54 protein-coding genes, 1 tRNA gene, 5 pseudogenes and 1 riboswitch (2 of these 61 running past the window's edge) are annotated in these 57,671 nt (G+C 44.5%); of the genes and pseudogenes, 13 read left to right on the plus strand and 47 right to left on the minus strand.

Annotated elements, in window-relative coordinates:
• The 5 genes from L0M13_RS16775 to L0M13_RS16795 all read right to left on the minus strand — a co-directional run.
• Positions 1-707: the 5' portion of a sensor histidine kinase gene (locus L0M13_RS16775; RefSeq protein WP_235197570.1), read on the minus strand. 532 nt of this gene lie to the left of the window's left edge; the window shows 707 of its 1,239 coding nt (coding positions 1-707); the start codon lies at positions 705-707; its stop codon lies beyond the left edge, outside the window.
• A complete protein-coding gene (locus L0M13_RS16780) occupies positions 704-1,393 on the minus strand; it encodes a response regulator transcription factor (protein ID WP_235197571.1) in 690 nt (229 codons plus the stop codon). Before L0M13_RS16780 ends, L0M13_RS16775 begins: the two co-directional genes overlap by 4 nt.
• 229 nt (positions 1,394-1,622) lie before the next feature.
• Positions 1,623-4,211: a polynucleotide kinase-phosphatase gene (locus L0M13_RS16785; RefSeq protein WP_235197572.1), complete on the minus strand. Its 2,589-nt coding sequence runs from the start codon at positions 4,209-4,211 to the stop codon at positions 1,623-1,625.
• On the minus strand, positions 4,208-5,560 hold the full coding sequence (locus L0M13_RS16790) for a 3' terminal RNA ribose 2'-O-methyltransferase Hen1 (RefSeq protein WP_235197573.1): 1,353 nt from the start codon (positions 5,558-5,560) through the stop codon (positions 4,208-4,210). The genes L0M13_RS16785 and L0M13_RS16790 overlap by 4 nt, the downstream gene beginning before the upstream one ends.
• A gap of 206 nt (positions 5,561-5,766) precedes the next feature.
• Positions 5,767-7,701, minus strand: coding sequence for a fructose-1,6-bisphosphatase (locus L0M13_RS16795; RefSeq protein ID WP_235197574.1), 1,935 nt, complete (start codon positions 7,699-7,701; stop codon positions 5,767-5,769).
• Positions 7,702-8,083: 382 nt separating this feature from the next.
• Between L0M13_RS16795 and L0M13_RS16800 the strand changes: the two genes are divergently transcribed.
• From L0M13_RS16800 to L0M13_RS16810, 3 genes are all read left to right on the plus strand, one after another.
• Entirely contained in the window at positions 8,084-10,504 is a 2,421-nt protein-coding gene (locus tag L0M13_RS16800) for a PAS domain S-box protein (RefSeq protein ID WP_235197575.1), read from the plus strand.
• A 250-nt stretch (positions 10,505-10,754) separates the two neighbouring features.
• A complete protein-coding gene (locus L0M13_RS16805; protein WP_235197576.1) occupies positions 10,755-10,988 on the plus strand; it encodes a hypothetical protein in 234 nt (77 codons plus the stop codon).
• 187 nt (positions 10,989-11,175) lie between these two features.
• On the plus strand, positions 11,176-11,487 hold the full coding sequence (locus L0M13_RS16810) for a hypothetical protein (RefSeq protein WP_235197577.1): 312 nt from the start codon (positions 11,176-11,178) through the stop codon (positions 11,485-11,487).
• Between the two features lie 63 nt (positions 11,488-11,550).
• On the opposite strand, the pseudogene L0M13_RS16815 reads toward L0M13_RS16810, so the two are convergent.
• The 4 genes and pseudogenes from L0M13_RS16815 to L0M13_RS16830 form a co-directional block, all read right to left on the minus strand.
• Positions 11,551-13,970, minus strand: a pseudogene (locus L0M13_RS16815) (heavy metal translocating P-type ATPase).
• Positions 13,971-14,041: 71 nt separating this feature from the next.
• On the minus strand, positions 14,042-14,245 hold the full coding sequence (gene copZ / locus L0M13_RS16820) for a copper chaperone CopZ (protein ID WP_052649851.1): 204 nt from the start codon (positions 14,243-14,245) through the stop codon (positions 14,042-14,044).
• Positions 14,246-14,319: 74 nt separating this feature from the next.
• Positions 14,320-14,607: a metal-sensitive transcriptional regulator gene (locus L0M13_RS16825; RefSeq protein WP_052649850.1), complete on the minus strand. Its 288-nt coding sequence runs from the start codon at positions 14,605-14,607 to the stop codon at positions 14,320-14,322.
• Positions 14,608-14,691: 84 nt separating this feature from the next.
• Positions 14,692-15,243, minus strand: a complete 552-nt coding sequence (locus L0M13_RS16830; RefSeq protein ID WP_235197578.1) for a YdhK family protein — start codon at positions 15,241-15,243, stop codon at positions 14,692-14,694.
• A 221-nt stretch (positions 15,244-15,464) separates the two neighbouring features.
• Between L0M13_RS16830 and L0M13_RS16835 the strand changes: the two genes are divergently transcribed.
• The gene (locus L0M13_RS16835) at positions 15,465-16,157 is read left to right on the plus strand and encodes a CPBP family intramembrane glutamic endopeptidase (protein ID WP_235197579.1); all 693 of its coding nucleotides are present in this window, start codon (positions 15,465-15,467) and stop codon (positions 16,155-16,157) included.
• 44 nt (positions 16,158-16,201) lie between these two features.
• Here L0M13_RS16835 and L0M13_RS16840 read toward each other — a convergent pair whose 3' ends face one another.
• From L0M13_RS16840 to L0M13_RS16850, 3 genes are read right to left on the minus strand one after another with little or no spacing between them, the layout of a single operon-like run.
• The gene (locus L0M13_RS16840; protein ID WP_235197580.1) at positions 16,202-16,939 is read right to left on the minus strand and encodes a MerR family transcriptional regulator; all 738 of its coding nucleotides are present in this window, start codon (positions 16,937-16,939) and stop codon (positions 16,202-16,204) included.
• Between the two features lie 37 nt (positions 16,940-16,976).
• Positions 16,977-18,203, minus strand: coding sequence for an MFS transporter (locus L0M13_RS16845; protein ID WP_235197581.1), 1,227 nt, complete (start codon positions 18,201-18,203; stop codon positions 16,977-16,979).
• 26 nt (positions 18,204-18,229) lie between these two features.
• Positions 18,230-19,225, minus strand: coding sequence for an ROK family transcriptional regulator (locus L0M13_RS16850; protein ID WP_235197582.1), 996 nt, complete (start codon positions 19,223-19,225; stop codon positions 18,230-18,232).
• 232 nt (positions 19,226-19,457) lie between these two features.
• Here L0M13_RS16850 and cyoE point away from each other — a divergent pair, with 232 nt between their 5' ends.
• On the plus strand, positions 19,458-20,357 hold the full coding sequence (gene cyoE / locus L0M13_RS16855; RefSeq protein ID WP_235197583.1) for a heme o synthase: 900 nt from the start codon (positions 19,458-19,460) through the stop codon (positions 20,355-20,357).
• Positions 20,358-20,473: 116 nt separating this feature from the next.
• Here the strand turns inward: cyoE and L0M13_RS16860 are convergent, their stop codons facing one another.
• The 7 genes and pseudogenes from L0M13_RS16860 to selB all read right to left on the minus strand — a co-directional run bounded on the left by L0M13_RS16860 (position 20,474) and on the right by selB (position 26,084).
• A complete protein-coding gene (locus tag L0M13_RS16860; RefSeq protein WP_235197584.1) occupies positions 20,474-20,827 on the minus strand; it encodes a hypothetical protein in 354 nt (117 codons plus the stop codon).
• 141 nt (positions 20,828-20,968) lie between these two features.
• Positions 20,969-21,088 carry an SDR family oxidoreductase gene (locus tag L0M13_RS18800; RefSeq protein WP_397443550.1) on the minus strand — a complete coding sequence of 40 codons (120 nt, stop codon included), beginning with the start codon at positions 21,086-21,088 and terminating at the stop codon, positions 20,969-20,971.
• A gap of 80 nt (positions 21,089-21,168) precedes the next feature.
• A pseudogene (locus L0M13_RS16865) lies at positions 21,169-21,753 on the minus strand (SDR family NAD(P)-dependent oxidoreductase); the annotation flags it as partial.
• Positions 21,754-21,862: 109 nt separating this feature from the next.
• A complete protein-coding gene (locus L0M13_RS16870; protein ID WP_235197585.1) occupies positions 21,863-22,465 on the minus strand; it encodes a TetR/AcrR family transcriptional regulator in 603 nt (200 codons plus the stop codon).
• A 150-nt stretch (positions 22,466-22,615) separates the two neighbouring features.
• Complete coding sequence (selA, locus tag L0M13_RS16875; RefSeq protein ID WP_235197586.1) at positions 22,616-24,019, minus strand: L-seryl-tRNA(Sec) selenium transferase; 1,404 nt, start codon at positions 24,017-24,019, stop codon at positions 22,616-22,618.
• A 30-nt stretch (positions 24,020-24,049) separates the two neighbouring features.
• Positions 24,050-24,469, minus strand: coding sequence for a SelB domain-containing protein (locus L0M13_RS18640; RefSeq protein ID WP_311195586.1), 420 nt, complete (start codon positions 24,467-24,469; stop codon positions 24,050-24,052).
• A pseudogene (gene selB, locus L0M13_RS16880) lies at positions 24,466-26,084 on the minus strand (selenocysteine-specific translation elongation factor). Before selB ends, L0M13_RS18640 begins: the two are co-directional and overlap by 4 nt.
• 4 nt (positions 26,085-26,088) lie before the next feature.
• On the opposite strand from selB, the gene L0M13_RS16885 reads away from it, so the two are divergent.
• From L0M13_RS16885 to L0M13_RS16915, 7 genes are all read left to right on the plus strand, one after another.
• Positions 26,089-26,185: transfer RNA gene (locus L0M13_RS16885), tRNA-Sec, on the plus strand.
• 203 nt (positions 26,186-26,388) lie between these two features.
• Complete coding sequence (locus L0M13_RS16890) at positions 26,389-27,384, plus strand: glycosyltransferase family 4 protein (protein ID WP_235197587.1); 996 nt, start codon at positions 26,389-26,391, stop codon at positions 27,382-27,384.
• A 22-nt stretch (positions 27,385-27,406) separates the two neighbouring features.
• Positions 27,407-28,456, plus strand: a complete 1,050-nt coding sequence (gene selD / locus L0M13_RS16895) for a selenide, water dikinase SelD (RefSeq protein WP_235197588.1) — start codon at positions 27,407-27,409, stop codon at positions 28,454-28,456.
• 102 nt (positions 28,457-28,558) lie between these two features.
• On the plus strand, positions 28,559-29,467 hold the full coding sequence (gene phnD, locus L0M13_RS16900; RefSeq protein ID WP_235197589.1) for a phosphate/phosphite/phosphonate ABC transporter substrate-binding protein: 909 nt from the start codon (positions 28,559-28,561) through the stop codon (positions 29,465-29,467).
• Between the two features lie 11 nt (positions 29,468-29,478).
• Positions 29,479-30,234, plus strand: a complete 756-nt coding sequence (gene phnE, locus L0M13_RS16905) for a phosphonate ABC transporter, permease protein PhnE (RefSeq protein ID WP_235197590.1) — start codon at positions 29,479-29,481, stop codon at positions 30,232-30,234.
• A gap of 13 nt (positions 30,235-30,247) precedes the next feature.
• Positions 30,248-31,018 (plus strand): phosphonate ABC transporter ATP-binding protein, encoded by a 771-nt coding sequence (phnC, locus tag L0M13_RS16910; protein WP_235197591.1) that lies wholly within the window; start codon positions 30,248-30,250, stop codon positions 31,016-31,018.
• Between the two features lie 41 nt (positions 31,019-31,059).
• Positions 31,060-31,677: a polysaccharide deacetylase family protein gene (locus L0M13_RS16915; protein WP_235197592.1), complete on the plus strand. Its 618-nt coding sequence runs from the start codon at positions 31,060-31,062 to the stop codon at positions 31,675-31,677.
• Positions 31,678-31,735: 58 nt separating this feature from the next.
• Here the strand turns inward: L0M13_RS16915 and L0M13_RS16920 are convergent, their stop codons facing one another.
• The 28 genes and pseudogenes from L0M13_RS16920 to L0M13_RS17045 form a co-directional block, all read right to left on the minus strand.
• Positions 31,736-32,440 (minus strand): aspartate/glutamate racemase family protein, encoded by a 705-nt coding sequence (locus L0M13_RS16920; protein ID WP_235197593.1) that lies wholly within the window; start codon positions 32,438-32,440, stop codon positions 31,736-31,738.
• A gap of 102 nt (positions 32,441-32,542) precedes the next feature.
• Positions 32,543-32,872: a hypothetical protein gene (locus tag L0M13_RS16925; RefSeq protein ID WP_235197594.1), complete on the minus strand. Its 330-nt coding sequence runs from the start codon at positions 32,870-32,872 to the stop codon at positions 32,543-32,545.
• A gap of 28 nt (positions 32,873-32,900) precedes the next feature.
• Positions 32,901-33,614 (minus strand): protease-associated domain-containing protein, encoded by a 714-nt coding sequence (locus L0M13_RS16930; protein WP_235197595.1) that lies wholly within the window; start codon positions 33,612-33,614, stop codon positions 32,901-32,903.
• Between the two features lie 219 nt (positions 33,615-33,833).
• Positions 33,834-34,238, minus strand: a complete 405-nt coding sequence (locus L0M13_RS16935; protein WP_235197596.1) for a GNAT family N-acetyltransferase — start codon at positions 34,236-34,238, stop codon at positions 33,834-33,836.
• A gap of 34 nt (positions 34,239-34,272) precedes the next feature.
• Entirely contained in the window at positions 34,273-34,689 is a 417-nt protein-coding gene (locus L0M13_RS16940) for a hypothetical protein (RefSeq protein ID WP_235197597.1), read from the minus strand.
• Positions 34,690-35,222: 533 nt separating this feature from the next.
• Positions 35,223-35,930: an ABC transporter permease gene (locus tag L0M13_RS16945; RefSeq protein ID WP_235197598.1), complete on the minus strand. Its 708-nt coding sequence runs from the start codon at positions 35,928-35,930 to the stop codon at positions 35,223-35,225.
• Positions 35,927-36,682, minus strand: coding sequence for an ABC transporter ATP-binding protein (locus L0M13_RS16950; RefSeq protein WP_397443551.1), 756 nt, complete (start codon positions 36,680-36,682; stop codon positions 35,927-35,929). The genes L0M13_RS16945 and L0M13_RS16950 overlap by 4 nt, the downstream gene beginning before the upstream one ends.
• Complete coding sequence (locus L0M13_RS18805) at positions 36,601-36,774, minus strand: hypothetical protein (RefSeq protein WP_397443502.1); 174 nt, start codon at positions 36,772-36,774, stop codon at positions 36,601-36,603. The genes L0M13_RS16950 and L0M13_RS18805 overlap by 82 nt, the downstream gene beginning before the upstream one ends.
• Positions 36,775-36,893: 119 nt before the next feature.
• Positions 36,894-37,919, minus strand: coding sequence for a LytTR family transcriptional regulator DNA-binding domain-containing protein (locus tag L0M13_RS16955; protein WP_235197599.1), 1,026 nt, complete (start codon positions 37,917-37,919; stop codon positions 36,894-36,896).
• Between the two features lie 138 nt (positions 37,920-38,057).
• Positions 38,058-39,794, minus strand: coding sequence for an aminodeoxychorismate synthase component I (gene pabB, locus L0M13_RS16960; protein WP_235197600.1), 1,737 nt, complete (start codon positions 39,792-39,794; stop codon positions 38,058-38,060).
• Positions 39,772-40,395, minus strand: a complete 624-nt coding sequence (locus tag L0M13_RS16965) for an anthranilate synthase component II (protein ID WP_235197601.1) — start codon at positions 40,393-40,395, stop codon at positions 39,772-39,774. Before L0M13_RS16965 ends, pabB begins: the two co-directional genes overlap by 23 nt.
• Before the next feature lie 81 nt (positions 40,396-40,476).
• Entirely contained in the window at positions 40,477-41,661 is a 1,185-nt protein-coding gene (locus tag L0M13_RS16970; RefSeq protein WP_235197602.1) for a DUF2812 domain-containing protein, read from the minus strand.
• Positions 41,658-41,987: a PadR family transcriptional regulator gene (locus L0M13_RS16975; protein WP_235197603.1), complete on the minus strand. Its 330-nt coding sequence runs from the start codon at positions 41,985-41,987 to the stop codon at positions 41,658-41,660. The genes L0M13_RS16970 and L0M13_RS16975 overlap by 4 nt, the downstream gene beginning before the upstream one ends.
• A gap of 140 nt (positions 41,988-42,127) precedes the next feature.
• Positions 42,128-42,682 (minus strand): MFS transporter, encoded by a 555-nt coding sequence (locus L0M13_RS16980; RefSeq protein WP_235197604.1) that lies wholly within the window; start codon positions 42,680-42,682, stop codon positions 42,128-42,130.
• On the minus strand, positions 42,679-44,106 hold the full coding sequence (locus L0M13_RS16985) for an FAD-binding oxidoreductase (protein ID WP_235197605.1): 1,428 nt from the start codon (positions 44,104-44,106) through the stop codon (positions 42,679-42,681). Before L0M13_RS16985 ends, L0M13_RS16980 begins: the two co-directional genes overlap by 4 nt.
• Positions 44,107-44,244: 138 nt before the next feature.
• Positions 44,245-45,316: pseudogene (gene uxuA, locus L0M13_RS16990) on the minus strand (mannonate dehydratase).
• 18 nt (positions 45,317-45,334) lie between these two features.
• A complete protein-coding gene (gene uxaC, locus L0M13_RS16995; protein WP_235197606.1) occupies positions 45,335-46,738 on the minus strand; it encodes a glucuronate isomerase in 1,404 nt (467 codons plus the stop codon).
• A gap of 27 nt (positions 46,739-46,765) precedes the next feature.
• Positions 46,766-47,524, minus strand: a complete 759-nt coding sequence (locus L0M13_RS17000; protein ID WP_235197607.1) for an SDR family NAD(P)-dependent oxidoreductase — start codon at positions 47,522-47,524, stop codon at positions 46,766-46,768.
• Between the two features lie 34 nt (positions 47,525-47,558).
• Entirely contained in the window at positions 47,559-48,839 is a 1,281-nt protein-coding gene (locus L0M13_RS17005; protein ID WP_235197608.1) for a TRAP transporter large permease, read from the minus strand.
• A gap of 153 nt (positions 48,840-48,992) precedes the next feature.
• Entirely contained in the window at positions 48,993-49,478 is a 486-nt protein-coding gene (locus tag L0M13_RS17010; RefSeq protein WP_235199339.1) for a TRAP transporter small permease, read from the minus strand.
• 7 nt (positions 49,479-49,485) lie between these two features.
• Positions 49,486-50,487, minus strand: a complete 1,002-nt coding sequence (gene dctP / locus L0M13_RS17015) for a C4-dicarboxylate TRAP transporter substrate-binding protein (protein WP_052649796.1) — start codon at positions 50,485-50,487, stop codon at positions 49,486-49,488.
• An 81-nt stretch (positions 50,488-50,568) separates the two neighbouring features.
• Positions 50,569-50,955 (minus strand): GntR family transcriptional regulator, encoded by a 387-nt coding sequence (locus L0M13_RS18650; protein WP_311195588.1) that lies wholly within the window; start codon positions 50,953-50,955, stop codon positions 50,569-50,571.
• A gap of 65 nt (positions 50,956-51,020) precedes the next feature.
• Positions 51,021-51,257 carry a GntR family transcriptional regulator gene (locus L0M13_RS18655; RefSeq protein WP_311195589.1) on the minus strand — a complete coding sequence of 79 codons (237 nt, stop codon included), beginning with the start codon at positions 51,255-51,257 and terminating at the stop codon, positions 51,021-51,023.
• Between the two features lie 169 nt (positions 51,258-51,426).
• Positions 51,427-51,903, minus strand: a complete 477-nt coding sequence (locus L0M13_RS17025) for a flavodoxin domain-containing protein (RefSeq protein ID WP_235197609.1) — start codon at positions 51,901-51,903, stop codon at positions 51,427-51,429.
• Positions 51,884-52,930: a ribonucleotide-diphosphate reductase subunit beta gene (locus L0M13_RS17030; protein ID WP_235197610.1), complete on the minus strand. Its 1,047-nt coding sequence runs from the start codon at positions 52,928-52,930 to the stop codon at positions 51,884-51,886. Before L0M13_RS17030 ends, L0M13_RS17025 begins: the two co-directional genes overlap by 20 nt.
• 12 nt (positions 52,931-52,942) lie before the next feature.
• Positions 52,943-55,253, minus strand: a pseudogene (locus L0M13_RS17035) (ribonucleoside-diphosphate reductase subunit alpha).
• The gene (locus L0M13_RS17040) at positions 55,228-55,713 is read right to left on the minus strand and encodes an acyl-CoA thioesterase (RefSeq protein WP_235197611.1); all 486 of its coding nucleotides are present in this window, start codon (positions 55,711-55,713) and stop codon (positions 55,228-55,230) included. Before L0M13_RS17040 ends, L0M13_RS17035 begins: the two are co-directional and overlap by 26 nt.
• Before the next feature lie 156 nt (positions 55,714-55,869).
• A riboswitch (cobalamin riboswitch) is annotated at positions 55,870-56,047 on the minus strand.
• Positions 56,048-56,129: 82 nt separating this feature from the next.
• On the minus strand, positions 56,130-56,954 hold the full coding sequence (locus L0M13_RS17045; protein WP_235197612.1) for an undecaprenyl-diphosphate phosphatase: 825 nt from the start codon (positions 56,952-56,954) through the stop codon (positions 56,130-56,132).
• Between the two features lie 429 nt (positions 56,955-57,383).
• Here L0M13_RS17045 and L0M13_RS17050 point away from each other — a divergent pair, with 429 nt between their 5' ends.
• On the plus strand, positions 57,384-57,671 hold the beginning of the coding sequence (locus L0M13_RS17050) for an MFS transporter (RefSeq protein ID WP_235197613.1). Its footprint extends 1,020 nt past the window's final position; 288 of the gene's 1,308 nt are visible here — the first part of the coding sequence; its start codon is at positions 57,384-57,386; its stop codon lies off the right edge, out of view.

Consider the following 57,671-nt stretch of genomic DNA (forward strand, 5'->3'; position numbering starts at 1 on the left):
TCCCTCAAAATGATGCTGTAGTACTGATCCACTTTCTGCGGGTCCGTTACGACATGATCCGATAAGGTTTCCGTCAGGGCTTTTATAGAAGCAAGCGGTGTTTTCAACTCGTGGCTGATGTTCGCCACGTAGTCTTTGCGCATTTGCTCCAATTCGTTTTTCTGCCGGATAAATGTCCAAAGAAAAACGAGAATAATGATAGTCCCCACTGCCAATGTCACGAAAAAAACCAAATAGAAACCGTTCAATGCCGCTTGATAAGCGCGAGCTTCTTTCAACAGGTAGATCCCCCCGGTTACTTTTCCCCCTTCGGTAAGCGGCTGTCCAATGATGATGGCTTGAGAAGAGAAGCCCGGCACTTCCCGAATCTCCGCTTCTGTTTTTCCGCTGATGACTTTAGGCAGATGCGAAACGAGTTTTTCGTTCACTTGCTCGTCTTCAGCAACCGGCGGAACCCGTTCATCTTTGTAGACATCGATTTCCTTGCCATAAACGTCATAGGCTTTGATGAGAAAATCATCGGTCCTGCTGATTTTTTCGCCTTCTACCACTTCTTCCCCGACCAGGGAAAGCGACGGCTGAAGTTCTTCGAATTTGGATTCGATGAAATAATGCTTAATCGCTAAAGCACCGAGCAATTGGCCGGAGATGAAAATGGCTAAGATGACAAAGGCGATCCATAGATTACTGGAAAATAGCCGCTTCATAAGTTTGCCTCGAATTTATAGCCAACGCCGTAAATCGATTTAATGGAAAATTCCGGGGAAGCGGCCGCAACTTTTTGGCGAATGCGCTTGATCATCGTATCCACGGTACGGGTATCACCCAAATAATCATAGCCCCATACTTTATACAGCAGCTCTTCCCGGTTTATGACCGTTCCCGAATTTCGGACCAGAAACACTAATAGCTCCGTTTCTTTAGCAGTCAATTCCACAAGTTCACCATTAATGCGCACCTCGTATCCTTCTACATCTATTGAAAGATTGCCGCCCGTTAAACGTTGAGGGTTTTCTTTTTTCGGCTGCACCCGCTTCAAGATGGTTTTGATGCGGACCACCACTTCACGGGGCGAGAAAGGTTTGGTGATATAATCATCTGCCCCAATTTCGAGGCCAATAATCCGGTCGATTTCCTCACTTCGCGCACTCAGCATCAGAATGGGAATGTCGCTCGTTTTACGGATTTCTTTGCACACTTCCGTGCCGAACATTCCAGGCATCATAATGTCCAGCACCACTAAATCGAACTGGTTCTCTGCCAGGATTTGAAGTGCCTGTTCCCCGTCATATGCGGAAACACTTCCCATCCCTTCAGCCTGCAAGTAGGCATTGAGGCTCTCATGGACAGCAATATTATCATCACAAACCAACACCATTATGCGTGGATCCATCACCATACATCCTCCATTCGTCAAAATTGCTTTCACTGAATTTTATCCAAAGCCTTTATCTTCTATGTTTCCATATAATCAACTATAAATCAATCTTGTCACTTTTTTGCGCTTTTTTTGCGTATACAGCAAAGAAAAAAGGAACTTCGAGGTGAAGTTCCTTTCGACTTATAGATAATAAATTGATTTGATGAACTTGAAACGTTTTCTACTTCTTTAAGCCATTTTGTTATAATCTCGGATCTACAGGATCAGATTCTAAAGCAAGTGCCCCTAATACACATTCGTGGACCCGTTCAATCGTTTCCCCGTTTACATAGCGACTGATTCCCTCTATCCCCAAAGTAAATTCTTTTAAGGCTAATTTCTGCTTTTTGCCGGTGTTTCGGTTTTTCAATCTTATTAAATTAGCCGGTTCTAAATAATCCATGCCGTAAATGATTTTCAAATAGCGGCTGCCCCTTACCTTAATAGCCGGCTGCAACAGCTTCCCTCTCTGCCTGGCTATATAGAACTCCGGTTTGATAATGATGCCTTCATGGCCGTCTTCCGTTATTTCTTTCCACCAGTCAATCACTTCCGCTTCGCTGGCTTCATCGGAAATCATTTTGTATTCCGTCTCCACAAACAAATCAGAATGGCTGGCCAGATGCCGGTTCATTTCCATATGCCAAGTATGCGGCTTGTCGAAGAATGTCCGGTTACTGTGGGCAAGGATATGGAAAGGCGCAATTTGAATGGCCTCTACTGAATCGACATCCCAGCAATATTTTTGAAAAACGTCATTGAAATCTTGCGCATTTCCAAGTTTTTGTTCGTACTCCTCCAGCCAATGCTGCAATTCTGTGTTGCTTTTCGCAGCTGCAGCCAGCTTGTCTCTCAAAAACGTCCGGTCTAATAAGGCGTTCTCTGCTACATGCGCGTACTGGCTGCTGATTAATTCTTTGGCTTTTAAATTCCACGGCATGATTTCGGCATCCAATAGAACAAACTCAGTTTCTTTCTCCTCAAAATAGTTCATCCGCTTTAAATCCTCGTTGATCTGTCTCAACAATTGCGCTTCCGTTTCGCGGTCGAAAAAGCGCTTTCCGGTTCTCGTATGGATTGTCCCTAAAGAACGGATACCGGTATGCTTTTCGGAAGCTTCCTCGTCTTTGAATAAAAACAGAATAGCGCGGCTGCCCATATGTTTCTTTTCTGCAATCATGGTATGGATTCCATTTGCTCTGAAATACTCGATTGCTTCTTTTGGATGCTCCAAATAGTTTTCCATCGCAGAAGGATTTGGTGTTGGACTCATTGTTGGCGGAATGTAAACCAATTGCTCGATCGGAACCGTAAAATGCGACACTGTATCAATTGCCGGTTTCACCAGTTCTGGCGGAATCCGCACTTCCCCCAACTCTTCCGTCAAAACTGAATAACCTTTCAGGAATTTGGCAATATCGGGAGGATTCAATCGATTCTTTTCCCATTCTATAAGCGGATTATCAGGATGTCCGGAGTAATCCTGCTTTGCCTCGACTGCTGAAAATTCCCTTTCCGGGTATCGGTATGCCGTTAATTGACCACCGAAAACAACTCCTTGGTCGATATTGATCGTCTGATTGACCAAAAGCGGCTTCGGTTTCGGGTCATGCCCCCAGACAACCAATACACTTTTGTGATGGCCGATTGTCCAGTCTTTTCGGACTGGCCGCCCATTTTCGCGGGATTCGTCGGAATCTCCATAACGGCAGAAGTCACTGATGGTTTGGGATTGTTTGCCGATAAATTCATCTTTTATGCCTGCATGCGTGACGATCACCACCGGTACGCCGTTTTTCTGAAAGACGTAGTGGGAGGGAGCATTTAAAAGAAAGTCTTTTAATTGCTGTTTTATTTCCTGAAGCTTTTCAATTCCCACTTTTTGTTCGTATACACGGAATTCTTCTTCCACTTTTTCATCCCCATGGCTTAATACGACCTGACGACCATCCAGCCACCGGGCAATCTTCCAGCCATGATTGCTGTCAACCATCAGCGCAAGTCCTTTTTGGACATGCTGATAAAAGAACATCATTGTCTTAAGCGACTCAGGCCCTCGGCTCATTACATCACCGACGGAAACGAACCGGCGTCCTTCGGGGTGTATGTAAAACCCTTCTGAATTTTCTTCATACCCAAGTTTGGTTAACAGCTCTATTAGCTCCTCATAGCATCCGTGAATATCGCCAATCACATCGATGCCTTTATCGATATCCAGTTCAATCGGGTTTGTTCTCCGGAAGAATTCAACTTCTTCTTCTTTCAGTGTATGAACGGCTGTAAAGCCTTCTTTTTTAATAAAGCGCTTTTCATTTCTGAAGATCTGGTACTGCTGCTTAATCCGACGCTTTCCTCTCGGGTTGTCGCGTACTTCATCGCGGGCAGTTAGAATGCGTTCATTTACATCAAAGACGATTGCTTGAATGGGCACATGATTTTCTTTCGCCAGTTCAATGTATCTTTTACGGTCCTCAGAACGAAGGTGCGTTGCATCGACAAAAACCAGTTTATTTAAGCGGCATCTCGCTTTAATCACGTTGTCCATCAAGGTAAATGCCTCTTTTGACAGCTCCTGATATTCATCCATCAAACCATTCGCTTCATCTTGCGGCCGGTTTTTCCAGTCAATGAATTCCAGATCGCCAACCCTCATACGGAAGTCATCAGAACTGACCACTTCAGATGGCAGAACAGCCTTTTCCTCAATTTGTCTTTTTAGGAACGTAGATTTTCCGCTGTTGGACGGACCAATCAGCAAAACGATTCCTGCGTGCGGCAAGCCAATTCTCATCCTGCATTCACCTTCCTTCTAAATAGGCACATTTGCGTCGGCGCTCCCTGCTCCGGGTGTTCTTCGCCAATTCCTGTAAATTCAAGTTCATAGATTCCTTTCGTATTGCGTTCAGCACACCAGCTGCGAAATTCCGCCCGTGTCCATTCAAACCGATGGTCATCATGGCGGAAATGCTCGGCCATATCATAGATTTCATTGTATTCACGGTTAGGAGTCGTGACAATCAGGGATTTCGGGCTGTATAAATGAAGAAGTGTATCAAATACTTTCGGAAGCCGCATTTCATCAATATGCTCAATCACTTCGCATAGAATCATCAAATCTTTATCTTTTAAACGTTCATCGTAATAGAACAAAGAACCCCATAAGGTTTCCGGCTCAACGAAAGCTTCTTGGCCTTTCGCTTTTTCAAAACGTTTTTTCGCTTTGATAATTTCAACTTCAGAGGGCTCAACTGCAAGAACTTCTCTGACCCCGCTGACAAACCCTAATTTGACAGCCAGTTTCCCTTCGCCTGAACCAAAGTCCACGACCGTTTTGGGATGCAGCGTTTCTGCAGTTTCCGCAATTTTTTCATACCGCAATTCATTTAACCGTGATTTTTTCACAGGTTCCGCTTTCGGAGCTTCTGCAGTGGTATTTTCAACGAGACTGTATACTTCCTTAAAGCGCAGGGCTCGGCGGTATATCACTTCTCTCAGGGGGTGCTTTTCCAGCCATCCTTCGCCGTACCTCTCCAGCTTTTCAATCTCCTTCTCGTCAATGAAATAATGTTTGTAGTCGTCGATTACTGGAATCAGGACAAATAAATGACGCAAGGAATTTTGTAAAGTTTGGATTCCCGCCAAAGAAATCATGCGTACTTGGCTGCTTTCTTTTAAACGAAAGGAATAGTGAAGCTCCGGTTGGGTAATTTCCACTCCATAGCCCAGCGGTTCGAACAATTCTCTTAGTTGGCGGTCTGAAAGCGTTGAATTTACTGGCCCGAGTTCGAGCGTAAAGGCGAAGGGATGCTCCACCCATTCCATCTGTTCTTCTTTAGGCTGGCCATTTAAAGCAGTCCCCAACGCAGAACGGATTAAGGATAAAAAGATGCTGCTCGCTGCAAATTCCCGGTCGTTTATATAATGGGTGATGTCATACGAATTTGTTTTATTTTGAATCAGTCCAATCGGGTCCGGCGTGACAAAAATTGTTGCCTCCAGTTCATCTTCTGTGAACTTGCTATAGAAAAAGCGCACTAAGTGGCCTTTTTGATTTCTTTCATATAGATTGTTTGGATTTTTAGACAACAGATGAGAAATCGACTTCACATTTTCACCCGTTGCACGAATCGTCAATTGCATAATAAATCCCCCATCTCTCACTTCATATAAGATAAAACCAATATATCATATTAGCTGGAAATGATTTTATCGATGTCCATTTAACTCCACTCATTCTTTCACTTTTTAAACATGCTCTCATCATTTCATTTATATAAAACGAAAAAAGCCAGGAAAAAACCAATTTGAGGTTTCCTCCTGACTTCATTCGTTGGCTGAATTGTAAATCAGTCCATATACCGATGTTCTCTTAAACTGTTCAAGCTTTCAATTTGCTGGAGCAATCCTTTACCGATATTCGTTTCGCGGACCACTTTCCGTTCGAGTTCTTCATCGACCAGCCGCTTGACTGACAAGACGTCTGTTTCATTGGATAACACTTCTTCTTTCGAGTTGAACAATTGATGGGCAACGAGCTGCATGCCGTAAGAATTATACAGCAGCGTGTAGCCGGCAATCCCTGTAGTGGACTGATAGGCTTTCGAGAATCCCCCGTCGATGACAAGCATCTTGCCGTTCGCTTTGACCGGATCTTCTCCATCACGCTCTTTTACCGGGGTATGTCCGTTGATGATGCGACCCTGGTCTGGATTCAAATCAAATTCCTCAAGCATGCGGCGGCATACTTCCTCGTCTTCGCGCAAGTAATAGTACGGGTTTTTCCGTTCTTTATGCGTTTCTTTTTCCTTGATGAAATACCGTTCGAATGTTGTCATTTCGCGCTTTCCAAAAAGTGAAGAATTTTCGCCTGTCCACAGATACCAAATCATGTCAGTCGCAAAATCCTCGGTTTCTTCCGGATGGGCAAATGCGTGGCGCATATAGCGTTCGAATACATCCAAGAGCTCACGTCCGGCATAGGTCTTGCCTTCGATTTCCATCGCTTTCATGCTGCCGTCTTCATCCAATGGAATACATCCGTGAATCAGCAAATTGCCGTTGTATTTCAAATACAGGCTGCCTTTTTTCATGAGGAATTTCATATGGCGCGCCAATTTCTCCGACTGCTGGATTGAAAACAGCAATTTGTCGATCACTTGCTGCTCTTCTTCCAATAATTCATCCGGTTTTTCCGGATTGATGGTGGCAAAGCATGTATTTTCAAGCGAATAGGTTTTTCCATGGATGGTCGCTTCGCTTTTCTCGTAATCCACTTTTTCCAATAGCAAGCGGTCTTCCATGTGGAAGCACGGGCGGCGCTTGATGATCGGCGCTTCCAATTTAAACTGGATGATTGAAATCGCTTGATGGATTTTCGTAATCTGAAGCTGTTCCTGTTCGGTCAAGTTCTCACCGGAAATGCGCTTCGGACGGAATACCGGATTGTCCTCGTAGTATTTCTCCGCCAGATTCAAAAGCGGCCGCAAATTGATGCCGTAGACGTCTTCGATGATATCGAGGTTGTTGTAGCGTGCACAGATGCGGATGATGTTCGCCAAGCAGACTTTCGATCCGGCAAAGGCACCGATCCATAAGGCATCGTGGTTCCCCCACTGGATATCGACGGAATGATAATCGATGAGCGTATCCATAATTTTATGCGGATCCGGTCCCCGGTCGTAGATGTCACCTACGACATGAAGATGATCCACAACCAGCCGCTGCGTCGTATAAGCAAGGCCGATAATCAACTTATCAGCTTGTCCTAGTGAAATGATGCGTTCTAGAATCTTGTCGTAATAATCTTTTTTATTCTTAAATTCGTCGGTTTTATATAATAATTCTTCAATAATATAAACAAATTGCTTCGGCAAGGCTTTACGGATTTTGGAACGGGTATACTTCGAGGAGGCATAGGAAATAAGTTTCAGCATCCGTTCGATGACTTCAATATACCAATTCCGCAATTCCTGTTTGCTGCTGAAACCGCTCTTGATCATTTGCAGCTTTTCTTCCGGGTAATAGACCAAAGTCGCAAACTCGTTCAACTCTTTTTCCTGCATTTCGTTTTTGAAAAGGTCGCGGATCTTCACTTTCACGTTGCCGGAACCGTTCCGCAATACATGCTGGAATGCCTGATATTCGCCATGTAAATCACTGACAAAATGTTCCGTTCCTTTTGGCAAATCAAGTATGGCTTCAAGATTAATGATTTCGGTGACGACTTTTTCTTCCGTATCGTATTTTTGCGCCAGCAAATCCAAATACTTTAAATTTAACATCAGGAATCCCCCTTCAATTTTTCGTTCTGATGAATCTGAATCTGAGCTGTTCAGCAGAAATTCATTCTGTACGTCTATTTTAGCAGATATGGGACTGTCTTTAGTATATGTGTTTGCTTAATTGGAGAATATTGTTTCTATTCTATGTACAATTAAAATAATTCAAAATTCCAGATTCGGTACTATCTTCTTTGGAAGCAATCCAGTAGAATAGTCACAATGGTAATTATATCCTTTTTATTTCAAATAATTAGAAAAGAATCGGTGCAGTTTTGGAAACACTCAGGTAGAATAAAGAAAGTTTAGAGATTACGGATTTTTTAAAGAATTTATTTTAAAACAATGGAATTAGAAGTTTTTAATGAAGGGAGGGTTAATTTATATGAAGGATTTATCGTTGAAATTGGGGCAAGACATTTTGGCTTCTACCGCTCTTTTTGATGTTGTTAAAGACCCGGTCTTCCTTATGGAAGAAGATAACGGTTCTTTTCGCTACCTCTATGTAAATCCCTCCGCTTTAGCACTTATGCCGACGCAGGATCTCATCGGAAAACGAATAGAAGATGTATTAGATGCAGAACAAAGCCAGAATATTAACGGTTATCACCATGAAGTGATTGCTACCGGGGAATCCGTGGAATTTCTTGAAAAAGTGGATACAAAAAATGGCGTATTTATCGGTGAAACCGTGCTTAATCCGATATTTTCCGCAGATGGGCAGTGCCGCCATATCTTATCCATCATTCGGGATGTGACAGAACGGGAGTACAAGAAAAAAGACCTTCAAGTGACCCAAAAACAGATTGAAATTGAGCGGAAACGGCTCGATTCCATCGTTGAAAACAATGCAAATGCTGTCTTTGAGTTTGATGAGCAGAAAAAGTTTCTCCGCATCAATCAAAAAGTCACCGAAGTAACAGGGTTGACGGAAGAAGAGCTGATTGGCCAATCCGTCGTTTCAATGGTTGTTGAATCCTGCCTGGAAAATACGCTTTACCATTTTGACCAGGCGCTTCAAGGGCACGCCATTGACTTTGAGACAGCTATCTACAATAAAGATCAATCCATCGTTAATTTTTATGTAAATACCATTCCAATTGTAGTCGATGAAAAAGTGATTGGGGTCTACATAATTGCAAAGGACATTACCGAACAGAAAAAAATGATGGGTCTTCTGCAAGAAAGTGAGCAGCGCTATAAATCTTTATATGCTAATCATCCGCATGGCATCTTCACTTTTGACCGCCACGGTTTTTTAGAAAGTATAAATGCGGGAGCAGAAAATATTACGGGATATACGATCCAAGAGTTGAAAGATGGGGACTTTAGAACCGCTCTCATGCCTTTAGAAATGGATAAAGTGAAGCGGCTTTTCTATAAAACCGTCAAGACGAAGCAGCCGCAGCGCTATGAACTGAGTTTCCTCCATAAAAACGGGCAGCTTATTGATTTGCAGGCCATGAATATTCCGATTATCGTCAACGAAAAATTGGTGGGAATCCACGGAATTGCAACAGATATCACCGAAGTCAAACATGCCTATAATGCGTTGAATGAGACGAAAGAAAATCTTGAAGTCTTCTGGAATAATTCGGCTGATCCCATTTTCTTTATTGATACCAACGGAGATATCGTAAGAGTAAATCCCGCATTTGAAGAAACTTTCGGCTTTACGGAAGAAGAAATGGTGAACGGAAAAGGCACCATCATTCCCCCGCATATGCTGGAAGATCAACTTGCCATTGTGGAAAGAATTTCAAAAGGGGAAACGGTGAATTCCCACGATACCATTCGCATGACCAAGTCTGGGAAATCATTAAATATCATTTCTTCCTATTCCCCTGTCCGGAATGCAGACAAAGAAATTGTTGGAGCTACGATCATTTACAAGAATGTGACGGAATTGAAAAAAGCCGAAATTGAACTTCAAAAAAGCCAGGAAAAATACAAACTGATCACAGAAAGCACGTTTGATATCATCACCCTGGTCGATCTTTCAGGGCGGATCGAATATGTATCCCCTGCTTACGAACGTGTTTCAGGGTTCGATATCGAATCCTTTATCGGCAAACCCTTTACGACAAATGTGCATCCTGAGGACCAGGCGATTCTACGCAACAGCGTCTCTTCCGTCATTGAAGGCGGGAAACCGGCAACGATTGAAGTCCGTTTCCTGAACCAGGAAGGCCAATACATCTGGATGGAAGTTTCACCGACCCCTGTTATCGAAGATGGAAAAGTGAAGAAATTCTTCACGATTGCCCGCGATATTACAGAGCGCCGGAAACTCCAGGATAAAATTGCGAGAATGGCTTTTTATGACCATTTAACCGCCATCCCGAACCGGAGAACTTTTGACGAACGGCTTGAAAAAGCGGTGCTGGAAGCGAATCAAACCGGCAAGAAGGCAGCCATTCTAATGCTCGATGGACGCAAATTCAAAGAAATCAACGACCGTTTCGGACATGATGCAGGAGACGCCGTCATCAAAGAAATGGCTATGCGCCTGCAAGGTTCCATGGGGCCAGGTCAGACAGCTGCAAGGCTCGGCGGAGATGAAATGGGTGTCATTCTTCCTGCGATCGATTCTATGCTGCCCGCTGAAGAGATGGCGAAACGGATCATCCAGTCCTTTGAAGCCCCGCTTAACTATAATGGCGTCGATATTCAAATTGGTGCCGGCATTGGCATAGCCATCTATCCGGACCACGCGACAACTGAAAAACAATTGATTAAACGCGCTGACATGGCCTTGTATGAAGCGAAGAAATCGAATCGCAATGAGTACCGGTTCTATCGCTAAAAGGGGCCTTTTCTACAAATGAAGAATCCGGTGAAAAGTAGCATTTTCCGCCGGATTTTTTTATCTCCTCTTTTGTTTCATCTTCTCTTTCAGAATTAAAATTAATGATAACTACAATTATTTCATTGCTGTATCATTTTTGTATTTCGCCGATTGAAAGAAAATAAGGTGTTATAATTAGAACAAAAGCATAGCTTTGGATTCTCCAGACTTTTTTTAGTCACTTTCCGATGCGAGAGGAGAATACCTTATGAAAAAAGAAAGCATTCGCGCTCTTTTAGAAACGATTTGCGAATATAATAATGTCCGAATCACTCAAACGTTTACAAAAGAGGACGTAGATCAGATTCTTGTAAAATGCGTTCCAGATACCCAAATACTCGAACTGACTTACTTGCACACCGGAACCGTTGAACAATATCAATCGGTGACAGAAGCAGCAGAAGTCATCCACCAAGCGCTTTATTCTCCCGTCGTTGTTTAATTATTCTTTTGGAAGCTACTCATAAAACAGGAAAATCCGTGCCGAAAATCAGCACGGATTTTTCATTTGACGAAATATAGGTGAATTGGCCTTCAAGAAATAGTTTGCACTAGTGATTAATGTCCAATCTAAAAGGGAAACTATAAATAAACGAAAAGGCAGATACAAAGAGAGGATCTGGACAACTATGCCGACACGAGATGAAAATCATGATACGAAGGTGAGCCGTGCAATTGATGCCCTTGCCCTCAACCAGGAACAAGATGTAAGAACTAAAATTATTGATACCAGTTTGTATTCGGTTTTTCTCATATCTTCAAGCGACTCTCGTAACGAGTCTTGCCAAGTTCTATTGGTTGAGCATACCCCGGCAAAAGAACCGGTAGCTTTTGTTTTGACTCTAGAAATCAAGACATCCGCCACAAAAACGGAAATCCTGAAAAAAGTCGCTGCCGCTGTAGAAACACATTTCATAGAACCGAATCATGCGGTTTACTAACTTTTTATTTAAGCAAAAGCCGAAAGCATTTTTACATGCTTTCGGCTTTTTTTTTGTAAAGATTTAGTTTTTGCCTAATTTCACCCGCTGCAAGCGCAATGAATTTAAAACAACAGATACGGAACTGAAAGCCATTGCGGTGCCCGCTACCCAAGGGGCCAGCAAGCCAATTGCAGCAATCGGAATCCCGACCGTATTGTAGGCAAATGCCCAAAATAGGTTCTGTTTGATATTGCGCATCGTTTTCCGGCTCATGAGAATCGCTTCGGCAATGCTATTCAAGTCGCCGCGGATCAATGTGATATCGGCCGCTTCCATCGCAACATCCGTTCCGGTGCCGATTGCCATCCCGATATTGGCTGTGGCCAATGCCGGTGCGTCATTGATGCCGTCGCCGACCATCGCCACTTTTTTGCCTTCTAGCTGCAATTTTTTCACTTCGTCCGCTTTTCCTTCCGGCAGCACCTCTGCAATCACCGCGTCGACACCGACTTGTTTGCCGATTGCTTGTGCGGTCCGTTCGTTGTCGCCAGTCATCATGATGACGCGGATGCCCATTTTCTGAAGGCGTTTGATGGCCTCTTCCGATGTTTCTTTAATCGTATCGGCTACAGCAACGAGCCCTGCATATTCTCCGTTAATGGCTACTAGCATCGCTGTCTTGCCGACGCTTTCCAAACTTTCCATTTGCGGCATCACGGCTGACACGTCAATTCCATATTGCTCCATCAATTTCCGGGTACCGACGAGAACGCCTTGCCCTGAAACCGTCGATTGAATTCCATATCCCGGCACCGCTTCAAAATACTGAACTTGTCCAAGTTCAATCTCTTTTTCCTGAATTCCTTGGACAATGGCTTGTGCTAACGGATGCTCGGATTGTTTTTCGGCTGCTCCAATGAGTGCCAGAAACTTTTCTTGTTCCTGTCCATCTGCAAGGAGAACATCTGTCAGTACCGGTTTCCCGTGCGTGACAGTGCCTGTTTTATCGACCACGACGGTATCGATGCTTTGCGTCTGTTCCAAATGTTCGCCGCCTTTGAAAAGGATGCCCATTTCGGCTGACCGGCCAGAACCTGCCATGATCGATGTTGGGGTCGCAAGGCCGAGCGCACATGGACAAGCGATTACAAGCACGGCAATCAACACTTCAAGTGCCAGCGTAAAATTGCCCGGCTCCACCCAGATAAACCACACGAGGAAAGTCAGAATCGCAATGCCGACGACGATTGGCACGAAAATGCCCGAAATCTTATCTGCCATGCGCTGAATCGGCGCTTTGGTTCCTTGCGCATCTTCTACCACTTTAATGATTTGCGCGAGTGCGGTATCCCGTCCTACTTTAGTGGCTTTCATTTTAATGGATCCATTGCTGTTGATCGTTGAACCGTATAAAGCGTCGCCTTCGGTTTTATCGACCGGCAGGCTTTCTCCAGTCAGCATCGATTCATCCACCGCTGTCGACCCTTCCAGCACTTCTCCGTCAACCGGAATTTTTTCTCCCGGCTTCACGAAAATCGTATCGCCGATGACAACTTCTTCTAACAAAACTTCCCGTTCTTCGCCGCCGCGCAAAACCATTGCCGTTTTCGCCTGGAGTCCCATCAGTTTTTTGATGGCTTCTGAAGAGCGGCCTTTCGCTTTTGCTTCAAAGAGCTTTCCAAGGATAATCAATGTAATTAAAACCGCACTTGTTTCAAAATACAATTGCGCCCCGTGATGCGTCCCTGCCATCACGATTGCCTGATAGACCGAATAGAAATAGGCTGCGGATGTCCCTAGTACCACCAGCACGTCCATATTGGCACTGCCGTTGCGCAAGGCTTTATAAGCTCCCACGTAGAATTGTTTTCCGATGATAAACTGAACCGGAGTTGCCAGCAGCATTTGCACCCATGGATTCATCAGAAATTCCGGAACATAGAGAAACGACGTAAATGAAAAATGGCCGACCATTGTCCAGAGTAAGGGCAAAGATAAAATAGCTGAGATGATAAATTTCCGCTTCTGGTCCTGGATCGCCTTTTCGCGGTAATCAATTTGTTCGTGGTCTTCCTGTTTTTGATGGGCACCGTACCCTAATTTTTCTACCTTTTTGATGATATCGCCAATCGCCAGTTCAGATGGATTGAATTCAATTGTCGCTCTTTCAAGCGCTAAGTTGACGTTGGCTGATGCTACTCCGTCAAGTCGGCTAATGCCTTTTTCGATGCGGTCGCACAAGCTGCGCACGTCATGCCCGTAATATCAAATTCCGCTTTCTGTTTCACGACGCCATAGCCGAGCGCATCAATTTTCTTTTCAAAATCCGCTTCGCTAAGCTTTGATGGATCGTATTGGATAGACGATTTTTCAAGCGCTAAATTGACATTGGCTTTTTCGACGCCATCCATTCGGCTAATGCCTTTTTCAATGCGGGTGGCACAAGCTGCGCATGTCATGCCCGTAATCTGGAAATTTGCTTGCTTTGATTCAACTGCCATCGTTAGTCCTCCTCCCTTATACTGCTAGGGGGTATATTTTCGTTAAAAACAAAGAGTGCTGAAAAGCACTCTTATACGACGTCATATCCCTGATCTTCGATTGTTTCCTGGATTTTATCCAATGAAGTTTGGCTGTTATCGAACGCAACTGCCACTTCTCCTTTTTCAAGGTCCACTTTTACAGATGAGACGCCTTGCAGCTCTCCAACACTTGATTCCACTGCATTTACACAATGCGCGCAAGACATGCCTTCAACTTTCAATGTTTCATTCATTTGATATTCCTCCTAATGATTGATTTCCTTCAACTTACCATACCCCTAAAGGGTATACAATAGTTTTGCTTTGATTATTTCGTCATTGTCTTCATAACATCCATCAGCTCATTGATCGCTTCTTCGCCTTTGTTTTCTTTGATGGCTTTTGATACGCAATGATGTGTATGGTCTTCCAGCAACGCAAGTGACACTTTGTTCATCGCAGACTGAATGGCGCTTACTTGATGAAGAATATCTACGCAGTAACGGTCGTTTTCCACCATTTGATGGACTCCCCGTACTTGCCCTTCAATCCGCTTCAGCCGGTTCAAAAGCTGCTGTTTGTTTGGCTGCACTGTCGATTTGATTGTCTCTTCCATATAATGAACCTCCCGAATCATAATACCCTATACCCGTATTATAGAGTGAATCCGTAAAAATGTCAAAAAAGCGGATTGTTGCTTTTATTCGGCTGAAAGCTCGTTTTCGACGAGCCATTTATGATTTTTTATTTCTTCATTGCCTGAAGCGGGAGTGAAATCCACCATATAGACCGTGGTTTTTTCGACAGATTCAATTATGGCTTCGGCACCTTGCATTCCTTCCATATGGCTCGCATCGACTGTCACCTTATCACCTGCCTGAAAAGCCTCTTCCCCGGCGTTTTCAATTTCTTCATGGATGATCCATTTATGGTTTTCGACTCGTTCTCCTCCATTTTCAGGTGTGTAGGAAATGGCGTAGGCGATTGTATCAAAAGCACCGGCCACAGTTGCTTCGGCGCCTTGCATTCCTTCCATATGATCGGCATCCATAAGAACGCTGCTGCCTTCTTCATACTTAGGGTTTAGGGCCTTTTCCAAGCCATCCGGCAGCTCCCCTGTACTTGAATGTTCCATATGCCCGTTCTCATGGTCCATCGTTTCCTGGTTGCCGCTTTCGTTGCCGGAACAGGCAGCTAATGCCATGGCAATAGCCAACATGAGACCATACATGAGAAGATTTCTAAATTTCACGGTGATCGTCTCCTTTGCTGTTTGATAACGAGATGAAAAGTTTGGCTGCCCGCGCTATTGAAGAACCTTCCGTTGCTTCACCAATAATATACAATACCCCCCTATAGTATGTAAAGCGTTTTGGCCAATTAATAGCTATTTTTAAAAAAACGCTTGCAGGTGACCTTACGTCATCCGCTACGCTGAGAGTAAGAAGATAAATTTTGGAGGGAAAATAACCAATGAAAATGAATGTAACAATGAATCTCTGGAGTTGGAAAGAACTGCTGTACGTTTTGATTCTAACTTTAATGGCTGTACCTATTGTTATTGAATACGGACTTTTCCATTACTTACTTGGCCTTTTTGAAAATGAATTATACGCAGGCACTGCCACCGGGTTTGCCATGTCCCTCATCTTTTTGGGCGGACTGTATTTAATCGTTCTGAAGCCAAATCATCAATCTTGGAAAGCGTTCGGCGTGCAATCTTTTGCGATTAAGCATTGGAAGTTTATCCTTTGGTGGACGGTTATTTTAATTGTTGCCAGTATATTAATCGTCGTTGGCATGTCCTTCCTTGGCATCGGAACAGCTAACAGCAAAACGGAAAGCCTGCAGTCGCAGATGACGCTGCTGAATTTCGTGATTGCCTTTGTTTCTGCTGCAATCATCTCGCCTGTTTATGAAGAAATTTTCTATCGCGGGTTTCTTTACCGCTTTTTCAGCAGCCGCTTCGGCATCATTGCAGGACTCTTGATCAGTTCAACCATTTTCACGATTGTCCACATTCCAACCTATAATACCTTGCCTGTGAATTTTGTTTCCGGACTTATTTTTGCTTGGGCTTTCCAAAAAACCGGCTCGGTCATCCCTGGCATCATCATACACGGTGCTTTCAATGGACTGGCTGTCATCTTGACTTCATTCGCCTAAAAGTAAAACCCTTCAAAGCAAGAATGATCCTTGCCTCGAAGGGTTTATTTTCCCGCTGCCTTTTCCAAAAACTCAATGACGGCTGGATCAATGGGGTATAGACCTAATTGTTCAGACGCTTTGGCTGATTTTCGAACTTCCCAGAAGTCATCCGCCAACTGCAGATCATTTCCGAACGTTTCCGCTGAAAGAAAATTCATGTCTTCCACAATTAGCTGTGCCTCCACGGACTCAGGAGAAACACCATTTGCCAGGCAAAGCTCAATCCGTTTGATGAGGTTGATCCATTTTTTTGTCGAAACATCCGCGCTTTCAAGTTTTGGCAACGCCTGTTTCAACTGGCCTTGCTGCGCTTCAGAAAAATACCGGTTCCAATCCTTATCCTTTTTAGACTTCGCTACCAGTTCAATCAGGTCTTCCCAGTGAAGCGCCCCTTCCAAATCCAGTACATTCAGCAGCGATTGCGTATGGTCCATTGAAAGCTGAAGCCGTCCCATCTCTTCTGCCAGCAACGCTTTATGGGCAGTTAAAACTGCAGACAGTGATTGTTCCGAAAGAACTTTCCGACTGTCTTCAAGCGATAAGTCCAGCGATTTGAGCAGCAGGATTTTTTCCAGATCCAAAATTTCCGCATCCGAATAATACCGCTTGCCGCCCGCTTCTTTTTTTGCCGGCTGCACAAGCCCAATCTGATCGTAATAGCGGATGGTGCGGACAGAAACTGCTAATCGTTTTGCCAGTTCGCCTGTTGAAATGTAAACTGTGTCTTTTTCGGTTTCCAATCCTTTTCCCCCTACATTTTCATCGTCATTAATACTATCACGTTACAGAAGAGTTTATTTTTCCCTGCAATTCTTTTTTGTTTTTCATCAATGTATTCAGCCTTTCCGCTCCTAAGAACATTGCTGCAATCAAGACTGTCACGAAAATCGGAAAAATGCCGAGTGTCGTATAAGCTGCCAACGATCCGAGAAGTGGCGGGATAAACGTGCTGCCTGTATAAGCGAAAGCCATTTGATACCCCATAATCGACTGGGCATGCTCTCTGCCAAAACGCGCCGTCGTTTCATGCAGCATGCACGGAAAAATCGGTGCGAGGCCTAAACCGACTAGGATAAATCCTGCCAGTGAAATTCCGATCGGCAAAGGCAGTACGAGCAGTAAAGCACCTGTCAGTGCGATTAATTGGCCCATTCGGATTAAGGTTCGGTTGTTGACCCGGAACGTCACAAATCCGGTGATGAATCGGCCTACCGTGATTCCGCCAAAGTAAAACGAAACCCAACGTGCTGCCGTGTCGACTTCAAGCCCCTTCATCTCTACGAGGAAACTGCCGCCCCATAAGCCCATTGTGGCTTCAGCCCCGCAATAAAACAAAAAGGTGGCCAAAGCGAATTTCACGCCTTTGATCCGGAGCGGTTTTGTTTCTTTAAGCTTTTTGTTCTCTACAGGCAATGCGCCCTCTTTTGTCTGTTCTTCCGGAACCGATTTGGACTTTTCGTTTTTCTTCCATAAAGGAAGGGCAAAAAACAGAATCACCACTAAAGCGAATTGAATGCAGGCAATGATCAAATAGCCGTTCCGCCATGACCGTTCACCCGCTAATGAAAAGGCAAGAATGATGGGGCCAAGCGTAGCGCCGACTCCCCAGAAACTATGAAGCCAGCTCATATGATGCGCTTTGTAGTTTTCCGCTACGTAATGATTTAAGCCGGCATCAATCGATCCGGCCCCTAAACCAAGCGGGATGGCAAAAAGGAATAGCCAGAAAAGCGACGGCGAAAAAGAAAAGCCGAGCAAAGCAGCGGCCGTCATCAAACAACTGGCGAATGCGATTTTTCCCGTGCCGAAACGTTTCAGCAGCGTACCGCTCACTAAGCTTGAAAGAATGGTGCCTCCTGCAATGACCATGAACAAAAATCCGGCTGTTTCGAGCGGCGCGCCGTATGCAGGCTGCATAGCAGGCCAGGCAGCTCCAAGAAGTGAATCCGGCAAGCCAAGGCTGATAAATGCTAAATAGATGATGATCAGAAATAATACAGCCACGGGCAGTCCCTCCATTTATCAACAGTTCAATTCGGGTTGAGCATCAAACGAAGCCCAAGACTTTTCAGTCCATGCAAATAATCTTGTTTCCAGTCACTGCTTATAAGCTCCGGCAAATGTTCGGAAGGAATAAACTGCGAACTGGCTTCGGTAATTTCTTTTAATTCACTTTGAGAAATGTCTTCATAGCTGAAAATTATTTGATGGGGATTAAGGATGGCTGAAATCGAAGCTACCATGCGCCCTAATGCATCATTTCGGTTTTTTTGCTCCAGAGCCTGCCAGAAGTTCGCTTGGTCATATTGCGGAATCAACGAAATTTCGCCTGAAAAAAATGTACTTCCTCGCACTACATCGCCATTCACCATAATTCCAGCACCCGGACCATTCTGCCCTAAATAGATATAGACTAGCGATTGCTCAGCGCTCATTCCTTGATGGCGATGGTAGCCAAGAACAGCTGCATTCATGTCATTTTCAACTGCTGTCGGCATTGAAAAGCGCTTCTCAAGATGCGTTTTCAAATCGAAGTCTTGCAGCTGGCCGTAATCCGGTATGTAAATGACCCGTCCATTGTTGATTGCCCCAGGAACCCCTATCGAAAGCGAGCTGATTTTGGGATGTTTTTCCAAACAGCCAGTGATAAGAGCTTCCAATAATTCAATGCTGTTCCCTGTAAGAACGCTTGCTTCTGTTCCCTGCTCTTTTACTTTCCCGGCACAATTAAATAGGGCATAATGCGTTGCAGACTTTTCTAAGAAAACGGCCAGTCCCAAGCTATATTCAGGATTGTAAGCATAGCGCTTCGCTCTTCTACCGCCGCTTGAATCGTCTTGGCCAAGTTCTAACACTTCGCCTTCTTTCCCCATTTGCCCAAGGAATTTGCTGATAGTCGGAAAACTGATATCCAACGCTTCGCTCAGCTCTGCTTTCGTAGCGCTTCCAAGTTCCAAAAGGGTTGAGCGAATGCTTGTCGAAATTGCCTGCTTCATGGATTTAGGTGTTGTCATCAAGTCACCCATTCGATTTTCCGCTCCATTCCCCCAACTTATTAAACTTCTTTAATAAGTTTTTTTATTACTTTATCACCCGACTGGCCGGAAAACAATGGCTTTTTTTATCGTTTGTGACTTTTATAACAAGAACTTCTCTTTGAATAATGAAAGTTATAAGACAAAAAGCAAAAAGGATGGAAATTCAGCATCGGCTAGGTTAAAGTAATCTTCGTAGCTATAAGAGGAGATATTGTAAATAATGAAAAAGCAATCACAGAAAACATTATGGGCTCAAGTCGTGAAAACCGGAATCATCAAATCGAATCTGATTCCAATGGTGGCCGGATTGATGCTCGCTTTATACACATACGAGTACAGCTTTATCGACCATATTGACGACCTTATTCTGGCCTTTATCGGAACCGCCCTCATCATCGGGGCATCTGGTTCATTCAATAATATATACGACCGCGACATCGATGCGGTGATGGCCCGTACAAAAGGCCGTCCCACTGTAACGGGATCGATTTCCATCAAGAAAGTTGCTGTCGTGGCGGTCTTGCTGCTGGCTGTCGGTTTGACGCTATTGTATTTCACTTCCCCATTAGCCGCTTTTCTCGGCTTTTTAGGCGTTTTTTTCTACGTGGTCCCTTATACGATGTGGACCAAGCGCCATACTATTTGGAATACGGAAGTGGGAAGCATCTCAGGAGCAATGCCTCCTTTGATCGGCTGGGCTGCTGTGGCCCCTGATATTTGGCATCCGGCATGCTGGGCATTGTTTTTGATCATGGTCATTTGGCAAATGCCGCATTTTTACGCGATTGCCATCCGGAAACATGATGACTACGCTGCTGCGAAAATTCCTATGCTCCCTGTCGCCAAAGGGGCAAAACGCACTTTCCTGCAAAGCAATATCTATTTGGTTTTGCTGGTGCTGTCGAGTTTCCTGTTCCTGCCGCTTAGTCTCGGACTGACTTTGGTGTCGTTGCTGTTGGGCCTGATGTGGCTTGGACTCAGTCTTTTTGGTTCACGCAAGATGAAAGTGAAGGATTGGGCAAATAAAATGTTCCTATTCTCCCTCATCCATATGATGGTCATTTTCTTCACCGTCATCATCTACGCTTCGATCGGACTGGTTATGGCTTCAGTTTCCTAATGAAATAAATAAAAAAATCGACACATTGAAAAAGCAGGGATTCAGCATAGAGCTGGGTTCCTGCTTTTTTGCCGATTATAATGGCATCTGCACCTCTTAAGATTCCGCTGAATCACTTAGTACAATCCCGTCCCGCCGAGCTTCAGCCAAGTCTCCACAATGTAGTGATGGGCAAGTCTATCGTCTTCGAAGTTCTTTTTACTATAGATTTGTCCCCGCTCTCTGAAGAATGTGATCCACTTTCCGTTCTCCTTATAAGCATAGAACCCTTCGACCCGGTCCTCCTTGCCTTTCATCTTACTAAGCGGAAGGCCATGCACAGCGGTGTATGCGAGCACTTCTTCTTTGCTGACTGTGAAAACTTCGCTGTATTTGCTGTGCTCCATATTGTCAACGCCCAGTGTTTCACAAGCGAATTGATACGGATTTCCATAAAGCAAGACTTCTATTTGTTTTTGTTTGGCTACCATAAGTTCAGCTCCTCATTTATTTATTGTATACAAGCTTCTTACTTTGAGTATAACTTTCCAGTCCCCTTATTGCAGACTTCGGCATCAGCTTTCCTCCTAATAGAATAACTCCCATCTGTATTAAACAGATGGGAGTTATTCTTATCCGCGAAGCATATTACGGCCACCATTAACGGCAATAATCTGTCCGTTGATGTAACCTGAAGCATCAGATGCCAAGAAAACCATGACTGGAGCCATGTCACGGTCAACATCACCCATTTCCCCCGCATCGGAACTTTCATTTTTTCAGCAGCAAGAAACTTCGCACGCTCTTCTTCCTCTAAATGATCCAAGTATTCCTGATACATTGGGGTCTTCATTGTAGGGTTTACACAATTGCTGCGAATGTCATATTTTATCGCCCATTCATTAGCAATTGAACGTGTCCAAGAGAGGACAGCCCCTTTTGCCGCTGCATATAAAGCACCGTTTGGCTGGCCTGCTAATGCAACATCAGATGAGAAGTTGATGATAGCACCTTCTCCTTCTTGTGTTTTCATAATTTTACAAGCTGCTTGGTTGGCATAGATTGTACCATTGATATTTATTCCCCATACAAAGTCCATGTCTTCCGGCGTATAATTTTCAGCCGGTTTCAAAGATTCAATCCCTGCTACGTGGGCTAAGACATCAAGGCCTCCCATTTCCTTCGCTGCTTGATCAAATACAGAAAATACTTCTTCTGCATTTCCAATATTGCAATGGTAATAGGTCGCTTTTCCTGGACCCGCTTCGTTTGCCTCTCTCACAATTTCTTGTCCCCGCTCATCCGCTATATCTAAAACAGCTACAAGAGCTCCTTCACGTACGTAGGCTTTGACAGTTCCTGCTCCGATACCGCTAGCTCCGCCAGTCACGATAATGCGCTTCCCTTCTAATTGCATCCAAATCACTCCTTCATTTTGTTAGTTCCAGTATAATGAAAGCGTTCTCTGGAAAGCAGTCTCAAAGCAGCTCATCCGTTACACCAAAGGTGACATTCCGATAAAAATGTCACCTTTTCTTATTTTGTGATATATCCCGCCAAACTGGAATTGTCCATTTTTCATAATAGCTCGCCATTTTTTTAGGAGAGACGACCATGCCATCGCGGATCCACTTAATCAACAACATAGTATGCGATGCCGCATAAAAGTAAACGGTGTATTCTTTATCTTCCTGCGGCATATCGATGGATGCCAAAGATTGGCTCAGCATTTCAATATTATGCTTCAAAATAAATTCTTGAAGTGAATTTTGTCCGGTAAAGCTGCTGATGCCCGCATAAAAGTCCCGGTCTTCATAAACTTGCCGATACAGCCATTCCATCATCAACGCAACCGGCAAGTCGTCATGTGCTGCATAGAGCTTTCTCAATTCTTCAAAAGGCTGAATGAGGCTCTTTAATAGGATGTGTTCGATCACATCATTTTTATCTTTAAAATAACTATAAAAAGTTTTTCGCGATACTTGAGCTGTTTCACAGATTTGTGATACAGTCAGTTTTTCAAAGCTTTTCTTTACGACCAGCTCACGAAACCCCTTGATTAACTTATTTTTTGCAGAATGGCCCTGGTATTCTTTGCCGTCGACAATAGGCATATTCTCGTCCATCATTAGCAACCTCCGCCTCGTTTACCTAGTGATTCATTCTGTACCAGTTTATCAGCAAATGGATTTAGCAACTGAACTCTCTATCTTATTTCCAGCGCTGTCATTTAAAACAAGAGCAAGCCAAAATAGGCACTGCTCTCTTTTTGTATGCGATCATTTAATTTTCTGCAGACCTTCAACAATCTCCAACATCTCCGCCGAATCGATCGTACGGAAATCGAGGCAGACTTTTTCATCTTCAATCCGGGCAATGACCGGTGGGCGGGCATTTCGCATTTTTTTGGAAAGCTGCTCGGCGGAATAGCGCGCGTGGGATATAGCCGCGATGCAAGTCGGCAATTCTACGCCGGGCATCGTGCCTCCGCCTATTTGCGAAACACTTTCTCTAATATCGATTTGGAATGTGTCTGCCTGGAGCGCCATTTCAGCTGCAAAATCTTCAGTTTGTTTTTGGATTTTCTCGTAAGGTTTCATGATATCCCGGACCGTCGGAAGTTCGCGGGTCTTCATTTCGCCGGATAGATACGCTTTCACTGTTTCTTCCAAAGCAGCAAAACTCATTTTATCCACTCTTAAAACGCGCGCCAGTTGATGTTTTTTTAATCGGTCGATCAATTCCTTTTTCCCTGCAATAATGCCGGCCTGCGGTCCTCCAAGCAATTTGTCTCCGCTGAATGACACCAAGTCCACTCCCGCTTGGATCACTTCTTTGACTAGCGGCTCATCTCCGATTCCGTGCTTTTTGAAATCATATAAAGCCCCGCTCCCCAAATCTTCGTAGAACACCAACCCATCGTTATTGTTTTTTAATTCCACAAGCGCCTGAGTTTCTACATTTTCGGTAAAGCCGATCATTTTAAAATTGCTGGTATGGACTTTCATCACCATCGCGGTTTCTTCCGATAACGCATTCTCGTAATCGGCTCGATGTGTTTTATTCGTGGTGCCGACTTCGACCAAATGCGCTCCGCTTTCCTCCATGATGGAAGATACGCGGAAAGAGCCGCCGATTTCGACTAATTGCCCTCTGGAAACAATCACTTCACGGCCCTTTGCCAGGGCAGACAGCACCAAAAACACTGCCGCTGCGTTATTGTTCACGACCATCGCCGCTTCCGCTCCGGTCGCTTCTTTCAATAATTCCTCGATAATGTCGTGGCGTGACCCTCTTTTTCCGTCTGCCACTTGATATTCCAAATTCGAATAATGTCTGGCTGTCCTTGCGACATGTTCTACTGCCCGTTCACTCAGTTTCGAACGCCCTAAATTCGTATGAAGGACCGTACCCGTCCCGTTGATGACTCTCATCAGCCGGTCCTCATTCCACTTCGCGGCTTTTCTTTCAGCATTGCCAAAGATCAGTTCCGGAAAGTCCTGGTTTTCAGGTTCGTAAGGCAATTTGCCGTAAAGCAGCCGTTCACGCAGTGCCTGGACTTCCTGTTGGATGAATTTCGTCGCCTGTCCTGCAGTCAGCTCGTATTCGGCTATCAACCCGGCAAACCGTTCGTCTTTCTGCAATTCATGGACCGGCGGAATTTCACGAAGATAATCTCTCATCCTATTTCCTCATTTCCCAATAACTTTTTTCTATGATTCAGTCCATTTTCTCTGTTCATCTGTTCGGACTGTTATTTTCAATTCATCCAGCAATTCTAAAAACGGGATTAAGTATTTTCTTGAAACGCCAAGAACGTCTTTTGCTTGTTTTAGATTGAAGGCTCCACCTGTCGCCTCTTTCAGCTTAGCTATGGAATAATCCAAAGCTGAATGATGGATCAAAACCTCTTCTGTCAGGCGATAAGCCTTCCCTGTCTGAAGAAGATAAAATGTCAGATCCAGCAATTCCTGTTTCGGCACAGGTGAGCCGGCTGAATAACTGTCCCATTTTTCTGCTTGGAGTCCATCTTTTTGGAGCGCTGCAATCATCTGTTCCATCCGCGTTTTCCACTGTTTTGGAAGATGCGGCATAAATGAACCGAGTGCGATAAACTGGTCCGCTTTTTTCAATGCGCCTTCTCCGCCATTTTATCCAATGTGTATTCAATAAACAACTTCGGATAAACAGTGCTGAATGCCTGAACAAGCTCCGCTTTCCCTTGTCCCTGCCTCATCGGATGCATTTCATGGAAATGATTTAACCGTTCTGTTAATTCATCGGCTAATTTGATAAAAGATTTAAGCAGGCTATATCGCTGATTTCCGATTTCAAGCACTGTACCATTAGCTAAGAGCTCGTTGACCGTATCTTTCAGCACAGATTCATCAAGGGATGTTTGCTGGATCAGTTCTTTGAAATCCAGTACGACGTATTTTTGCAGCACATCGGCTAAAAGATCTTCCGGCGTCCCTTCTTTTATCTTCTGCAGCATCGCGATCGTCTCTTCCCCGAAACGGTATTTGCCGCCTTTCGGCTGAATTATCCAACCTCCGCCAAGCGTTTCGACCGGTGTCGGCCGGCGCAAGATGAACCGGTCGCCGCGGCGCACCACGATTTCTTCGTCAAGCCGGATTTGGCACAGCACTTCGCTTTCGCTTTGCGCGAGTTCATTGCGGTCGAAAAAGACGATTTTGCCCATCACTTCCGAGGTTCCCGTATGAATTTTGACCGGAGCCCGCTGCTTTAATGGAACAAATGGGCTATCCACGAGTTCTAACGCAATATCAAGCGTGTCCGTCACAAGAAAGTGTTCGGATGATACGAGTACGTCTCCGCGCAAAATTTCATCTTTTTCAATCCCGCCGAGATTAATCGCCGTGCGCTGGCCGGCACGCGCAAACTCCTGCTCTTCATTATGAACTTGAATTTGGCGCGCTTTTACACTCGCGCCTTTTGGCAGAACAGTCAACTGGCTTCCCTTTTGGACGGCGCCTTCATAAATCGTGCCTCTGACTACGGTCCCTTGGCCTTGAACCGAAAAAACCTGGTCAATCGGCAAACGGAAAGATCCGTATGCGTCACGAAGCTGCACTTGTTTTAATTCCTCGGAAATGGCCCCTTTCAAATCCTCGATGCCTTTCCCAGACAAGCTGTCGACTAAGACATAGGGGGCTTCATCAAAAATGGTGCCCGCTAACCGGTCCCGAATGTCCTCTTCAACAAGTTCGAGCATGACTTCATCGACCCGGTCGATTTTCGAAATCGCTACAATGCAGCGCTTGATGCCGAGGAATTGAAGAATTTCAAGGTGTTCTTCCGTCTGCGGCATCACGCCTTCATCCGCTGCCACGACCAGAACAACCAAGTCGATGCCTGCGACGCCTGCAATCATTTGACGGATGAATTTTTCATGCCCAGGCACATCGACAATCGAAACATGGGTGCCATCTTCCGTTTGGAGCGGCGCATAGCCTGGTTCGATGGAAATGCCCGCTCTTTTTCCTCTTTCAATCGGTCCGTATCAACGTTTGTCAGGGCTTTCGTCAACGTGGTCTTCCCGTGGTCAATATGCCCTGCCATTCCGATCGTATAATAAGTTTCGGCCATTGCCTTCACACACTTTCTCTGATTGATTCGTATCTTTACTTTAAGCTTTGGCGAGTGCGTATTCAAGGAAAGGAATTCACGTAGAAATCCGCTTTGTTGCACTCCTCGTTTTTTCGTTATAAACTGAAACAGGTTCATCTATGGGGTTGGATGGGTGACTGGTGTCTTCCTGGGTCTTCAAAACCCTGAGGGGCCTGCGTGCCAGGCTCGGTGGGTTCGATTCCCACACAATCCCGCCATACATAGTTAGTGGAAACCGCCTGCGGGCGGTTTTTTATTTTTTATTTTGAATCTGCTTGGCATACTTAAAACTTTTCCTTTTCAGTGCACTAAAGCATTAAAAGTGACAAATAAGCATGAATTCATGATAATTGGAAGAGGAATTTCTATTCTGTATTTCCTCAACCATGCTCGAATTTGAGTAGATGAAGGACTGAAAAGCATGAAAATTATTTTAGCTTCACCTAATTTTCCTCAGCCCCGTGGAAATACGGTAACCGTCCAGCGAATTTCCGATAATCTGCAGAAGCTCGGGGTTGAATCAGTGATCATCTCTACAACCGATGACCGTTCTGCACAGTCGCTTCCCGAAGCTGATCTTGTGCATGGATTCCATGCCTACCAGTTTTATCAGTTTATGAAGAAATTAGCAGCTCCGCCCAAAAGATATGTCGTCACTTTGACCGGAACTGATCTGAACCTCGACTTATTCGATAAGGATAAGCGGAATGATGTCCTTTCTTCTTTAAGAGGCGCTTCGGCTGTGCATGTTTTTGATGCTCAGGCTGCGGGCATACTAGTAGAAGAATTACCTGAAATCGCCGAGAAGATTTCGGTCATCGCTCAAGGCAATAGTGTTTTTTCGGATTCGGATGCTCCTGCATTGAAAGAGCCGGGTACTTTTCTCTTCATTCTTCCGGCAGGCATCCGCAAAGTGAAAAATGTACCGGCAGCGATTGAAATGCTGGCAGAACTTCATAAATTGAAGCCGGAGATCCGGCTATGGATTGCGGGCCCGGTCCTTGAAGAGGACGAGGGCAAAACTGTTTTGGGACTTGTACAGAAACACAGCGGCTGGGTTTCTTACCTTGGCCAGCTTCCCCATTCTTCTATGGGGTCCCTTTACGAACAGGCAGACGTTCTGCTCAACACTTCCCTTGCTGAAGGCCAGCCTGCTGCGATTTTAGAAGCGATGGGTTATGGGTGCGCTGTATTGGTTTCCGACGTCCAAGGCAACAATGGCATTGTGTCCCATTTAGAAACAGGTTTGCTTTACAAGAACAAATCTGAATTTCTAGCGCATGCAAGGCGATTGATGGAAAATAGCGAACTAAGGCAAAATGTCGGGATGAATGCCAAAAAGCGGATTGCTGAACAGCATTCTGGCCAGAACGAGGCGGAAAAGTTTCTCGAAATTTACAAAAAGATTTTAAATTGACTTATTAAAGGAGAGAATACAAATGGCTGAAAAAGAAAACGTACGTTTAACGACTTTATCAACTAAAGGCGGCTGAGGCTGCAAAATTGGTCCTGAGGACCTGGCGCAGGTTCTGCGCCATTTACCGAGAAATGTGCAAGACCCTAATCTGCTTGTCGGCTTAGATACAGCTGATGATGCCGGTGTCTACAAAATCAACGACGAAGTCGCACTTGTGCAGACTTTGGACTTTTTCACACCGATTGTCGACGATCCTTATATGTTCGGGCAAATCGGTGCCGCAAATTCATTGAGCGACGTTTATGCCATGGGCGGAAAACCGCTGACGGTCATGAATATCGTTGCTTTCCCTATCAATACCTTGGATAAAAGCATCTTGGCAGATATTTTAGCCGGTGCTTCCGATAAAGTGAAAGAATCCGGCGCTACTTTGGTCGGCGGCCACTCCATCGACGATAAGGAACCGAAGTTTGGCCTTTCAGTCACAGGCACGATCCATCCAGAGCGCATCCGTTCGAATGCGGGCGCAAAACCGGGCGACCGTTTGATTTTGACGAAACCGATTGGTGTCGGCATCTTAACCACGGCTATCAAACAGGATATTTTGGAAAAAGAAGATTTGGAAGAAGTCATGAATGTTATGGCTGCTTTGAACAAGGATGCGGCAGAAGCGATGGAGAATTACCAGGTCAACGCTTGTACCGATATTACTGGTTTCGGACTCCTTGGACACACCATGGAAATCGCAAAAGGCGGAAACGTCGGTGTCACGATTTCCAATAAAGACGTTCCAGTCTTGTCCAAAGCAAGAGAACTTGCTGAGAAGCACGTGATTCCTGGCGGCACTTACAAGAATCATAGTTGGCTAGCGGACGACATCGATTACAGCAGCGATATCAGCAAACTCGATCAATTGATCCTTTGCGATGCTGTTACCTCGGGCGGCCTCTTGATTTCTGTTCCTGCTGATGAAGCGGATGCGCTGCAGCGCGACTTGTTGGAACGTAATGTCCAATCTTCTATTGTTGGAGAAGTGACAAGCGAAAATGCCGGAAGAATCCGCGTCATTTAATTTTCGAAGATCTATAGGGAATAATCTATTAACCCACAAGGGCTCTACATGAGCCCTTGTTTTCCGATTTAATGGAACCATACTAAAAATGAGGTGTGCAAGTTGAAAAAGTGGAATTTATTGGCATTCGCGTTGGTTTTGGCATTGATATTGTCAGCCTGCGGCAATGCTTCAGAAGATGAAAGTTCAGAGTCCGGCAATAAAGAAGAAGCGAAAGACGCCTTTACGATCGGCGTTATTCCCGTTCAAACTGAAGGCGAAATGGATACGGCCATGACAAAGCTTCAAACGCTTTTGAGCGAAGAGCTTGACCGCGAAGTTTCTATTGAGGTCTATCCAGACTATAACGGCGTTGTAGAAGCGATGAATTACGATCAAATCGATATGGCTTATTTAGGGCCTCTCACTTACGTTATCGCTGAAGCAAGCAGCAACGCAAAAGCGATTATCACGCAATTGATCGATGGGAAGCCTTATTACCATTCTTACATCATTACGCATAAAGACAGCCCGTTGACTTCCATGGAAGATTTGGTGGCAAATGCAGGGGAAACGAATTTTGCGTTTGGTGACCCGAACTCAACTTCAGGTGCATTGATCCCGATGATTGAATTGCAGGACCAGGGTGTCTATAAATCAGAAGATGAGCATGATTTCGCTTCAGTGCGCTTTACAGGATCACACGATGCTACAGCATTAGCTGTCCAGAATAAACAAGTCGATGCAGCCGCGATTGACAGCGCCATTTATGATCAGCTGGTCGAATCCGGCAAAGTGGATGGCGAACAGTTTAAAACGATCTGGCAATCTGAGGAATTGTTCCAATACCCTTGGGCAGTCCTTGAAAGCACAGACGAGGAAACGATCAAGACTTTACAGGAAACTTTCTTGGCTATCGAAGACCCTGAAATTTTAGGTGCATTCGGAGCAAGCGGGTTTACTGAAGCTTCAAACGAAGATTATGAAAGCATTAAACAGGCAGCAATTCAGCAGGGAATCATTAAAGAATAGAGTTGATCCGTGTGTGGTTTAAAAAAAGCAATTTCCTTACATTAGCTATACTGATCTTACTGGTGTTCTTCAGCATGCGGCTGACGGAATTCGATTTGTCGAAATTCAAGGATTTCCGCAATATGATCGACTTCTTGTCGCAATGGTTCCCGATGGACTTCTCTTTGCTTCCGAATATGGTGCAGGATACGCTTGAAACCTTGGCAATGGCGTTCCTCGGGAGTGTCTTTGGTTTGATTATTGCCTTGCCGATCAGCTTCTTGGCTGCACGCAACACGTCGCCTTCACCGATTCTTTTCCAATTTTCGCGAATTGCGCTGAGCTTTGTACGCTCGATTCCGGAAATTGTGTTCGGGTTGATTTTGCTGACCACTTTAGGCCTTGGACCATTCCCTGCCGTTATCGCGATTATGTTCCACAATATCGGCGTATTCGGAAAACTGATTTCGGAATTGATCGAAGCTGCCGATCCTGGTCCGCAAGAAGCGATGAAAGCAGTCGGCTCGAAAACTTGGGTGGCGAATCTTTTCAGCATTTTGCCGCAAATTTGGCCGAATGTGCTGTCTCAATTTTTCTATCGCTTCGAAGTGGCCATCCGCACTTCCCTGATTCTCGGATTTATCGGCGGCGGCGGAATCGGACAGCGGCTGTTCAATGATTTCAAGACCTTCCAATACTCTTCCGTTTCACTTGATGTGCTGATCATCATGATTATGGTTATTATCATCGACTTCTTGGCCAGCTCCATCCGGAAGCGGATTATATGAAGGAGGCAGAATCATGATTGAAATAAAGAATTTATCGGTGCTTTATGCCGGAAATACCGAAGAGTCGCTTTCAGATGTGAATCTTTCTCTTCAAAAAGGAGATTTTATCTGCGTACTCGGAAAAAGCGGTGCCGGGAAATCGACTTTTATCCGCTGCATCAACGGTTTGCAAAAACCGACCGGCGGAGAAATTCTCCTGGACGGAAAAACGATCACTTATGCAAAAGAAGAAGATCTGCGGAAAATACGCCGGGAAATGGGAATGATTTTTCAGCATTTCAATTTGATTCCCCGTCTCAGCGTTTTGCAAAATGTCATGACGGGAACATTCGGCTACCGCAATTCTTTTAAAAATCTTTTCGGCATGTTTACGGCTGAAGAATTAAAGCGGGCTAGAAGCGTCATTGCCGAAGTCGGATTAGCTGAAATGGCCACTCGACGGATTGAAAATCTAAGCGGCGGCCAAAAACAGCGCGTCGGCATTGCACGGGCACTTGTCCAGCAGCCGCGTGTTTTGCTCGGCGATGAACCGGTCGCAAGTCTAGATCCCGGAACATCTGACCGCATCTTTACGCTATTGAAAGAAATGCATGAACGCCTTGGACTGTTGACCATTATTAATGTCCACGACATTGAACTGGCCAAGCGCTACGCGACACGTATTGTGGCATTAAAAGACGGAAAAGTGATTTTTGATGGGCTTCCGAAAGATTTCAAGGAAGCCGAGTACCAGGAAACTTACGAATCCCAATCGGCAGATGCATACTTTGGCGCCGAAATCTGACATCAAAAGGAGTTTTTTGGATGATTAAAAGCCCTTGAGCAGTGGATTACACCAGAGTCGTGTACGGCTCTTCCAACCCGGAAATTGTAACTAGCCTAAAACCTGATCCAGCTGTAAAATCGGTCGCCCTCACGTTTGACGATGGCCCGAGCCGGGTGTTGCCGGAAATTCTGGATATCTTAAAACAAGAAAATGTTCCCGCTGCGTTCTTTTGGCAGACACGCCTTCTCCACCCGGAACGTCCGTGGAAAAGAGTTTTGGATGAAGGCCATTTAATTGGAACGCATACGGTAAAGCATAAAAACCTGACGGCTCTTTCCTACGAGGAACAGTACCGTGATATCCGAAACAGCCTATCAAAAATCAGTGAAATCACTGGAGCAAAACCTATTTATTTCCGTCCTCCTTTCGGTCAATTCAATGATGATACCTTAAAGGCCGCACGCGAATTGAATTTAAAAACCGTTATGTGGCGAGTGGCTTCGATGGACTGGGAGCTACAAAAGAATCCCGAAAATCTAGTGACCACTGTTGTTGACAATTTAGAGGACGGTGCGATTATTCTGCTCCATGAACTTCAGCATACCGTTCAGATGCTGCCAAAATTGATCCAAGCCATACGCGAGCAAGGCTATACGTTCAAATCATTGGATGCTTAATGGATTTCTTCAACCGAAGAGGCCTGGAACTTTGTGTTTTTCAAAGTTCCAGGCCTCTTTATTTGTTCATTTCCAAAATGGCGGCAACAATTGCGTCCACGTGGATGTCAGTGGTGTTCAGCTGATGCATCTTTGTATCTTCCGGCTTGATGATCATCGGCAATTCGGTGCAGCCAAGAATAATCCCTTCAATCCCGTTGCGCTTTTCCATCTTAGAAATGATGTCCAGGAACCGCTCTTTCGTATCCGGCTTAACAATGCCTTTCTCCAATTCCTTGACGATTTTCTCATGGAGATACTGTTGCTCTTCTTCATTCGGCATCTGCACTTCGATGAGGCTCTTTTCAAAAGGATGAAGGAAAAAGTCATTCTCCATCGTGAACTTTGTTCCAAGCAGCCCTACTTTTTTAATATTAAGCTGACGCACCTTTTCTGCCGTTTCTTCTACAATGCTGATCAGCGGAATACCCACTTTCTCCTGAACTTGGCCAAAAACGATATGAGGCGTATTTGCTGCGAGAACAGCAAAGTCGGCACCTGCTTTTTCTAATCGATGCACTGCCCCTACTAAGTAATCGATCAATTCATTCGTTTTGCCATTTTCCAACAGCTCGAAAATTTTATACATATTGATGCTATTAATCAGAAACTCAGGCAAACTTTCCGAATCCCCGGATTTTTTCTGGAATTTCGAAATAATCGCCTGGTAATATTCAACGGTCGACTCTGGGCCAGTGCCTCCGATCAATCCTAAAGTCTTCATGTCAAATCCCCTCCTCCTGTCGGCTAGAACCCACTCTCTTGGTGTATACCCGTTTGGCTGCAATAAAATAGAGGAAGAATGATAAAATTCTTCCTCTCCCTATTATTTCGCTTGTTTAAATCCTTCTTCGTCCGTTTCTATCGCAAACGGTGGTTGACTTGTACAAGCTTCGAAAAGGATGGCCATATATTGCAGACAATCTGCTCTTAAATCTTCCGCTTCCGTTTTTCGGTTACTTCGGTCTGCTTGAATCGAAGCCCTCACAGTTGCAGGGAGGCCCCCTTTTCTCAGCTCGAAGCCTTCGTGATGTCTGGCATCCAAATGAAGATGAAGCAAGCATTCACTTTGCTGCTCTTCCCATGAAGCCTGATAGTGCTTGGATAAAAAGAGCAGACGGACCGATTTATCCAAGAAGAGGTTCTGTAATGACAAAACACGTGCCATTTCTAATAGTACAGCATTAGTTCCAGCACTTTCTGCAGAATCGATGGTGCTGCTGACTTGGATGAAGTCCTGGGAAGCTTGGCTCCTGATTCCGGCTGTCAGCGTTGGAATTTCCCCGCCAGCCCGTTTCAACTTCGGTCATTAGCCAACAGCACGCTTCTTCTGGAGCTGCAGACCAGCTGTTCTTCAATTTCTCTCCTTCTTTCTCGCTCATAGCCAGAACAGGGATGCTTGCAAAGTATTTTTGGGCAAAGTCGACTTTAGCCTTTTCGCTTTTTAGAGATAAGGCTTCCCGAACCGATTCGCCTTCAATGAAAACAATTGCTTTGGCTCCTGCCTTTTCAGCCATCTTGACAATTTCTGAAGATACCATTCCTTCAGTTACGAAAATCTCTTTTGAAGGTGCAATGTTTTCTTGCCAGCATGTAACGTAGCGAAGCTTACCGTTTAATCCGATTTCCCCCGTAGAAGTTGACATCGAATGTGCCGAACAAAGAAATTCTTCGCCATGAAAGGATAAACGGGCGTGGATTGGTAAACTGATAAAGCTGTCATGGAAACTCAATTTCGCTTCTACGCCTAGAATTTCAAGCACTTCTTTGGCATATTGGAAACTGCGAAGCTCCTTTTTTGCAACAGGAAAACTCGTTTCTTTGATAAACTGGTTCTTAAATGATTGCAGTTGATTTTCAGAAATTGCTTCCAGCAGCTCTCTTTCAATCCGCTCCATGGTCATTCCCCTTTCCTTGTAAGCCGTCTCCAGCAGAATCAGACACTTCATTAAACATGCAGTTTTTTTGTAAATATTTTGAAAGGTTATTTCGGTATGGAATTTTTTTAAGTATAAATGGAATTTTACTAAAATACAATAAAATTTAGAATATTTAGATTTTACAAACTGGTAAATGATAAAAAGACGGATGGCCCAATCTGCCACCCGTCTTTTCGTTTACTTATATGAATGGTTTAATCCAGTATGTGCAAGTCCAGTAATTCTACTATGCGTCTTTTTACTTCTGCATTTAGCAAGAAATTCTTCTGTTTCATCAGTGGTTTTCATTTCTTTTTTCAACATCATTTGCTGAAGTTTATCCACCATCATTAGACCGTATCCTTCTCCTCTATGCGAAGGCAGAACCGAGACGTGGTGTACAATGAAATAATCTTCTTCGACTTCAATCCCGATCAGCCCGACATAACTTTCGTTTACTTTCAGTAAATACAATTGCCATGACGGGTTTTTTTCATAGCGAAGCATGGAGTGGCGTAAGTTAGTTAAATTTTTCTCCTGAGGCATGAACGACAGTAAACCCATAGCAATCTTTTCACATGATTTCTTGTATCTGACTAACATAAGCACATCCTCGATTCGTAGATCTTGTTGGTGGTCAATTCATGTAAACTCGTCCGTCCAATTGATCAATAATTTCCAAAGCTGCCGCCAGACGCTCAGCAAAACATTCAGGGGGCTCTTTCGATTCCATAGAAACACACACAATATTCGGATTAGAAACCAATTTCTGGCGGTAATTAGTCGGCAACGGAATTTGATGCTTTCTTAATCGATTTAAAAATGCCGGGTATTCTTCTGGCAAGAGATAAATCTCCGCTTTGTTGAAAGCAGAACCGTCATCTCTCAAATGGTGAAAAGAAATATCAAGATCCAATGTGCAATAAAAGCAAGACTTACTTGCCCGTATTTCTAATGTCCGCTGTTTTTTGACTGTGCATTCTTCGCCCAACCATTCAATCTCTGCATTCATAACCATTCCAACTTTTTCGCCCATTTGCTCTAATCGGTCCATTTCCATCAGCTCCTATTGATTCTTTTTACCGTCTATTCATTTCATCTTCTAAGCTTGTATGAAACGTTTCACAATAACAGCATTTCTTGTACCGCTTCGCTTGGAGTAATTGATTGATGTAATTGACACAATCCGTAAATTCTCTCAATGCAGCTGGGGTTCCGACAAATCCGCAACGGTCACCGGCAAACTTCTGGAGATGGATACTTTTTTTCGATGATCAATGAAATAAGTCATACGCATAGCCCCTTTTAGTTAATAAAAGACGCAAAAAAACACCGAAAAGAATTTGACGTAATTCTTTGCGGCGTTGTTTACAGCACTATTGTCTGTTCCATCCTGCCCTTTTATCCAATTGTTTATCCTCAACAACTTGATGTTTTTTAGCTGCTTTCAGACTAATACAAAATTTAGAGTTTGTAAAGCCGTTAGTCCTAGCAATTTATACTTTAATTGTCTAAATATCACTTTTTTGATGTTAAGGGGCCTTTAGTTTATCGTTTCCCCTTATGTATTTCATTTAAACCCTTTTTTTAATCCATCATTCTTTTTTTGTAAATTATGGCTGTCAGCGCGCCTGCAGCTGCGGTCCAGATGAAAATGATGCCAAATTGCATAGCCGTTTCACTAAAACCGGCGCCATTTTCCACTTTCGATGCAATTTCAATAAGCTGCACGCTCGGAAGGTATTCCACCACTTTTAAAACAGGATACTTTTCTGCTAAAGGCAACAAGAATGAACCGAACGAGAAAATCCCAAGAACCGGCAAGATAATGACGGAGGCTTCCATAACAGATTTGGCCCATAAGCCGAGCAGCGTCCCAAGCGCAATATAGAAAAACGAAGACAAGACAATCGCAAGTGACACAATCAGCAGGTTCGCTGGCTGATATTCGGACAATAAGGCACCGGCTACTATAACCAAAATGGTCAATACAAACGTTAGCAAACTTTTGCCGCTCAGAATCTCGAACGTACTGGCCGGTGAAAGCATTAAACCGCGAAGCGTATTTTGTTCTTTTTCTTCTGCAATCAAGCAGCATTGGACAAAGGTTGCGACCATGGCAAACGTCAAATTGATGATCATATAATGTGCATCAAGCGTATCGACTCCCATGCGCCCATAAAGTGCCGCTACAAATAATGGCATAAAGAGGACGACTGAAACTGCTATATTCCGTGAAAAATCCTTGAAATCCTTTTGAAAAATTGCGTTTACCCGTTTGATTGATTCGTTCATGCTAATACCCTCCCTGTCGCTTTTACAAAAATATCGCCGAGTGTCGGTTCGTTTGAATGGATGGTTGCTACTTGTCCGTTTTTCATGAACTCATATAGCACCTGTGCATCTTCAGTGCCTGTAGACAGCACCACTTTTTCTTCGTTTTTCAATTCGACTGTCATCGTGCCGTCTGCATAACGCTTCTTTAGTTGATCCGGTGTATCCATCAACTGGATTTTCCCTTTGTTCAGGAAAGCCACCCGGTCGCATAAAGTATCCGCTTCTTCCATATCATGCGTGGTCAGGAAAATCGTCGTCCCTTTTTCATTCAATGCACGAAGCCCTTTGTAGATATGGCGGGTATTGACCGGATCAAGCGCTGACGTCGGTTCGTCCAAAAACAGCAGCTCCGGTGCATGGAGCAAGGTACGTGCCAAAAGCACACGCTGCGTCATGCCTTTCGATAAGGCAGAAACCTTTTTCTTCCGGTCTTCCTGCAGATTGACCGATTCCAGCACCTCATTGATCTTGCTGAGCGGCATGCCATACAGCTCACAATATAACTTCAGGTTTTCATAAACGGTCATTCTTTTATACAAGCCGCTGTTATCGGTAAGCACACCAAAGCGTTGGCGATATTCGGGCTTCTTCAATTTAGAAATGGATTCGCCGAAGACAGTCGCGCTTCCTACAGTCGGCTCCAATTGTCCGGTAAGAATTTTAATCGTTGTGGTCTTCCCAGATCCGCTTGGTCCGAGGAAACCAAAAATCTCCCGCGTTTTACCGTAAAACTCAAATCCTCAATTGCTGGCTGGTTGGCGAAGATTTTTGCCATCGCGTTCACTTCAATGATATTTTCCATTTGTCATTCCTCCTGAATCTGTTTCGGCTTCTGCCTGTTGCTAATTACAGATTAACGGGAAAAGACAGGGGAAACATCATATTTCAGGTGAAAGGAGCCATTTCTGGGGTGAATGGAGCTTATTTCATGCCCAATATTCCCTTTAACTCCGCCATTTTGCTTTTTGACAACGGAATCGATGACTTTTTTGCATCCTCAAGAACAAGGCTATAGCTGTTTCGCGTCCAAGTGATGACTTCCCGCACCTTTTGAAGGTTAACGATATAGGAACGATGGCAGCGGAAAAATCCATAAGGCAATAATCGCTGTTCAAGTTCACTCAACGTAAAATAGCTCGGGAAGGCTTCGCCTTTAATGTATAAAAAAGACTGGCCTTCGGAACTCTCGATGTAATCGATTTCCGGCGGATCAAATAGGACAATCTTTTCGTTCACTTTGGTCGGTATTTTTTCAAAGCGAATGGGCTGGATGCTTTCTGCGGCCGCCGATTCTTCAACTTTTTCTTCAACTTCCGGTTCTTCCTCTAAAGTCTGAATTTGATAAAGTCCATTTTCATCAAGCCGATATACACGGTCTGCTGCGATTACGGCGTTTTCCAGATTTCCAGACAAAATGAAAACGGTCTTGCCAGCTGTTCGGAGTTCAGTTAACAGCGAAAGGAAAATCCGCTTCGATTCCATATCCAGGTTTTGGTCCGGCTCCTCCATCACCCATACGTCAGGGTTTTGAATATACAGAGCTGCCAATTGGATTCGCCGTTTTTCGGACGGTGTTAATTTTTCAAGCTTGGTATTTTTCTTTAGCTCTAATTGGACCTTCCGAATTATATCATCCACTTTATCAGGAGAATTATGAAGGTTTTTATAAAAGCGCAGTGCTTCTAAAACCGTGAGTCTTTTGTATACGCCATCGTTCAAGAATAAAAAGCCCATTTTCACTGATTTTTGGGCTAATGCCTGTCCCGCTAGCTGAATTTCGCCTTGCGATAAAGAACTTTTCCCTAAAAGCAGTTCCATCAGCTGGGATCGAATGTTCACATTCGAATAAATTGCCAAAACTTCTCCTGCAATTAAGGATAGATTGAACGCAGGAAAAACCAATGCATCGTTTTTATGCTTTTCTGCATCAATAAATGCCAGTGTCATGTGATGCCCTCTTCTCTTGCTTGTATTTTCTCAATAATAAAATTATAACAAATTTGCCCAACTGAAGAATCGGCTATTCGATTCACTGCAACAATAAAAAAGCTGCAGAATTTTACTTCTGTAGCTTTTTTCAGTCGATTATTGAATAATTTTCACTTTGAGCCATCCACGTACGCCATTTATAAACCAAACTGCTTCGCAATCTTCCAAATCGTTTTTGTTAATCTCTTTTTCTTCAATCTTTCCGGTATCCAAAAGAAATTGCCGATACGTACCTGCCAATAAGCCATTCTCTATCGGAGGCGTGTACAGGCGGCCATTCATCTCCACAACAAGATTGCCAATGGCAAACTCCGTCAGCTGTTCGTGTTCATTCCATAAAAGGACTGAAAATACGCCTTCCACTTCAGATTCATGCTGTTTATATACTTGCCGATGCGTCGTCTTATGAAAAAGAAAAGGATTTTGGCTATTTACAGGTTCGTTGGCCAATTTACAGAGGACTGGCTCTTTTATCGGCGTGATTTTCTGCGCTTCTACTGCTATTTCCCCGGTTTTGCTGAGCAATAAGCGCACTTTATAAACACCTTTCGAATGTGTTTTCGCACATTCTTTCAACTGCTTGCGAATTTCCCTTTCATTTCCCGGGAAATAAAAATACGCAGCTGAATTTTTCATTCGTTCCATATGATAGTCGATCAAAGGATATTTGCCGTCCTCCAATTTCAACGACTCGAGCAGTTGAAACTCAGGGCGTCTCTCTGTCAGCACTTTCGCTTTTACAACCAATTCCTGATATTCGCCTTCAGAAGTCGAATCCCATGTAATTCCGCCGCCTACACCGTAGCGGGCGGTCTGTTTTTCGGTGTCGATGACAACGGTCCGGATCGGCACATTGAATATTGCCTCTTTTTCGGGTGTGATAAACCCGATAGCCCCGCAATACACATCACGGGAAGTTTGTTCGAGCGCTGCAATGTATTCCATCGTACTGACTTTTGGTGCGCCTGTTATCGATCCGCAAGGAAATAAGGCTTTGAACCAATCAAGAACTGTCAATGCATCCTGCAGTTCCGCTTTAACCGTCGAAGTTAGCTGGTGAACCGTAGGGTATGTTTCCACTTTATACAGGTCCGATACGTGGACGGTCCCTTTTTTCGCCAAACGGCTCATATCATTTCGCAGCAAATCAACAATCATCAAATTTTCAGCCTGCTCTTTTTCGGAAGCCAGCAATTCCTCGGATTTCACTTTGTCTTCTGCTAGTGTACGTCCTCTTTTAGCCGTTCCTTTCATCGGCTTTGCCTCGATTGTTCCGTCTTTTATACGGAAGAACAGTTCGGGCGATGCTGACAGGATCCGATGCTTGCCTAAATCCAAATAAGCGCCGTAATCCGCCTGCTGATTGCGGGCCAATTGACGATAAAAAGAACGGTCGCTGCCAGTAAAATCGGCATGCAGCCGTTCGGTGTAGTTCACTTGGTACGTATGCCCTTCTTCAATAGCCGTTTTAATCCGGCTAATGCCTTCTTTATAAAGGCTTTTCGAACTCGCCATTCTCCATTCGGATACTTGATACGGTTTTTCCGGGAATTCTTCGCTTTGGATATGGACCTGATCGAAAATTCCAAACCAGACAAGAGGCATTTCGGTTGAACCTTTTACTTTCATCGCTGGATTGAATGCAGGTGCTGCTTCGTAAGACAAATAGCCCGCCACATAAAATCCCTTGTCGATAGCTGCTTCTATCGCTTCCATGATTGCAGGGATGTCTTCCAAACGTTCCGTCTGCAAAACTTCTACCGGTTCTTTGAAAGCTTTCGGTTCTATCTTTCCCTCGCTATTGCGAAATTCATACAGCAAATATGGATTCATTCGATGATTCTCCCTGTCGGTCTTTTTTCCAAGCAACTGCCTGTTCATAGCAATTTTCCAGCATTTGAAACCCTTCCAAAGTCTTCACGGATTCCGGATGGAACTGGATGCCCGTAACCGGCAACGAACGATGGCGCACCCCCATTACAACGCCGTCTTCTGTCTTAGCTGTAACTTCCAAGCAGTCCGGCAAGGCCGCTGCATCAGCCACCAGCGAGTGGTAACGTGCTACGTTTGTCGGCGAAGCAATCCCCTCGAACACTCCCGTTTCGTTATGGTTGATAAGGGAAGATTTCCCGTGCATGGGCTGCTGCCCTTTTACGACCTTTCCCCCGAAATATTCGATGATGGTTTGATGGCCAAGGCATACGCCAAGTATGGGAACTTCCATACTTAGTCCCGATAGGATCTCGCCTGTTGCTCCAGTTTGTTTTGGACGCCCTGGTCCTGGAGACAGCACGATCAAATCAGGCACTAGTTTTTTTATTTCATTTGCCGTCACTTGTTCATTTTGAAAAACCAAAAGCTCGGGATCGAATTGTTCCAGGTAATGGACCAGGTTATACGTAAAGGAGTCATGGTTATCGATGACAATTATCATGGCTTACCTCTTTCCAAGAATCGTTGATAGCTCCATTATACGGGCATTTCAAGGATGAGAGCGAGTTTTACAGCTTGCCCTTTAACTATTCAGAACGGAGTAATGTTTTCTCAATCGGATATAATACGCCCACATCCGGTAAATAAAGCTAAGGAATAAGACAAAGGCAATTGCCGGCAGCACGCCGAATAAAGAAAGCGTAGTGCCTTCATGCATGAACTCTTGAAATTCCCTATTGGCATTCAACGCATAAATGAAAAGCATTGGCAAAAACAGAATTGTATAGAGGCTGGCCATCCGGCGCGCACGTTTTAAATGGCTGCTTCCTTCCGTATAAATACGCGGCTTTTCTTCGCCTTCTCTATATTCCCGGCTCCAAATCACCCATTTTTCCATAGCTGACCAGGATTCAAAAATTTTCAGCCATCCCGCATCTTCGTATATCGAGAAATAACTGCTTTCAACCGTGCTCATGTATTCAGCGTGATAGCTCATGCATCGGGGTTCACCTTTCACAAAGTAAAATACCGTCCCGATCGTCCCGACGTGATGCAGCTGATAGCCTTGCTGCTCCATTTTTTCGAGCCAGCTTTCCAAGCGGTCAGGAGCATACATCCAGCCAAGCTTGACCTTTTTCACAAAATCACCGGAGGGCTGGGGAATTTTAGGTGTTGGCTGATGATGCTTCTGTTTTTCAGCTGCTGCAGCCGCTTTTTCTTGCAGCATCGCCTGATTGGATTTTTTAATTTTAACAATTGAGTAGCTTGCCAAACCAATTGCTCCAAACGTTAAAGCCAGGAAAAGATAGGTAATGGCCCATAACGGACTTGGTTCCACTGCGATTGTTCCGTCTTGGAACCAGGAAGAAGCAAGCGTCGACACATTCGCGAGCAGCACACCGAGCAGATAAAAAAGAAGGCCGAAGAAAACGAAGGAAACATTCCGGTTGTGGGTGATGATGCCTTGGCGGACTGGCGCTGTCTTGATGTCTTTTTCGGAATAGCTGTTTTTAAGGATTTGCCATTTGCCGCTCGCTGCAGCAATTTCCCAGCCGTTTTCCGTCAAACTGGATGCTAACACAGGCCCCTGATTTCGATCAAAGCTGATTCGGTATGAAAGGTTCTGCGGCGTAGCTTGCTCAAAATAGAAAGTCCGTGATGCTCTTTTTAATTTTTTCAGAATGTATCCTTGACTAGCCATACCTTTCAGCCAGTTCTCTGTTTGTTCAACGTCATAGCTCCAAAATGGCTTAATTGCTTTTTTCATAAAAAATCCCCCTCGTATTTCACTGCATTCTGATGAAGTTCCTTCAGCCTGCCAATTTCCGCAAGGATCAATTGTTTGCCAAGATCCGTAATTTCATATAGGGTCTTTCTTTCTTCATCGGCAAACACTGTGATGACACCATCTTTCTGCATTTTCGTCAATGTGCCGTAGACAGTTCCTGATCCTAGGCGCAGCCTGCCGCCTGAAATCTCTTCAACATGCTTTACAATGCCGTAGCCATGCCGCGGCTCTGTCAACGACAGCAAGATGTAGTAAGCCGTTTCTGTCATCGGAATGTATTTTTTCATCACTTTATCTGCATTCATTGAAATTCCTTCTCCCTTTACTATGTCACACCACGACTATATCACGACGTGACATAGTAAGGCAATCAAATTTAATTAAAAAGAGCCGACTGCTCTTGGCAATCGGCTCCTCTTATCTAAAGAAATTCGTCCAGAACCGCTTATTCGGGTAAACCGGAGAATTGTTTTTCTTTTTTCATGACGATAAATCCGCTCCAGGCAAAAACAGCGGAAGCGATATAAAAAATGCTGGAGATGGTGAAAAAGTCGACAAGGTAACCAGTTCCGATGACAGCCGCAGCTGCCGCAATGGAGGTCCAGATATGGTATTTGCCGATTTCTTTTCCTGCCGTTTCTTTGATGACATGCCGCGCGAGCACCGTTTTCTCTGAATTTCTTTGCACTGCCCCGAAGACGCCCATAATCACTTGTAGAATATAAACGTGCCAGATTTCATTGGCCAGCGGAAAGAATAAGAGCGTCAGCGCCATCCCCCACGAATAAACGCCAAGCAGCCATTTATCACCCACTTTGTCTGCCAGTTTGCCGATAAACGGATAGCAAATAGCAGCAGTCAATGCAAAAAGTCCATACGCCCAGCCAAACTGGGAATACGAATTGCCGACATTATTGATCAATAAAATATAGAATGGAAAAATCATAGTTGAAGCCATGCCAATTGCGCCTTGATAGACGATAAATCGTTTGTAGTTCATTGCTTGTACTCCTCATAGAAAAGGTTCATAAATCGCTCTTTTGGATCGTATTTTCTTTTCAGCTCAAAAAATTCTTTTGTTCTTGGATAGGCTTCCGCCATTTGTTCTTTTGTCGGATAACCATAATACGGCAAGTAGTAGCTTCCCCCGTGATCGAGTGTGACGTCAATCATATTGCGGATGACTCTTCCGGTATCTTCTATGCTTTGGCTATCTGTTCCTTGATTGATCAAGAGGACAAGGGAAAACATATCTTCTTTTGCATAGGACAGCACAGCTTTCTCATTTTCTTCGACATACCGTATCGTGATGTTCAATAGATTAAACGACTCTTCCTCGGCTAAGGTTTTTCTTAAATCATCGATATACGCTTCAAAATTGTCCACGGGGACAAAATATTCTTGCAGCACTTCGGTGTTTTTCGGATGGCTGTACTCCATAAACTCGGAATCCGAGCGCATGACGTTATTCCGTGAAATCTTTTTCCCATCAACCGACTCGGCATACGTTTTCTGGGTTTTCCAGAAGGCCTCTTTCCCTTCATCATTCAACCGGGCGAGACCTAAAAAGAATTTCGGCACAGCAATCAGTGTTTCTTCTTTCAGTTTCTGAGGCTCTGTTAAAAGGTCCTGCTGTGCCACTTCGCTGTAATTCATCACATACATTTCTTCCAGAAAAGATTCCGGGGAAATGGAGATGCGGGCCAAGTGCATTTTCACTTGGTCATTTTTAATTTTTTCTTTGAAGTAATCACTATACTCGTCGTAACGAAGCTGCTCCGACTCGATTTGGTAAAGGGCATCGTCCGTCAGTTTTAACGTCACGTCCAAAATTACACCCATTAAACCGTAGCCACCGACGGCCGCTTTGAAAAGTTCTGAGTTTTGGTCCGCACTGAGTTCCAGGATAGTGCCTGTTGCATCAAGCAGGCGCATGGATTCAATCGTATCGATCAGGCCGTGGTTACGGATATCAAGGCCGTGGGCATTCACGCTGATGGATCCGCCGACTGTGAATATATTTTGCGACTGGCTGACTTTCAGGGCCAGTCCGGATGGATTGATGTGTTCTTGAATATCCCCCCACGTAGCCCCGCTCTGGACCGTGATGGTTTTCTTTTCCGCATCAAACTCCAAAATCTCATTATACGGCTTCATATCCAAAAGAATTCCATCCGGGTATTCCGTATGGCCGCCTTGGCTATGCTGCATGCCGGCAATCGCAATCTCGTCACCTGCAGCATTCGCATCCCGTACAATCTGTTGGATATCGGAAGGGCTGTCGCCCGCTTTAACCGCCTTCATTTTCACCGGCAATAGACGGCTTCGGTCTTCTACAGTCGGACCGGCTGATTGGTCTGTAAAATAATGGAGCGATGCAGCAAAAATAAGAACATATGCCATAAGCATAAAATAGCGTTTCATAAAGTTAAAAATCGACTCCTTCACAAATCCTTACCTTTTATATTACACGAAGCGGCTGAAGTTTATGGCGTTATAGGATATTTTTCCAAAAGAAAACCACTAAGGGGAAATCCCTTAGTGGTTTCGGCTAAATCGGTTTTAGTTCACTTTCCTGCTTTGAGTCAGGCTATCCCAAATTCCCCATAAATACATGATGCCAAGCGCCCGGTCGTATAAACCGTATCCTGGACGGCAGATTTCGCCCCAAATGTGGCGGCCATGGTCGGGTCTTGTATAGCCGGTAAATCCAATTTCATGAAAGGCTTTGACAATGCCTACAATGTCTACAGACCCGTCGCTCGCTTTATGGGAGGATTCGATAAAATCTCCGTTGTCGAAATGCTTCAAGTTCCGGATATGCGCGAAAGGAATTCGTTCGCCAAATTCTTTAACGATGCTGATCAAATCATTTTCGGGATTGGCGCCGAGTGAGCCGCTGCAAAACGTCAAGCCGTTCGATGAGCTGTCCACTAAACTTAGGAACCGTCTAATATTGTCCTGATTGGTGATGATTCTCGGCAAACCGAAAATCGGCCACGGCGGATCATCCGGATGGATGGCCATTTTGATGCCGTTCTCTTCTGCTACCGGAATAATCTGCTCGAGGAAATATTGAAGATTGTCCCACAGCTTTTCTTCTGAAACGTTCTTGTAAGCTTCAAACAAATTCGCCAATTGCCCAAGCCGTTCCGGTTCCCAGCCCGGCAATGAAAATTCATCGTTTGAAAGGAAGCTTGCCGCCAATTCTTCCGGCTGCATTGCATCGATTTTTGCTTTCTCATAGAACAACGCCGTCGAGCCATCTCCCACTTCCCCGAATAAATCCGTACGGATCCAGTCAAAGACCGGCATGAAATTATAGCAGATCACTTTGACTCCTACTGTAGCCAGGTCTCGGATCGTCGCTTTGTAATTTTCAATATACTGCTCCCGCTGAAGGCAGCCCGAGCTTAATATCTTCATGGATATTCACGCTTTCCACTACATCTATATTGAATCCATAATTGTCAGCTTCTGTTTTCATCGCTTGAATTTTATCCAGCGGCCATCTGTCGCCCGCTGCCTGGTCGTGCAGTGCCCAGACGATGCCTGTCACGCCTGGTATCTGCTTAATATTTGAAAGCGGAATATGATCATCGTTTTCTCCAAACCATCTAAATACCATTTGCATGTCTATCACCCAATCATCCTAGGACTCTATTGCTAAATACGCTTCGATATTGCCGTAGCATATATCTTTTATGATCATCTCTAAAATGTCGAAATCTGCAGGATACTCCCCGTTTTCAACCCATTTCCCGATAATATTGCAAAGAATTCTTCTGAAATATTCATGTCTTGTATAGGACAAAAAGCTTCTCGAATCCGTCAGCATGCCGACAAACCGGGCAAGCAAGCCATGATTGGCCAACACTTTAATCTGCTCTTCCATGCCGTCGCGTTGGTCATTGAACCACCACGCCGTACCGAATTGGATTTTTCCCGGAATCTCTTCCTGGAAATTGCCGATCATGGATGCAACCATATGATTGTCCCGCGGATTGAGGTTGTAAATGACGGTCTTCGGCAATACCCCTTCGTAATCCAATGCGTTCAGCAAGTTCGATAAATCTTCCGCATAGGTAAAATCGTGAATCGAATCAAATCCGGTATTCGGTCCGACAGATTCCAATTTCTTTTGGTTATTGCTTCTTAGCGCTCCGATATGCAATTGCATCGCCCAGCCATGCTGCGCATACATTTTGCCTAAGGCTTTCATGACAGCCGTTTTGTATTTGACGATGTCGTCTTTTTCTAAAGTTTCCTGCGCCAAAGCTTTTGCAAAGATACGATTTAGTTCTTCATCACTTGCTTCGAGATAGAAATTCGAATCCAATCCGTGGTCGGACAGACGGCAGCCTGATTCATGGAAATACTGGACTCGTGCTTCCAAGCCTTCCACCAAGCCGGTGAAGTTTTCGGCTTTTACGCCCGTGACTTCTTCCATCCTGGAAATCCATTCCTTGAACGACGGGCTTTCGATATTCAACGCACCATCCGGCCGGAATGTCGGCAAGACATGGACATCAAACGACTCATCTTCTTTAATTTGCTTATGATACGCCAAGTCGTCCAACGGATCATCTGTCGTACACAAGCCTTTGACATTCGATCGCTTGATCAGCTGCTGCGCCGTAAACGACTCTGTTTGAAGCAATGCATTGCACGTTTCCCAAATTTCATCGGCTGTTTTTGGACTGAGCGGTTTAGCAATGCCGAAATACCGCTTCAATTCCAAATGCGTCCAATGGTAAAGCGGGTTTCCTAATGTAAAAGGAACGGTTTCCGCCCATTTTTGAAACTTCTCCCGGTCATCAGCTTCTCCGGTCACCCATTCTTCCGGTACGCCGTTAGTGCGCAAGGCGCGCCATTTATAATGGTCTCCGTCCAGCCAAATCTCCGCTAAATTGGCGAATGTTTTATTTTCTGCAATTTCCTTAGCCGTCAAATGGCAGTGGTAATCAAAAATTGGCATGTCTTTTGCAAATTCGTGATACAAAGTTTTAGCCGTTTCGGATTCCAGTAGGAAATCTTCATCCATGAATGCTTTCATACAAATCCTCCTCTGGCGAATGTTGGATCAGTCCGTCAATAATCCGCCGTTGACTTCAATGATTTCACCCGTAATGTAGCCCGCGATGTCAGAAGCCAGATACACGGCAGTACCGGCAATTTCTTCAGGCGTGCCTTCTCTGCCAAGCGGCACTTGTTGTGCCATCGATGCTCTCAATTCCGGTGTGGAGTAGCGGTCGTGGAACGGCGTCGTAATGATTCCCGGCGCTATTCCGTTCACCCGGATACGGTCTCCAGCCAGTTCTTTTGCAAGCCCTCTTGTAAATGTACTGACCGCTCCTTTAGCAGCAGCATAAGCCACTGCGCCTCCACCGCCGCCGTTTCGTGCAGCAATTGAGGTCATATTAATGATATTGCCTTGCCCGCTCTTCTTCATAAGCGGCAAGACCGCTTGCGTCACATGGAATACGGAAGTGAAATTGATGTTGATGATTTTTTCCAATGCTTCGATTTCAAGGTCTTCAATTTTGGCACGCTTGACCATCGTGCCGGCGTTATTGACGAGGATGTCGATTCGGCCGAATTTGGTTTTGATGTCTTCAACCATTTCATCCACTTGTTTGCGGTCCGTCACGTCGCCGATAACCAAATGAGCTTTCGCTCCTCTATCCTGGACATTTTTCAATGTGATTTCAGCTTCTGCCGCGTTGGAATTTCCGTGAACGACGACAGCTGCTCCGCATTCTGCAAACTTCTCAGCAATCGCTCTTCCGATTCCCGTACTGCTGCCTGTAACCCAAACCACTTTTCCTTCAAAAGAAAACATAAAACGCTCCTCCACTCTATTCAAAGCTTACGCATTACATCAATAAATCAGGGATGAATGTCACAATTTCCGGTACGAATACCAAGATCAGAACCAATACGACTACGCCTCCGATAAATGGCAGGGCTTCTTTGATGTATTCTTCAATCGGCACTTTCATAATGGAAGTTGTCGTATACATCGTTACCCCGACCGGCGGCGTCATGCCTCCAAATGTAACGATTGTCATCATCAAAATACCGAAATGTACAGGGTCTACACCCACTTGTGTGACAATCGGCAGGAAAATCGGTGTCAACAGCAAAACCAGCACCGTGGACTCGATGAACATCCCTGCGATGACCAGGAACAGCAAGATCAACAGCAGCATCAATGTGCCATTGCTTGTAATGCCGATCAGGAAGTCCGCTGCGTTCTGCGGAAGACGGTCGTATGTAATCAAGAATCCTAAAATGGATGATGTTGAAATGATCAAGAGAATGGATGCATTATCGGTAACCGATTGCTCGATGGATTCGATAAAGTTCTTCCAGTTCAATTCTTTGTAAACGAAGAAGCCGATTACAAGTGCATAGACTACGGCAAAAGCGCCTGCTTCTGAAGCAGTGAAAATACCGAAACGAATTCCCACGACTAAAATGACCGGGAATAATAACGCCCAAATACTGTCTTTGAAAGAAACAGCCACTTCCTTGAATGTGGCTCGTTTGATATTTTCATCTTGATCATATCCGCGTTTTTTAGCGACGAGGTATGAAACCAGCATCAATACGATCATCATGAGAATACCGGGAATGATTCCCGCTAAAAAGAGCTTGCCGATAGACACTTGGCCAACGTATCCGTAGAGGATCAAACCGATACTCGGCGGGATTGTTGCGGTGATCAATGAGCTGATTGCAATAACTGCAGCCGAATAGCCGCCTGAATAGCCTCTGGCAATCATTTGATGCCCTAAGATCCGGCTTTGCATCGCTGCATCCGCATTGGCAGATCCGGAAACACCGCCCATGATCGTACTCAGTACGATGGAAACGTGCGCCAAGCTTCCGACTAAATGTCCAGTTAACGCATTGGAAAAACGGATCAGCCGTTTTGTGATTCCAGAAGAGTTCATCAAGTTTCCGGCTAAAATGAAGAAAGGCACAGCCAGCAACGGAAATGACTGCGTCCCCGCTACCATTCGCTGTGTTGTAATTTCAACCGGCAAATTCGGTTCCAAGATAAAGAATGACAAACTTGCAATACCGATGGCAAAAGCCACAGGCATATTCAAAAAGAGCAAAACGAAAAATATAACAGCGACAAGTAACATGGTTTCCACCTCTTATTCTGAATGACTGTAAAAATTGAACGAAAGAAATCGCTCTGTGCTTCAGGCTTTTCCCGAAGAAAAGCCATCGGCCGAATTGAATTCGGCCAATAACTTCAAAGCAGTTTAGCGGACTATCCGTAACGTTTATTCAATTTATACAGATGTTGTTTTTAAAACGTTGATTTTCTGTGCCACTTTAAAAATCAGGGTGATCAACATTAAGATGCTTCCAATCGGCACAGCCATTGTGATAAACGAATAACTTAGTGGAAGGTTACTGATTAAGCGCACTGAGTTTTCGATGCTTAACTGGATTCCAAAATTGATCAGGAAAACCAGGAAGGCCATGATCAATACGTTAATAATGATTTCTAGCACGGCCTTTGTTTTCGGCTTCAGCTTTTTAACGAAAAAATCCACTCCAATGTGGCGGTCTTCCCGGAGACAGCGATTGGCACCTAAAAAAATGACCCAAACAAATAAGAATTGAGCAAACTCCACAGACCAAGAGAGGGGGAATCCCACCCATCTCATGACTGAGGCGATAAAGACAAACGCTACAACACCGATCATCAATAAATTAGTAATAAAATTCTCGAATTTTGCATAGCCGCCAGCTACTTTTTTTATCATTTTCATCACTCACTTATTTTCCTAGGATTTTATTGATCTCTTCACGAAGTTCTGTGTAACCGTCGAATTTTTCATAAACTGTATTGGTCGCTTCCTTAAATGGTTCGATATCCACTTCGTTGACTTCTACGCCTGCATCGATCATCTTCTGTTCGAATTCATCAAGCATGCCGATCGTATTTTCTGAAGCTTCTTCTCCCGCTTTGAACGATTCTTCAATGACGATGTCCTGATATTCTTCCGGCAGGCCATTCATCCAGTCAGCCCCAGCTACAATGCCCGTCAGCAATTGGAAGTGGCTCGTTTTCGTGATGTATTTAACGACTTCCTGAAGATTCGCTCCGTAAGTGGCCGGATGCTGCGCTTCCGCTCCATCAATAACTCCTTGTTGGATCCCCGGATAAACTTCTGAGAAGGCCATGCCTGAAGGGCTTGCTCCCATTGCAGAAATGGTTTCTGTCCAGATTTCAGCTCCCGGTGTACGCAATTTCAAGCCTTTAAGATCGGCCGGCTTTTCAATTTTCTTATTCGTCAACAGGTGGCGGTCGCCTTGGTACCAGTTGAACGAAAGCACTTTCAGGTTATGGTTTTGTGCAAGTTCTTCTTCCCAGCCTTTGAATAGATCCGATTGGACAATTTTGCTCGCTTCATCGTAGCTGTCCGCTACGTAAGGAGCAGCCAAAATACCCATTTCAGGTTCCATTTCAGCAAGACGCCCAGCATCTACGATAACTGCCACGTTCGTGCCCACTTTTGCTTGTTCCAGGATATCTTTGTCATCCCCAAGCGAACCGTTGCCGAAAATTTCGATATTCACTTTATCGTCCGTTTTTTCAGCTACGCTGTCTTTCCACTCCACCAATCCTTCATAAATCGGATCTGTTTCAGCTAAAGCGGTTCCGACTTTCAGTGTATAGACTTTGTCGTCCCCTTCGGCAGCGCTTTCACCGCCGCAAGCCCCTAGTAATAAAGCTGAAGAAATCATTAATGCTGACATAATACTGCGTTTTTTCATCCGTAAATCCCCCTTGGTTTTATTGGATAGCAAAATTTTTAAATCCGTTCATTTAAAGCGCTTACATTTGGTCCCAAAAGCTTATTGCTTAAAATATTGCTGGTATTCGCTTTTCAGTTTTTCCTGCTCAAAAAGAAGCTTTTTCAAATGTTCCTCCATGGCTTTTTCTCCCAGGTCGGCATTTTTCTCTTTAATGGCAGTAAAGATCTTTTCGTGCTGCGATAGGATCAATTCCCAATTATAGTTGGCTGCCAAGCTCAGCATCCGAATCCGGTTCAAGTGGGCATTCATCTGTTGGATCAAGGCCCAAATCCGCTCTTTTCCGCTTCCTTCAGCAATGATTTTATGAAATTCTTCATCCAGTTCAAAAAGCCGGGTAAAGTTTTTTTCAGCCACGCATTTCTTTTGCAATTGCAGATTGGCTTCCAAGTCCTTCAACTTTTCTTCCGGGAAATCTTCACAGGCCACTCGCACAGTAGCTCTTTCCAAATGTTCTCTGATAAAGCGTGCTTCTTCGACATGGTATAAATCGATTAAAGCGATTTTCGTGCCGCGCTGCGGAAAACTTCCAATAATTCTTCCTGCGCTAATTTAACAAATGCTTCCCGAACCGGCGTCCTGCTTACTTGCAGCAAATCCGAAATTTCTTTTTCAGAAATTTGTTGGCCAGGTTCGATAGCCAATGAAATGATATTTTCTCTCAATATTTCATAAACGTAGTCTTTAGTAGAAAAACTTTTGATTTTCTTAGTTGAATCGATGTTCAGCACTTAATCCCTCCTTTGCTTGGATTTCATGTTACCACATTAGCATACTTGTATGGTAGTATTTTTTCAAATTATTTTTCAATTCAGTTTCAATGACTTTTCCGATAATTTCACTCGGATTAACTAAAAACAGACCCCTTAAATGTAAGGGATCTGTTCTCATACTACATTCTCATGTATTTTCTGTTTTTAATTCTATATGCTTTTTCAATGCGCTTTCAATGAATTTTTCACAGCGGATTTTATCTATTTCTTGCGGCTGCAACTCGATTTTCAAGGTAGCCGCTAAAGCGGTCTGGACAAATAGCATATCCCGAAACCGGTTTACAGCTCCGCAGAATTCTGCGAAAAAACTGTCGCCGGTGCCAAAAACTGCCGTTACGAGATGCTTCCGCTCCAAGGTTTCAAAGGCATGGAACAAGCTGTACAGCTCTTTTGGAATCTCGCCGTTTCCCCAAGTATAGGTGCCTACTAAGACAATATCGCAACGTAAGAGTTCAGTTAAAGGGAAATCGTTGATGGCCCAAAGCTCCGTTTCTAAACCATTCGCCTGGCAGATTTCCGCGAGCATTTCTGCGCTTGCTTTTGTATTGCCGGTAATGGACGCATAGACAATGGCGATTTTCGGCTTATAATTCGTCGAATCCATTGGACTGCGACACTTTCGAGTAAGTCCGGGATTTTTGTTCAAAAAAGTCGGATTTCGTGTCATTCATCATGTCATCACCGAATACTTGTATCCACGGCATCGGATTGCTGCGTTCTTCGTAAAGATTATCGAGCCCAAGCTGCCGCAGGCGCTTGTTCGCCAAATATTCCACGTAGCCTTCGAACTCCTGAAGGTCGAGCCCTTCAATGCCTTCTAGAATATAGTGAGCCCATTCCTTTTCCAGCTGAACTGCTTTGTCAATTGCTTCATAGACATAAGCAATATTTTCATCTGTGTTCAATTCCGGGTTTTCCGTCAATAGGATCCGGATGAATTGGGCGATGAAATAAGCATGCTGCATTTCATCGCGTTGGATATAACTGATCATCGTACTGGTTTTCAGCATTTTCTGCTGGCGCGCCAAATGATAGAAGAAAGCAAAGCCGGCGTAGAAATAAATCCCTTCCAAGTTGATGGAGTTGACGCTTAGCTTGAAGAGGTTCTGGGCAGTCGGATTTTGCCGGAATTCCTCGTATGCATCCAAGATCAGCTCATTGCGCTTGCGGACGATCGGATCGCTTTTGGCTTGATTGAAGCGTTCATTTTGTTCGCTCACTGCCACCAATGAGCTGAGGATATAAGAATAGGATTCGGTATGGACCGCTTCCTGCTGAGCAATGACGGCGAATATTGCTTTGAAGCTCGAGTCGGTCACGTAGTCCATCACCTGGCTCATCGTCGGCGTCTGCAGGCTGTCGAGTGATGCTAATTGGGTATTCAACCGCAAGAATACATCCTGTTCGGTTGCAGTTAAGCTGTCCCATTGTTTGATGTCATCCTGCATATTGATTTCCTGGGCTTTCCAGAAATTCGATAGCAGCGTCTGGTAAAGATCATACATTTGCGGGTAGGCAATGTCGTTCCAATTCAATAAACCGGAAGATTGGCCATTCAGGATACCTGTCGATTTATTCGGATGTTCCGGATTAAGCAGCTTAATTTTGGATAAAGGTGCATGTATGGACATATTCGTTCCTCCTTAGCTTTGGCAAGCTTCGCATTCTTCAATTTCCGCCTGCGATGTGCTGCGTACATAATAAGTCGTTTTTAACCCCTGTGCCCAAGCTTCGACATGCATTTCCAACAAATCTTTTGCTTTGATCGTATGCGGAACATATAAATTGAAACTGATGCCTTGGTCGATATGGCGCTGGCGTGCCGCGTTTTGGCGGATGCTCCATTTTTTGGTCCAGGACATGGCGGGCTCGGCGGTAGTAATCGTACGTATTGTGGTTCAAGTCAGGTGCTGTCACTTTGAATTTGAAGTTTTTCTTTTCCTCTGCATACTCGACTGCGTACAATGGATCGATGCCGTCCGTTGAACCGCCGATTTTTGCTGTTGACGAGTTCGGCGCGACTGCCATCATCCAGCCGTTGCGGACGCCGTTCTCAGTGATTTCTTTTTGCAAATCGGTCCAGCGGCCGCTTGTGTATTGTTTGCGTTCAAAATACTCGCCTGTCTGCCATTCCGAGCCGCTGAACTCGCGGTAAGCGCCTTTTTCCTTGGCAAGTTCCATAGAAGAGCGGATCGTATGGTAGGCAATTTCTTCATATAACTTATCAGCGAACGCCACGGCTTCTTCTGATTCCCAGTGGATGCCTTCAAGTGCGAGCAAATGGTGCCATCCGAAAGTTCCACTTCCCACCGCTCTGTATTTTTTATTCGTTGCATCCGCCTGGCCGACGGAAATGGTGTTCAAGTCGATGACATTATCGAGCATGCGCATCTGGATTGGAATGAGACGCTCCAGCACTTCCGCTTTCACCGCACGCGGCAAGTTGATCGACGACAAGTTGCAGACAACGAAGTCGCCTGGTTTCCGGATCATGACCAGGTTGCCGTCTTCGTCGGTATATTCTTTTGTAATCGTTGTCGCTGACATATTTTGTGCAATTTCTGTACACAAATTACTGCAGTAGATCGACGTACGCCCTTTTCCGCGCATATGCTTGTTCGGATTTTGCCGGTTCACTTCGTCGCGATAGAACATATAAGGTGTCCCCGTTTCAAGCTGCGATACCATGATGCGCGCCATGATATCCATCGCCCGGTAAGTTTTTCGCGGCAAGAGCGGATTCGCTGCCGCTTCCTCGTATTTTTCAGTAAAATGCTTTACATCGTTTTCATCATAGAAATCTTCAAGTCCAAGTGCCGTCCCGTTTTCATCTTTCCATCCCATGACGCCTTTGACTTGATGCGGACAGAAGGTATGCCACTCGCCGATGCTCCGGCCATTCTCATCTTTTTCATTCAGCTTTTCCATAAATAGATCCGGTATCGAAACTCCCGTGAAAATGTCATGCGCTTTTCGGCGTTCATCGCCATTGTTCGTTTTCAAGTCCAGGAAGCCGTTCATAATATCTTTATGGAAGACGTCCAAGTAAATAGCGACCGCACCCTGGCGCTGTCCAAGCTGATCCACACTGACTGCTGTATCATTGACCAAGCGGATCCACGGAATCACACCGGACGAGTTGCCTTTGAATTTTTTAATGTCCGATCCGAGCGCACGGACTTTGCCGTAGTAAATGCCGATGCCGCCTCCGTCTTTGCTCAGGCGGGCAATGTCCCAGTTATTTAAGTAAATGCCGTCGAGCGAATCGTCCACCGTGTCGATAAAGCAGGAAGACAGCTGCCCGAAGCTCTTGCCAGCATTGGACAAGGTCGGTGTTGCCACTGTCATATAAAGGTTGCTCATCGCCCAATAAGCTTCTTTTACCAGATCTAGCCGTTTTTCTCGTGGTTCATTTTGCATCAAAGTCATCGCGATGACCAGGAAGCGCTCCTGCGGCAATTCGTGGATATTTCCTTCATAATCCTTCGCCACATAACGGTCTGCCAATAAAAACAGGCCGATATAATTGAACAGCAAGTCCCGCTCAGCATCGATTTCCTTGCCCAGCTCCTTGATTTCTTCCTCGGAATAGCTTTCCAGCAAGTCGCTCGAATAGATGCCGACTTCACTTAAATTCTTCACCAACTTATAGAAATCGCCGTATTTATCTTGCGGCGGATAGTTCCGGTTCTTTGCAGCTTTTTCATACAATTCTTCTAAATACAGTTCAGCCGCTACAAATGTCCAATCCGGTTCTGCCATGGAAATCCGGTTGAGTGCATATATAAGTGATTGTTCGGCCTTCGCTTCATGTCCAAGTGTTTCCAGTTTCGCGAGAAGAGGTGCAACATCCAAGTTATAAATTTTTTCCGCCCGGTGGATGGCTTTTTCAACTGTGCCTTTTTCCGAATAAACGATGGGATTCATCTCAAACCAGCTCCTTTGCAAATTCATTGATTTTCATGCGCTGCTGCTTTCGATCTTGTGCGCTTTTGAATAATTGTTTTTCTTTTTCGCTTTCTGGCACCACTGCTGGCACCGGCGTCGGTTTGCCTTTATCATCCACAGCCACCATCGTCAGGATCGCAGTTGTCGTCAAGGTTTTTTCAGTTGTTTCAATGTTTTGGCATTCCGCTTTTATGTAGACTTCCATCGAGGTCCGGCCGGTGGAAATCACCACGCCTTCCAAAAGCAGGACATTCCCGACTGTAGCGGAAGATAAAAAGTTGACCGTATCGATTGAAGCGGTCACTACTGCTTTTCCGCTATGTTTCATGGCGGTAATTGCCGCAATTTCATCAATATAGGCAAGTACCGTTCCACCGAATATCGTCCCCATATGGTTCGTGTCGGGCGGCAGCACGAGCCTTGTTTGCACCGTCCGTGAAATGCTTCCCGAAATTTGTTTTTCCATTGCAGTTCAATCCTCCATTACTTGTTTTAAAGACAAAAAACCCCGCCTTCTCTGAGAGAAGACGGGTATATAAACGCAAATAATCCAACGGAAAACAGCAGAAATCCACTGTTCCTTGCAGAGTACCTTCGTTATACCTCCCAGCTCCCGGAGAAGATCATAAACTTATAACGAGGCAGGTCTCCTGGCTTGTGCTTCCTCCTACACTACGGCCTTCCCATCCATTGGACAGTGGTTTTCCATAGTTCGTCAGCACTTACAGTTGCGGGTACAGCTCCGGTTTTCACGGATTCCCTATTAAGCCTTTTCAGGCACCATCATTATCGGCGACACTATATATAGTGTTCAAAAATAAATATAAACACTAATTATTGTATTTATTTACTATAATCCAGCTTTGTGGATTTTACAAGCGATTACAGGTAAACGACAAAAATCAAGGCCGCAAGTACGATTCGATAAATCGCAAATGGCATCAATTTGATTTTATCAATCAATTTCAAGAAGAATTTAACAACAACTAAAGCTACCACAAAAGCACTGATGAATCCGACCACAAAAAATGGAAGTGCCTCCACCGTAATATACTGCCAGTTTTTCAATAACGACAAGCCGCTTGCTCCAAGCATGATCGGCACTGCCATGATAAAGGTAAAATCGGCTGCTGATTTGTGGCTCATTTTCAAAAGAACCCCGCCGGCTATGGTCGATCCTGAACGGGAGAAACCTGGCCATAAACCAAGACATTGGAAAAGCCCCATGCCAAGCGCTTGTTTATAAGTCATCTGGTCAACCGTATCGATATGCGGTTTCTTTTTGGTAAAGTAATCCGCAATTAGCATAAGCACTGCACCCAGCACTAAGCCGATAATAACGGTCTCAACCGAAAAAAGGTATTCATCTATGTAATCTTCGAAAGCCAAACCAAGCACTCCGGCCGGGATTAACCCGACAATTACTTTCGTCAAACTCAAACGCTGCTTTTTCTCAGCCGTTTTGCTTCTATCTAAACCAAGCAAGTCTTTGAAACGGTCTCTAAAGATGATCACGACCGCTAAAATGGAACCTAACTGAATGACGACTTTAAACGTATTCGCCACCGGTTCACTGAACAGCTCTTTTGAATTCAGCCAGATGTCATCAACGATGATCATATGCCCTGTTGAAGAAACTGGCGCAAACTCTGTTAAACCTTCCACAATTCCCAGTACAATCGCAACAAAAATTTCCCACAAATCCATTCTGTTCTTTCTCCTTAAAATCGTTCATATTGTCCGATTCGTTTTATTTTATCTAATTTCTCTTCCATGTCGTGAGCAGCTAAAAAAGAAGTCTTTTTCATTTAACTCGACACTGGCCTTTAAAGTCAAGCTGCTCTGAATCCTTAATTCACTTGTTTCGGTAATTTCCTATTGAAAGATGCAGAAACTCTATTTATCATACACCTTTTTCCTTTTCTTGTTGCATTTAATCCTTAAAATCCTTTCAAATACATAAGCAGTCAGCTTCGATACATTTTTTCGCAATAATTAATTTCTGAATCCTTTTTCTTTTTGTTTCATGAACAAAAGACTTTCATTAATTAAAAATGGTGGTATGATAATTAATTGTGATTTCAATATATCAATAGCCTTAGATTAGCAGTTTACTATCAAAAGTGGAGATGTACGATGAAACAAATTACAGGATATTCCTTTCACTATGGCTGGGTGATTATCGCGCTTGCTGCGCTGTCCCAGTTTTTTTCTGGTCCCGGACAAACTTATTCCAACTCGATTTTCATTGATTATTACATAGACGAATTTGGATGGAGCCGTTCAACGGTTTCCGGCATCTATTCAGCGGCCACTTTGGCTTCCGGATTTCTGCTGTTCTTTATCGGCCGTTTGATCGACCGCAATGGCTCCCGCAAAATGGCCGTCATTGTTTCCTTGGCACTTGCAGCTGCCTGTATGTTC

The organism is Planococcus sp. 107-1 (assembly GCF_021513255.1).
GTDB lineage: Bacteria > Bacillota > Bacilli > Bacillales_A > Planococcaceae > Planococcus.

Excerpts from the sequence above, each read along its gene's own strand:
- L0M13_RS16870 (WP_235197585.1), bottom strand. The coding sequence starts at position 22,465 with ATGATGGACGAGAATATGCCTATTGTCGACGGCAAAGAATACCAGGGC.
- L0M13_RS16930 (WP_235197595.1), bottom strand. The coding sequence starts at position 33,614 with ATGGAGCGGATTGAAAGAGAGCTGCTGGAAGCAATTTCTGAAAATCAA.
- L0M13_RS16810 (WP_235197577.1), top strand. The coding sequence starts at position 11,176 with ATGCCGACACGAGATGAAAATCATGATACGAAGGTGAGCCGTGCAATT.
- L0M13_RS17040 (WP_235197611.1), bottom strand. The coding sequence starts at position 55,713 with ATGGAAAAACAAATTTCGGGAAGCATTTCACGGACGGTGCAAACAAGG.
- L0M13_RS18805 (WP_397443502.1), bottom strand. The coding sequence starts at position 36,774 with ATGGAAAATATCATTGAAGTGAACGCGATGGCAAAAATCTTCGCCAAC.
- L0M13_RS16970 (WP_235197602.1), bottom strand. The coding sequence starts at position 41,661 with ATGAAAAAAGCAATTAAGCCATTTTGGAGCTATGACGTTGAACAAACA.
- L0M13_RS16795 (WP_235197574.1), bottom strand. The coding sequence starts at position 7,701 with ATGTTAAATTTAAAGTATTTGGATTTGCTGGCGCAAAAATACGATACG.
- L0M13_RS16945 (WP_235197598.1), bottom strand. The coding sequence starts at position 35,930 with ATGAACGAATCAATCAAACGGGTAAACGCAATTTTTCAAAAGGATTTC.
- L0M13_RS16860 (WP_235197584.1), bottom strand. The coding sequence starts at position 20,827 with ATGGTAGCCAAACAAAAACAAATAGAAGTCTTGCTTTATGGAAATCCG.
- L0M13_RS16940 (WP_235197597.1), bottom strand. The coding sequence starts at position 34,689 with ATGGACCGATTAGAGCAAATGGGCGAAAAAGTTGGAATGGTTATGAAT.
- uxaC (WP_235197606.1), bottom strand. The coding sequence starts at position 46,738 with ATGAAAGCATTCATGGATGAAGATTTCCTACTGGAATCCGAAACGGCT.
- L0M13_RS16780 (WP_235197571.1), bottom strand. The coding sequence starts at position 1,393 with ATGGATCCACGCATAATGGTGTTGGTTTGTGATGATAATATTGCTGTC.
- L0M13_RS16790 (WP_235197573.1), bottom strand. The coding sequence starts at position 5,560 with ATGCAATTGACGATTCGTGCAACGGGTGAAAATGTGAAGTCGATTTCT.
- L0M13_RS16800 (WP_235197575.1), top strand. The coding sequence starts at position 8,084 with ATGAAGGATTTATCGTTGAAATTGGGGCAAGACATTTTGGCTTCTACC.
- L0M13_RS16890 (WP_235197587.1), top strand. The coding sequence starts at position 26,389 with ATGAAAATTATTTTAGCTTCACCTAATTTTCCTCAGCCCCGTGGAAAT.
- L0M13_RS16980 (WP_235197604.1), bottom strand. The coding sequence starts at position 42,682 with ATGAACTACAAACGATTTATCGTCTATCAAGGCGCAATTGGCATGGCT.
- L0M13_RS17045 (WP_235197612.1), bottom strand. The coding sequence starts at position 56,954 with ATGGATTTGTGGGAAATTTTTGTTGCGATTGTACTGGGAATTGTGGAA.
- cyoE (WP_235197583.1), top strand. The coding sequence starts at position 19,458 with ATGAAAAAGCAATCACAGAAAACATTATGGGCTCAAGTCGTGAAAACC.
- L0M13_RS17010 (WP_235199339.1), bottom strand. The coding sequence starts at position 49,478 with ATGAAAATGATAAAAAAAGTAGCTGGCGGCTATGCAAAATTCGAGAAT.
- L0M13_RS17025 (WP_235197609.1), bottom strand. The coding sequence starts at position 51,903 with ATGGATTCGACGAATTATAAGCCGAAAATCGCCATTGTCTATGCGTCC.
- L0M13_RS16965 (WP_235197601.1), bottom strand. The coding sequence starts at position 40,395 with ATGATAATTGTCATCGATAACCATGACTCCTTTACGTATAACCTGGTC.
- dctP (WP_052649796.1), bottom strand. The coding sequence starts at position 50,487 with ATGAAAAAACGCAGTATTATGTCAGCATTAATGATTTCTTCAGCTTTA.
- L0M13_RS16785 (WP_235197572.1), bottom strand. The coding sequence starts at position 4,211 with ATGAGAATTGGCTTGCCGCACGCAGGAATCGTTTTGCTGATTGGTCCG.
- phnC (WP_235197591.1), top strand. The coding sequence starts at position 30,248 with ATGATTGAAATAAAGAATTTATCGGTGCTTTATGCCGGAAATACCGAA.
- L0M13_RS16935 (WP_235197596.1), bottom strand. The coding sequence starts at position 34,238 with ATGTTAGTCAGATACAAGAAATCATGTGAAAAGATTGCTATGGGTTTA.
- L0M13_RS16955 (WP_235197599.1), bottom strand. The coding sequence starts at position 37,919 with ATGACACTGGCATTTATTGATGCAGAAAAGCATAAAAACGATGCATTG.
- copZ (WP_052649851.1), bottom strand. The coding sequence starts at position 14,245 with ATGAATGAAACATTGAAAGTTGAAGGCATGTCTTGCGCGCATTGTGTA.
- L0M13_RS16985 (WP_235197605.1), bottom strand. The coding sequence starts at position 44,106 with ATGAAACGCTATTTTATGCTTATGGCATATGTTCTTATTTTTGCTGCA.
- pabB (WP_235197600.1), bottom strand. The coding sequence starts at position 39,794 with ATGAATCCATATTTGCTGTATGAATTTCGCAATAGCGAGGGAAAGATA.
- L0M13_RS16920 (WP_235197593.1), bottom strand. The coding sequence starts at position 32,440 with ATGAAGACTTTAGGATTGATCGGAGGCACTGGCCCAGAGTCGACCGTT.
- L0M13_RS16835 (WP_235197579.1), top strand. The coding sequence starts at position 15,465 with ATGAAAATGAATGTAACAATGAATCTCTGGAGTTGGAAAGAACTGCTG.
- selA (WP_235197586.1), bottom strand. The coding sequence starts at position 24,019 with ATGAGAGATTATCTTCGTGAAATTCCGCCGGTCCATGAATTGCAGAAA.
- L0M13_RS16805 (WP_235197576.1), top strand. The coding sequence starts at position 10,755 with ATGAAAAAAGAAAGCATTCGCGCTCTTTTAGAAACGATTTGCGAATAT.
- L0M13_RS16825 (WP_052649850.1), bottom strand. The coding sequence starts at position 14,607 with ATGGAAGAGACAATCAAATCGACAGTGCAGCCAAACAAACAGCAGCTT.
- L0M13_RS17000 (WP_235197607.1), bottom strand. The coding sequence starts at position 47,524 with ATGTTTTCTTTTGAAGGAAAAGTGGTTTGGGTTACAGGCAGCAGTACG.
- L0M13_RS17030 (WP_235197610.1), bottom strand. The coding sequence starts at position 52,930 with ATGTCCATACATGCACCTTTATCCAAAATTAAGCTGCTTAATCCGGAA.
- L0M13_RS18800 (WP_397443550.1), bottom strand. The coding sequence starts at position 21,088 with ATGGGTGATGTTGACCGTGACATGGCTCCAGTCATGGTTTTCTTGGCA.
- L0M13_RS17005 (WP_235197608.1), bottom strand. The coding sequence starts at position 48,839 with ATGTTACTTGTCGCTGTTATATTTTTCGTTTTGCTCTTTTTGAATATG.
- L0M13_RS16975 (WP_235197603.1), bottom strand. The coding sequence starts at position 41,987 with ATGAATGCAGATAAAGTGATGAAAAAATACATTCCGATGACAGAAACG.
- L0M13_RS16850 (WP_235197582.1), bottom strand. The coding sequence starts at position 19,225 with ATGGGTGACTTGATGACAACACCTAAATCCATGAAGCAGGCAATTTCG.